The sequence below is a fragment of the Bradyrhizobium sp. CCBAU 65884 genome (assembly GCF_028128835.1).
In the GTDB taxonomy this organism is placed as follows: domain Bacteria; phylum Pseudomonadota; class Alphaproteobacteria; order Rhizobiales; family Xanthobacteraceae; genus Bradyrhizobium; species Bradyrhizobium ottawaense.
In genome coordinates, this window is sequence record NZ_LBJU01000127.1 from 115,344 (window position 1) to 173,014 (window position 57,671).

A 57,671-nucleotide genomic window follows, 5' to 3' on the forward strand; every position below is an offset into this window, starting at 1 on the left:
CGACGACGCCCGCCTGCTGCAAAGCGAGGCCGGCGGCGAGGATCGACTCGCGCTGGGCTGCGCCGATGCGGCTGTGGGTGAGCTCGGTGCGCTCCTTGAGCTGCTTGTCGACGACGGCCTCGGGGAGTTTTGTGACCGCGATGAAGGTCTTCTTCAGCTCGTCGTAATTGGCCAGCGAATATTTGCGCGCCTCCTCATACACCGCGAGGACGCGGCGGGCAGCGTCGGGATGGTCCTTCAAAAACTGCTCGCGCACATTGAGGATGCCCCAAGTGTTGGCGTCGGCCTTGCGGTAGAACAGCTTTGCGCCCTCCTCGACCTCGGCCTGCGCCATCATCGGATCGAGGCCGGCCCAGGCATCGACGTCGCCGCGGATCAGTGCGGTCTTGCCGTCGGCATGCTGGAGCAGCACCGGGGTGATGTCCTTTTCGGTGAGGCCCGCCCCTAACAGCGCGCGCACCAGGAAGATGTGCGGATCGGTGCCGCGCGTCACCGCGACGCGCTTGCCCTTGAGGTCTGCGACGCCGGCAATCTTGGAATCCTTTGATGTCACCAGCGCCGTCCACTCAGGGCGCGAATAGACATAGATCGACTTGATCGGGTTGCCGTTGATGCGGGCGACCAGCGCCGCCGAACCCGCGGTCGAGCCGAAATCGATCGAGCCGGCATTGAGGAATTCGAGCGCCTTGTTGGAGCCGGCCGACTGCACCCAGGTGACGGTGATGCCGTCCTTGGCGAACTCCTTCTCCAGGAGCCCCTTCTGCTTCAGAACCATCGACACCGGATTGTAAGTCGCCCAGTCGATGCGGATTTCCTTGAGCGGATCGGCCGCCTTGGCCGCGGGGGTCATTGCGAGCGCAACAGCTCCCGCCAGCAGAATGCGTCGTGTAATTCCGGTCATACCCAGCCTCCTCCAAAACTTCATTGTTTTTCAATGAGTTATATCTAGAGGTCAACGAGAAAATCCGCCCCTTGAAAGCGCGCCGGCCGAGAACAGATTTGCCCAAAGCCGCAGCTTTCCAGCATGGAACGACTATTGCCAGAGAATGGCGGGTGACAGCGCCTGTCACCTCTTATATCCGGTGAGACATGGACAGCGTCGCGACTGAGCACAAGGCCGAGGTGGACGATCGTTTCGACACTGCGCGGATCACCGCCGCGGTCGATGCGCTTGCCGAAAAGCACCAGGGGCGCGAGGACGCGTTCCGCACGGCCATGGCGCAATTGCTCAAGGCCGAGCTGATCGCGGCACGCGCCGCGGCACAGGAAATCCTCCTGAAGGACCGCCACGGGAGGCGCTGCGCCGAGCGGCTGTGTCACGTGCAGGACGAGATCATCCGCATCCTGTATTCGGCCGCGACCCGCCATCTCTACCGCTCGCCGATCCCGAGCGGCGCCGAGCGCATGGCGGTGGTCGCGACCGGCGGCTACGGCCGCGGCCTGATGGCGCCCGAATCCGACATCGATCTGTTGTTCATCCTGCCCTACAAGCAGACCGCCTGGGGCGAGCAGGTCGCCGAAGCCATTCTCTATTGCCTCTGGGACATGGGGCTGAAGGTCGGCCACGCCACGCGATCGGTGGACGAGTCGATCCGGCAGGCGCGCGGCGACATGACCATCCGCACCGCGATCCTGGAAACGCGCTTCCTCACCGGCGACAAGCCGCTCTATGAGGAGCTGGTCGAGCGCTTCGACAAGGAAGTCGTGCAGGGCACCGCGTCCGAATTCGTCACCGCCAAGCTCGCCGAGCGCGAGGAGCGCCATCGCCGCGGCGGTCAGTCGCGCTACCTGGTCGAGCCCAACGTCAAGGACGGCAAGGGCGCACTTCGCGACCTGCACACGCTGTTCTGGATCGCCAAATACGTCTACCGCGTCCGCGACACCGGCGAGCTGGTCGAGCGCGGCGTGTTCGATGCGCAGGAATACCGCAGCTTCCGCCGCTGCGCCGATTTCCTCTGGTCGGTGCGTTGCAATCTGCACTTCTACTCCGGCCGCGCCGAGGAGCGTCTCTCCTTCGACCTCCAGCGCGAGATCGCGGTGCGGCTCGGCTACACCTCGCATCCCGGCATGCAGGATGTCGAGCGCTTCATGAAGCACTACTTCCTGGTCGCCAAGGAAGTCGGCAACCTCACCGCCATCCTCTGCGCCAAGCTCGAGGACCAGCAGGCCAAGCCCGCGCCGGTCTTGAGCCGGATGATGGCGCGGCTGCGGCCGACCGCGGCGAAGCGGCGCGTCCCCGACAGCGACGACTTCATCGTCGACAACAACCGTATCAACGTCGCCGCGCCCGACGTGTTCAAGCACGATCCGGTCAATCTGATCCGGATCTTCCGTCTCGCGCAGAAGAACAACCTCGCCTTCCATCCGGATGCGATGCGCGACGTGACGCGGTCGCTCGGCCTGATCAACGCGCAGATGCGCGAGAATCCCGAGGCCAACCGGCTGTTCATGGAGATCCTGACCTCCGACAACGCCGAGATCGTGCTGCGGCGGATGAACGAGACCGGCGTGCTCGGCCAGTTCATCCGTGCCTTCGGCAAGATCGTCTCGATGATGCAGTTCAACATGTATCATCACTACACCGTCGACGAGCACCTGATCCGCTGCATCGGCTTCCTCCAGGACATCGAGCGCGGTGGCATCGAGGAGTTCACCCTCGCCAGCGACCTGATGCGCAAATCCCGGCCCGAGCACCGGTCGGTGATCTACATCGCAACACTGCTGCACGACGTCGCCAAGGGCCGGCCGGAGGACCACTCGATCGCCGGCGCCAAGGTAGCGCGGCGGCTGTGTCCGCGGCTAGGGTTCAGCCCGGCCGACACCGAGCTCATCGCCTGGCTGATCGAGGAGCATCTGACGATGTCCACGGTCGCGCAGTCGCGCGACCTCTCCGACCGCAAGACCATCGAGAATTTCGCCGCCGTGGTGCAGTCGGTCGAGCAGATGAAGCTGCTGACGATCCTGACCACCGCCGACATCCGCGGCGTCGGTCCCGGCGTGTGGAACGGCTGGAAGGCGCAGCTCTTGCGTTCACTGTATTACGAGACCGAGCCGGTGCTGACCGGCGGCTTCTCGGAAGTCGACCGAGGCAAGCGCCTCACCGCCGCCTACGCCGAATTCCGAAATGCCTTCGCCGAATGGCCGGCGGAGGAACTCGATGCCTATATCGGCCGGCACTATCCGGCCTACTGGCTCAAGGTCGAACTGCCGCGAAAAATTCGGCACGCCCGCTTCGTTCGCTCCAGCGAACAGGCCGGCCACAAGCTCGCGATCAATGTCGGTTTCGACGAGGTGCGCGGCGTCACCGAGCTGACGATCTTCGCGGCAGACCATCCCTGGCTGCTGTCGATCATCGCCGGCGCCTGCGCTTCGGCCGGCGCCAACATCGTCGACGCCCAGATCTACACCACGACCGACGGCCGCGCGCTCGATACCATCTCGATCTCTCGGGAATACGACCGCGACGAGGACGAGGGACGGCGCGCCACCCGCATCGGCGAGATGATCGAGGACGTGCTGGAAGGCAAGCTGCGCCTGCCCGAAGTGGTGGCGCGGCGCACCGTACGCAGCAAGGCGCGGCCCTTCGTGATCGAGCCTGAGGTGACCATCAACAACCAATGGTCCGACCGCTACACCGTGATCGAGGTGTCCGGCCTCGACCGGCCCGGCCTGCTCTACGAGCTGACCACCGCGATCTCGAAGCTCAACCTCAACATCGCCTCAGCCCATGTCGCGACCTTCGGCGAGCGCGCCCGCGACGTGTTCTACGTCACCGACCTCCTGGGCGCGCAGATCAGCGCGCCGACCCGGCAGGCCGCGATCAAGAGCGCGCTGACCCATGTGATGGCCGGCGACAAGGCGGTCCAGCCGGCGGCGTGAAGAGCGTTCGCGCACCTCCGCTCTCTTTCATTCCGGGGCGCCGCGCAGCGGCGAGCCCGGAATCCATCGAGCCACCGGTGACGCGGAGAAATGGATTCCGGGCTCGCGCTTCGCGCGCCCCGGAATGACAGGTGACTAAACCTCCACCCCTTCATGCCGCAGCAGCCAGCGTTTGCGCGCGAGCCCGCCGCCGTATTTCACCAGCGAGCCATCGGCGCCGATCAGCCGATGGCAGGGCAGCACCACGCTGATCGGATTGGAGCCGTTGGCGTGGCCGACGGCTCTAATGGCTTTTGGCAAATCGATCCTAGCGGCCAGCGCGCCGTAGCTCATCGTGGTGCCGGCGGGGATGTGAGCCAGCGCGTTCCAGACCTTCTGCTGGAACGGCGTGCCGGCGATACGCCATGCGATGGCCGAGAGCTGACTGAGATCGCCTTCGAAGTAACCGGACAGCGCCGTCCGCATGGATGCAGGCGCAGGCCGATCACTGAGATCGACTGCACCGTAGTGCAAGCGTAAGAGCTCGCGCATGCGATGCTCATAGTCTTCCCAGTCCAGTGCGCGTAGCGCACCCTCGGCATCGGTGACGAGCAAAGCAATCCCGATCGGCGTCGTCAGGCGATCGAGGCCGAAGCTTGCAGACGGTTTGGTTGATCGCCCGGGCATGGTGGCACCATTGCATCAGAAACATGCATCGCGTTTGACATGCCGGCCGTGCTATCGTCCACCCGAAAGCTGACGCTGGGGGAGCTCAACTTGATCCTGATCGTCAATATCCTGGTGGCGCTGGTCGCCGCACTGCACGTCTTCTTCCTGATCCTGGAGATGTTCCTCTGGGACAAGCCGCAGGGCTTGAAGGTGTTTCGCAACACGCCGGAGAAGGCCGAGATCACGAAGGTGCTGGCCGCCAATCAGGGCCTCTATAACGGCTTCCTCGCCGCCGGCCTGATCTGGGGTCTCGTCCACGGCAACCCGGCCTTCGCATTCCAGATCAAGGCGTTCTTCCTGCTTTGCGTGATCGTGGCCGGCGCCTATGGCGCTGCGACCGTCAGCAGCCGCATCCTGATGGTGCAGGCCCTTCCGGCGGCGGTCGCGCTGGTTGCGTTGTTCCTGACCTGAGGCGCCTGACCCGGGACTCCCTGGCCTGAGACGCTACGGCGCAGCGCTGCGATCCTTGCGCGGCGGCGAAGCTTCCTCCACAATCTTCGGCAGCGATGGCGACCGTTGCAATCAACGAGAAAAGACCATCGGCCGAAAATTCCGTCAGGAGGAACAACCAATATGACCAATCGCAGAGCTTTCTTAGCTGCCACGACAGCGCTCGCCTTCGCGTTCTCCGCGAACCAGGCCTTCGTAAGCCAAGCCTTCGCCCAGAAGAAATACGACACGGGGGCGACCGACACCGAGATCAAGATCGGCCAGACCGTGCCGTTCTCCGGCGCCTACTCGGTCTACGCCAATATCGGCAAGACCCAGGCCGCCTACTTCAAGATGATCAACGATCAGGGCGGCATCAACGGCCGCAAGATCAATCTGATCCAGTATGACGACGCCTATTCGCCGCCGAAGACGGTGGAGCAGGTGCGCAAGCTCGTCGAGGGCGACGAGGTGCTGTTCACCTTCCAGCTCATCGGCACCGCCGCCAACGCCGCCGTGCAAAAATATCTCAACGGCAAGAAGGTGCCGCAGTTGCTGGCCTCGACCGGCGCGGCCCGCTTCAACGATCCCCAGAACTATCCCTGGACCATCGCCTACAATCCCAACTACGTGTCCGAGGGACGCATCTACGCCAAATACATTCTCAAGGAGCATCCGAACGCCAAGATCGGCGTGCTCTACCAGAACGACGACATGGGCCGCGACTATCTTGCGGGCCTCAAGAGCGGCCTCGGCGACAAGGCCGCCAGCATGATCGTCGGCGAGGTCTCCTACGAGGTCACCGACCCGACGGTCGATTCCCAGGTGGTCAAGCTGAAGTCGATGGGCGTCGACGTGTTCTTCGATGCCTCGACGCCGAAATTCGCGGCACAGGCGATCAAGAAGCTCGCCGACCTCGGCTGGACGCCGGTGCACATCCTCGACATCAATGCGAGCCCGATCTCGGCGACGCTGAAGCCGGCCGGCCTCGACATCTCCAAGGGCATCATCTCGACCCAGTACGGCAAGGAGCCCAGCGATCCCCAGTGGAAGGACGATCCCGGCGTGAAGGCCTTCTTCGCCTTCATGGACAAGTATTTCCCGGAAGGCGACAAGCTCAACACCGTCAACACCTACGCCTATTCGGTGGCGGAGCTGCTGGTGCAGGTCCTGAAGCAATGCGGCGACGATCTGACGCGTGAGAACATCATGAAGCAGGTCGCCAACATCAAGGACTTCACGCCGAGCTTCGCGCTGCCCGGCATCAAGATCAACACCGGACCGAACGACTTCCGCGTCAACAAGCAGATGCAGATGATGAAGTTCAACGGCGAACGCTGGGAGCTGTTCGGACCGATCATCGAGGACACGGGACCGTCGGGCTAGTCCCGATCTCGTAAGGTGGGTTACGCCCAGCGGACTGCGCTTCGCGCAGTCCGCAAGGCTATCCCACCCTACGAACGCCCACCTTGCGTCGCAACAATCGTTCCTCCACACTTGCCCTCAGCGATGGCATCGGACGCGTCCTGCGGCCGGCAGATCATCGGCAAAAACAAACTGAGGGAATTGCGAATGAGGAATGGAAAGCTGCATCTGGCCACGGCGCTTGCTCTGGCGCTGTCGATTTCAGCGGCCAATGCCCAGAAGAAATATGATCCGGGCGCCAGCGACACCGAGATCAAGGTCGGACAGACCATGCCGTTCTCGGGGCCGGCGTCGGCCTATTCGTCGATCGGCAAGACGCAGGCCGCCTATTTCAAGATGATCAACGACCAGGGCGGCGTGAACGGCCGCAAGATCAATTTGATCCAGTATGACGACGCCTATTCGCCACCGAAAGCCGTGGAGCAGATCCGCAAGCTGGTCGAGAGCGACGAGGTGTTGCTGACCTTCCAGATCATCGGCACGCCCGTGAACGCGGCCGTGCAGAAATATCTCAACGCCAAGAAGGTGCCGCAGCTGTTCGCGGCGACCGGGGCCTCGAGGTTCACTGATCCCAAGAACTTTCCGTGGACCATGGGCTTCAATCCCAATTACTTCGTCGAGGGCCGCATCTACGGCCAGTACATTCTGAAGGAGCATCCGAACGCCAAGGTGGGCGTGCTCTATCAGAACGACGACCTCGGCAAGGACTATCTGAACGGCATCAAGGCCGGCCTCGGTGACAAGGCCGCCAAGATGATCGTGACGGAAGCCTCCTACGAGGTGTCCGATCCCACCGTCGATTCGCAGGTCCTCAAGATCAAGGATGCCGGCGCCGACCTGTTCTTCAGTGCGACGACGCCGAAGCAGGCCGCGCAGGCCATCAAGAAGATCGCCGAAATGGGCTGGCATCCGGTCCAGATCGTCGACATCAACGCCACCTCGGTCGGCGCGGTGCTGAAACCCGCAGGCCTTGACGCCGCCAAGGGTCTGATCAGCGTCAACTACGGTAAGGAACCGCTCGATCCGACCTGGAAGGATGACCCCGGCATGAAGAAGTATTTCGACTTCATGGCGAAGTACTATCCGGATGGCGACAAGGATTCGAACTTCAACACCTACGGCTACAGCACCGCGCAGCTGCTGGTGCACGTGCTGCAGCAGTGCGGCGACAACCTGACGCGCGAGAACGTCATGAAGCAGGCGGCGTCACTGAAGGACGTCGCCAGCGACACTGCGCTGCCCGGCATCAAGGCCAACACGTCGCCTACCGACTACCGCGTCAACAAGCAGCTTCAGATGATGAAGTTCAACGGCGAGCGCTGGGAGCTGTTCGGCCCGATCCTGGAGGACGCGGGCCCGGCGGGTTAGGAAGAATTCTGAAATGCAATCGGCGGCCTGCGGGCCGCCGATCTTTTGGAGCGATCCCCGTCACCCCTTAGGAGGTGGCCGCTTCTTCAGCGGCCCTCGATGGGCGACGGCCCGCTGGTGGCCGCACATCCTTCGAGGCTCCCGGCGCGATGCTTTGCATCGCGCCACTCGCACTCAGGATGACGGAGGGAGATCACCGATTTGGCGGCCTACTCCGGTATCTCTCCAAAATTCTTCCCGATCCGCAGCACGGCGTGCCGGATCAGCCGTGAGTCCTCGACGGCGGCCTGGCGGTGCTTCACAGCCTCGCGGTAGACGGGATCGCGGATCATCTCGACGAAGGCTCCGACATCAGGATATTCGGCGATGAAGCAATGGTCCCAGCGCTCCTCCTGCGGACCGATCAGCATCAGCTCGAACTTGCCCTGCCAGATGATGCGGCCGCCGAGGCGTTCGAACACCGGGCCGCTCTCGCGGCCATAGGCCGCGTAGGCTTCGGCGCCGCTCGCCTTGCGGCCGTCCGGGTAGGCCGCCTCCTTGCGCAGGCGCACCAGGTTGAGCATGTGGATCGGACCCGGGCGGTCATTGTCCCGGAATTGCGCGAAGATCTCCTTGGTCGGATCGATATGGCCCATTTGGGTTTCCTCTGCGTGTTTCCTCGTGTTTTATGCCGGCGATCCTAGCTCCGTCATCCAATCAGCGGAACTGCGGCGGGGGAATGCCGCACCTCCTAATCGCGCGTTAAGGTCTGGGTAACCGGGCCTTAAACAGCGACCGCTAGCGTGCGGCGGGGCGGGCTGACCGGGCGTTTTTGCGTATGGCGTGGGGAAAGAAAAAGGGTGGGCGGAAGGAGCCGCTGTTCGGCTTGCCCGCGGCGCTCGCCGATCTGCGCCTGACCGCGGCGGATCGCATTCCTGGCGGCGACGACAAGCCGAAGAAATCGATGAAATCATCCGCCAAGCGCAAGGGCGAGGATTCCGGCGACGAGCCGCCGCGCGAGCGGAAGGCGCCAGCCAGCCGCAGCGGCGCCAAGCGGCGCACTAAGTCACGTATTGGCGCCAGCATCGGCCGCCTGGTCTATTGGGGCGCGGTGCTCGGCCTGTGGGGCGCGATCGCTGTGATCGGCGTCGTGATCTATGTCGGCGCCCATCTGCCGCCGATCCAGTCGCTGGAGATTCCCAAGCGGCCGCCAACGATCCAGATCGTCGGCATCGACGGCAGCATGCTGGCGCAACGCGGCGAGATGGCCGGCGCCAATGTCTCGCTGAAGGATTTGCCGCCGTATTTGCCGAAGGCTTTCATCGCCATCGAGGACCGCCGCTTCTACTCGCATTTCGGCATCGACCCGATCGGCATCCTGCGCGCCCTCGTCACCAACGTCATGCATCGCGGCGTCTCGCAGGGCGGCTCGACGCTGACGCAGCAGCTCGCCAAGAACCTGTTCCTGACCCAGGAGCGCACCATGCAGCGCAAGCTGCAGGAGGTGGAGCTCGCGATCTGGCTCGAGCGCAAGCACTCCAAGAACGAGATCCTGGAGCTCTATCTCAACCGCGTCTATTTCGGCTCGGGCGCCTATGGCGTCGAGGCCGCCGCGCAGAAATATTTCGGCAAGTCGGCGAAGAACGTCACGGTCGCCGAGGCCGCAATGCTGGCCGGGCTCGTCAAATCGCCCTCGCGCCTCGCGCCGAACCGCAACCCCGAAGGCGCTGAGGCGCGCGCGCAAATCGTGCTTGCGGCGATGGCGGACGCAAAGTTCATCACGGATGCGCAGGCGCAGGCCTCGATCGGCCATCCCTCCTACAATGTGAAACCGGTCGGCGCCGGCACGGTCAATTACGTTGCCGACTGGATCGGCGAGGTGCTGGACGATCTGGTCGGCCAGATCGACGAGAGCATCAAGGTCGAGACCACGATCGATCCAAAGCTGCAGAGCGTGGCGGAAGCCGCCATCATCGACGAGCTCGCGGCCAAGAGCGTGAAGTTCAATGTCAGCCAGGGCGCGCTGGTGGCGATGACACCTGATGGCGCGGTGCGCGCCATGGTGGGCGGGCGGAACTATTCCGAGAGCCAGTACAACCGCGCTGTGACCGCCAGACGCCAGCCGGGCTCCTCGTTCAAGCCGTTCGTGTACCTGACCGCGCTCGAGCAGGGCCTGACGCCTGATACGATGCGACAGGACGCGCCGATCGAGGTCAAGGGCTGGCGACCTGAGAACTACACCCATGAATATTTCGGCGCGGTGACGCTGACGCAGGCGCTGGCGATGTCGCTCAATACCGTCGCCATCCGTCTCGGCCTCGAGGTCGGACCGAAGAACGTGGTGCGCACCGCGCACCGGCTCGGCATCTCCTCCAAGCTCGAGCCAAACGCCTCGATCGCGCTCGGCACCTCCGAAGTCTCGGTGGTCGAGCTGGTCGGCGCCTATGCGCCCTTCGCCAATGGCGGTCTCGCGGTGGCACCGCATGTCGTCACGCGGATCAAGACGCTGGGCGGCAAGCTGCTCTACATGCGCCAGCCTGAGGAGCGCAATCAGGTCATCGACCCCCGCTATGTCGGGATGATGAACGCGATGATGCGCGAGACGCTGATATCAGGCACCGCCAAGAAGGCCGAGATCCCCGGCTGGCCCGCGGCCGGCAAGACCGGCACCAGCCAGGATTACCGCGACGCCTGGTTCATCGGCTACACCGCGAGCCTCGTCACGGGTGTCTGGCTCGGCAATGACGACAACTCGCCGACCAAGAAGGCGACCGGCGGCGGCCTGCCGGTGGAAGTGTGGTCGCGCTTCATGAAGGCGGCGCACGAAGGCGTGCCGGTCGCGGCATTGCCAAGCACACAAGGTGGCTGGGGCCTGTCGAACCTCGCGCAGGCGGCCTCGCAGGTGTCGCCGCCGACAGCGGCGGCGCCCGGGCCGGCACCCGCAAGCAATGGCGGCTATCGTCCACCGCCGACGCGCGCCAATGCGCGGCCGGAAGCGGCGGCGGGGCTCGACGGCTGGCTGATGGACCGGCTGTTCGGCGGAAACCGATAGGCTCGGGCTGAGGTCTCCATGACCTCAAAACAAAAACTGCGAAAACAACCCCATGCACAGTAGCCGAAGATAACGAAATCAACGGCTTGCGGAGGCAGCCCAGACGCCTGAAGCACGTGCTTGGAAATCAGCGGCATCGCTTCGGCAAGTCCTGCCCAGCGCGGCAAAATTCGCCGCGCCACCGGAACTCGTCTAAAGCAAAAACTCCAATCCCTTCAAGCTCCCGTCAGCGGCCCGGGATTTGCTCTCATAAGTTGAGCGAGTGTCTGGGAGCGTTCCATGATTTCAAATCTATCCAGCGCGGCGCTGCCGCATCTGCGGCCCGCATCAGCATCCACTTCAAATGCGACGTCGGGTCTTCAGGCGGTGGCACCGGATGCGACCGACGCGGCAACCAGCGGCTTCCGGATCGACCTCTCGCAGGTCAAGCCGCTGTCAGGCGCCAAGGTCATATCGGCCGCGGATGATCCCGTCCTGCATGACCTCATGGCAACGCATTGGCTGATCGCGCACGAGACGAATGCACCTCAGTCGGTCGTCGCGGACAATGCGCCGGAGAATACCTACGCGCAGGTGAAAGTGGACGGCAAGGTGGTGGCCACGCTGTACAACGGCGGATCCTCGGCCATGACCAACCTGGCGGGCGCGAAGATCGGCAAGCTGGAAGATCCTCCCGGCATGAGCGGACCTGGCGCAGTGGCGCGCCGACAATTACGCCAGGCTGCTTGGCGGCACCGTCGAAAAGGCGCCTACCGCGATCACGCAATCGCAATGGACACCGCGTGAAAGCAGTTCCACGACCTACAGCCGCGAGCAACTCGACGCTGCGTTCCAGGCGATGCTGGCCGAGGGCCAGAAGGCCAGCGCGCAGCAGCAGTCGGCCTATCTGGCGTCAGGCGCGCAAGCGGGGACGAGTGCGGATTTCAGTGCGTGAGCGGAGTCTGAAGCCGGCTCATTCTCAACTGTCATTCCCCGCGAAGGCGGGGAATCCAGTATTCCAGAGACATCGAGATTCATAACGACTGCCGCGGCTTACTGGGTCGCCCGGTCGAGCCGGGCGACGACAGCGACGGTTAGGCGACAGCGCCCCTAATCCTCGACCCCATACCGGTGCAGATCGTTGCCGTAGGTGTCGAGCCACTTCTTGGCGCGCTCCATCGACGGGCAGACTTTTCCGCACACGCGCCAGAACCGCGCCGAGTGGTTCATCTCGACGAGATGGGCGACCTCGTGCGCGGCGAGGTAGTCGAGCACGAAGGGCGGCGCGAGGATCAGGCGCCAGGAGAACGACAGCGAGCCGGCCGAGGTGCAGGAACCCCAGCGGCTGGACTGATCGCGGATCGACAGGCGCTTGACCCTGACGCCGAGCTCGGCGGCGTAAGCCTCCGCCGAACGCTGGAGGTCGCGGCGCGCCTCGCGCTTGAGGAAGTCGCTGACGCGGCGATCGACATGCTCGAGCCCGCCGGCGACGCAGAGAATGCGTTCGCCGCTATCGCGCGTCTCAGTCCACACCGTGCCGCGCGTGCCAGCGCGATGAACGATGCGATGCGACGTGCCGCGGAGCGGTATCACCGTGCCCGGCTGGAACGGCGCGGCCTTCGGCAAGCGACCGAGGCGCGCCGCGATCCACGCACCGTGGCGCTGCGCAAAGTCTTTTGCCTCGGCCAGCGTGCCGCGCGGCGGCATGGTGAGGATGGCTTCGCGATCGCTCGGATGAATTCTCAGGGTGTAACGGCGCGCGCGGCGGTGCCGGCGCAATCGGATGGCAAAATATTGCGATCCATGGGTGATCAGGACGGTCTTGGGTTCGTGGGGCCGCCGATAGAGGAGAGCGCGAGTGGCCATGTCTGTCAGTCCGGGGGGCAGGAGGGCGCCCGGATTTTGCCATAACCGCCGCCAGGGAAAGCGCTCGGCGCAAAAACAAATCATTTGCCCAATATACAGCGGTCTGACGTCCGGGAGACCCTACAGACTGGGGTTGGAACCGTCTTTTTTCGCCCCCGCTGGACGCATGCGGCACCCCCAAGGGGTGAGGGAAGACTCACTCCTATAAGGCTACCTAAATACCGCGAATCTGGAGAGAACCAGGCCCGGCCGGAGCCTCCGGCGGGGCCTGGATTTTCGACGGGAAAGCCGAAAACGAAGGTTATTCGGCCGCCAGAGCCTGCAATGAACTCGGATTCGCAGCTGAGACCATGAAGTCATGGATTCGCGGAACGATTTCCGACTTGAAGCGCGAGCCGTTGAACACGCCGTAATGTCCGACGCCCTTCTGGACGTAATGAACGCGGCGATGATCGGGGATCGAGCTGCACAATGTGTGCGTCGCTTCGGTCTGACCGAGACCCGAGATGTCGTCGTTCTCGCCTTCGACCGTCATCAACGCCACGCGCGTGACCTTGGAGGGGTCCACGCGTGTTCCGCGATGGGTCATCTCGCCCTTCGGCAGCGAGTGCTTCACGAACACGGTGTCGACCGTCTGCAGGTAATACTCGGCGGAGAGGTCCATCACCGCGAGATATTCGTCATAGAACTCGCGATGCTTGTCGACGAGGTCGCCGTCGCCCTTCACCAGATGGGCAAAGAGCTGCTTGTGGGCGTCCATGTGGCGGTCGAGATTCATGCTGATGAAGCCGTTGAGCTGCAAAAATCCCGGATAGACGTCGCGCATCATGCCGGGATGCGGGAACGGCACCTTGGTGATGACGTGGTTGCGGAACCAGTCGATGCCGCGCTCCTGGGCGAGATTGTTCACCGCCGTCGGGTTGCGACGGGTGTCGATCGGGCCGCCCATCAGCGTCATAGAGGTCGGCACGAAGGGATCGCGCCGCGCTTCCATGATCGAGACGGCGGCGACCACGGGCACGGAGGGCTGGCACACCGCCATGACATGGGTGTTGCCGCCGAGGACGTGCAGCATCTCGATGACGTAATCGATGTAGTCGTCGAGATCGAAGCGGCCATCGCTGAGCGGCACCATGCGGGCATCGGCCCAATCGGTGATGTAGACCTCATGCGCGGGCAGGAAGGCCTCGACCGTGCCGCGCAGCAGCGTCGCGTAATGCCCGGACATCGGCGCCACGATCAGCACGCGCGGCTGCGGGCTGCGCAGCGGACGAGCGAACTTGCGATCGAAGTAGAGCAGCCGGCAGAACGGCTTTTCCCAGACCGAGCGGATCTCGACGGGGACGCGGATGCCGTTGACCTCGGTGTCGTTGAGGCCCCATTCCGGCTTGCCGTAGCGGCGCGTGGTGCGCTCGAACAATTCGCAGGCCGCGGCGACCGACTTGCCGACCTCGGTGCGCGCCCAGGGATTGAGAGGATTCTGGAACAGCAGCTTGGTCGCGTCAGTGACCGCACGTGCCGGATTGAGAGAGGCGTGCGCCATCTCGTACATCCAGTACATCGGCGTCGTCAGGACCGGACTGCCTTCTGCAGCCAGGGGCGGTGCGCCGCCGAACTCACCAATAGGCATCGCTATATCCCTCTTCGCATCGCAGCATACTGCCGAATGCGCAATATTGCGTCAATGCATGGTTCCGTACATCTACGGAGCCGAAGCGGCTAAACCAGCCTGAATCCACGGGAAAGTGACGTTATTCACCGCCCGACAGCAGCGAGCCGTGCCGTTTGGCGCTGCGCAAAAGGGCAAGGAATGCTGCAAAAGATGCAACCAGAAAGACGGCGTTGATGGCCAGCGCCTCCAGCATCAGGTCGGCACGGAAGGTGTTTTCGATCAGCAGCGCGCGCATCCCCTCGAAGGCATAGGTCGGCGGCAACGCCCAAGCGACGTATTGCAGCCAGACCGGCAACACGCTGACGGGATAGTAGACGCAGGCGAGCGGCAGGATCGCGAACATCAGGGTCCAGACGATGCTCTCGGCGCCGAGGCCGTTTCGCAGCACCAGACCCGACACGAAGATGCCGACCGACCAGCTCGTGAAGATCAGATTGCAGAAGAATGCGATCAAGGGCAGGCCCAGGGCATAGACATTGAAGTGAAACATGAACAGGGCGAGCAAGGTCATCGGAATGATCCCGATCGCAAGCCGGATCAGGCTCATGACCATCAGCGACAGCAGAAACTCGATCGGCCTCAAGGGGCTCATCATGAGGTTGCCGATGTTGCGCGCCCACATCTCCTCCAGGAACGAGATGGAGAAGCCGAGCTGCCCGCGGAACAGGATATCCCAGAGGATGACGGCGCCGATCAGCGTGCCGCCGGCGCGCGCGAAGAAATTGGAATTCTCGGCGATGTAATACTGGATGAAACCCCAGGTGATGACCTGCAGCGCCGGCCAGTACAGCAATTCGAGCAGCCGCGGCCAGGACGACAGCAGGAGGTACCAGTAGCGCAGGATCATCGCGCCGATGCGATGGACGGAGATGCCGCGGTGGAGGGGGATGTCGGTCATCGCGCGATAACCTGGCCCGGATGGGATCTGTCATCCCGGGGCGCGACATCGTCGCGAGCCCGGGATCCATAACCACGAAACTCAATTTGGCGAAGACTCGGAGTGACCCGTCTCGCCTCGCAACCGCCGCCTGTGATTATGGATTCCGGGCTCGCGCTCCGCGCGCCCCGGAATGACAGACCTCCATCCGGGCTACGAATACGGGTACGACCGCTCACCTTGCCGCCTCCTTCGCGCCGTTCACCCGGCCGCGCGCGACGTCCAGAAACACCTCCTCCAGCGTGGTGCGATTGTAGCGCGCCATGATCGCCTCAGGCGTATCGTCGTCCTCGATGCGACCGCGCTTCATGATGATGACGCGGTCGCAGAGCCGCTCGACCTCGAGCATGTTGTGCGAAGCCAAAAGGATGGTGGCGTTGTTGTCCTTGCGATAACGCTCCAGGTGCGCCCGCACCCAGTCGGCGGTATCCGGATCGAGCGAGGCGGTCGGCTCGTCCAGCAGCAGCAGCTCGGGCCGGTTGATCAGCGCTTTGGCGAGCGCGACGCGGGTCTTCTGCCCGGCCGACAGCTTGCCGTTGGCGCGGTCGATGAATTCGGTGAGATCGAGATCGTCCGCGAGCTCGGCGATGCGGCCGGCGAGGTTCTTCACCGCATAGAGCATGCCGAACACGGTGAGATTCTGCCGCACCGTGAGCCGCATCGGCATGTCGACATAGGGGCTCTCGAAATTCATCCGCCCCAGCACGGCAGCGCTCTCCTCGGGCATCCGATGTCCGAGCACCTGCACGCGGCCGGAGGTCGGCAGCACAAGGCCCATGATCATCGCGATGGTCGTGGTCTTGCCGGCGCCGTTGCCGCCCAGAAGTCCGGTGATGCTGCCACGCGGCAACGAAAAGGAGATGTCGTCGACCGCTCGGGTCTGCTTATAGATTTTGACGAGATGCTCGACCGCGATCGCCGCGGACGAGCTGCGCTCCGCGACAGTCGGCCGACTTGAAGCCTTGTCATTCTCGGTCATGCTGGTCGTTCTTCTGCTATTGCAGCGGATAGCGCAAGGCTTGTAATCCGGTGGTTCCGCGAGCCCAGCGTTTGTGATCTGGAAGGCACCCCCATTGGCCGATATGACTGAAATTGCTGCTTCCGACTTTCGCCACGCGCAGCGGCATATCCGCCTGGACACGATCCTGCGGCTGCGTTGGCTGGCGGTGCTGGGCCAGCTCGCCGCGATCTTCATCGTGGCGCAGGGGTTGGAATTCAACGTCGAGATCGTCCCCTGTGTCAGCATCATCGCCTTGTCGGCCGCGCTCAATCTGGCGCTCCAGACCGTGTCCAATCCGCTGCAGCGGCTGGAGCCGATGCAGGCGGCCGGACTGCTCGCGCTGAACATCGTGGAGCTGGCCGGTCTGCTGTACTTCACCGGCGGACTGCAGAACCCGTTCTCGTTCCTCTTCCTCGCGCCGGTGCTGATCTCGGCCACGGCGCTGCCGGCGCGATTCACGTTCGGTCTCGGCGTGCTGGCCGTGGCCTGCGCCTCGGTCCTGTTCTTCTTCCATTTGCCGCTGCCCTGGGATTCCGACGATCCCCTGGTGCTGCCGCCGATCTATCTCGTCGGCGTCTGGCTCTCGATCGTGCTCGCGATCGGCGTCACCAGCCTCTACTCGTTCCAGGTGACCGAGGAGGCGCGCAAGCTCGCGGACGCGCTGGCCGCGACCGAGCTGGTGCTGACGCGCGAGCAGCACCTGACCCAGCTCGACGGGCTCGCCGCTGCGGCCGCACACGAGCTCGGCACGCCCCTCGCGACGATCTTTTTGATCTCGCGCGAGCTGGAAAAGACGGTGAAGGACGCCAGCTTTGCCGCCGACCTGAAGACGCTGCGCGAGCAGACCCAGCGCTGCCGCGACATCTTGAGCAAGATTACCCAGCTCTCCTCCACCGGCGCGCCGTTCGACCGCATGAAGCTGTCGGAGCTGATCGAGGAGGTGGTGGCCCCGCACCGCGATTTCGGCGTCGAGATCAAGGTGCGGATCGCGGTCGCCGCCGTGTCCGAGCCGGTCGGCTCGCGCAATCCGGCGATCCTCTACGGCGTCGGCAACATCGTCGAGAACGCGGTCGATTTCGCCCATACCACCGTCGAGGTGAACGCGTGGTGGAACAAGGACACGATCGAGCTTCTGATCTCCGACGACGGCCCCGGCATTCCGCCCGACATCCTGAACCGGATCGGCGAGCCCTATCTGTCGCGGCGACGAACCACGGATGAGGGCAGCGGTGAGCGACGCGGTCTCGGATTGGGCGTGTTCATCGCGCGCACGTTGCTGGAACGCACCGGCGCCAAGGTCTCGTTTACCAACCGGATCTTTCCGGAACACGGCGCGGTGGTGCAGATCACATGGCCGCGACAGCGTTTTGAGGCTATCGAGAGCCTCGAAGAAACAATAGGATAGGCCGCGACCTTGCGTCGCACAACAGGGCCGATCGACTATCGGCGGCCTTGGCACCGCCCGATTGCGAGGCCATATGTAGTCGCGTTGGAGAGAGGACAAAACCTTGAACGCCATCGCCGAACTGAACGAACAGACCGACCGCTCGCTGCTCATCGTGGAGGACGACAAGCCGTTCCTGGAGCGGTTGTCGCGCGCCATGGAGACGCGCGGCTTCTCGGTGACGTCATGCGACACCGTCTCGGATGGTCTTGCGCAGATCGGCAAGGCAGCGCCGGCATTCGCCGTGGTGGACTTGCGGCTCGGCGACGGCAACGGCCTTGACGTGGTCTCGGCGCTGAAGAAGAAGCGCCCGGATGCGCGCGCGATCGTGCTGACCGGCTATGGCAACATCGCCACCGCCGTCACCGCGGTGAAGATGGGCGCGATCGATTATCTCTCCAAGCCGGCGGATGCCGACGACGTCGTCGCGGCGCTGCTGTCGACCAGCGCGGAGAAATCCGAGCTGCCGACCAACCCGATGTCCGCCGACCGCGTACGCTGGGAGCACATCCAGCGCATCTACGAGATGTGCAACCGCAACGTCTCGGAAACGGCACGGCGGCTCAACATGCACCGACGTACCTTGCAGCGCATTCTCGCCAAGCGCGCGCCAAGGTAGCGGTCTCGTAGGGTGGGCAAAGGCGCGCAAGCGCCGTGCCCACGCTCTGTTTGCGTTGGATAGAGATCGTGGGCACGCTTCGCTTTGCCCACCCTACGGCACCGATGTTTGCGGCGCCGCTACTCCCAAGAATCCGCATGCCCTTGCGGGTCGACCAGCCGGTTGATCCGAAGCGCCGCCGCCATTCCAAACCGCACCGTCATCTGCTTGCGCGTGGCGGCTGCGAGCTTGTGCTCGGGCGCTTCGCAATGCAGGTGCGCGCCATAGGCGTCGGCGATGATCAGGCCGGTGCCTTCCGGAAAGATCTCGCACGGCAGGTCCTGAGTGAAGGCGAAGAACAGCCGGTCGCAATGGGCGCGGTACTCGTGCCATTTCTGGTCGGCGCGCAGATCCTCCACCGACGATTTGATCTCGACGATCCAGATCTCGCCGCGCTCGTTCAGCGCCACGAGATCGGCGCGCCGGCCCGAGGGCAGCGGCAATTCGCTGATGCAGGTAAAGCCGAGCGAACGCAGCAGCCGCGCGGTGCCGCGCGCGACCGCGAGCGCCGTCTCCGACTGGCGGCGATCAGGCGGCGGCACGAGGGCGATGTTGCGGGCGGGATTGTCCATGGGGGGAGGATAGCCGATTCCGTAGAACTGCACACTGCTCGATGGAGCCTAAGCGCAGCCTCGATCTCCGCCGTCGTCCCCGCGAAAGCGGGACCCATAACCACAGGGAGTTGTTGTAGGGCGCTCAGGTAACTCCGAGTCATCGCAAGACTGCTCCCTGTGGTTATGGGTCCCGGATCGGCGCTCCGCTTCGCTGCGCTTGTCCGGGACGACACCGAGGATGAAACACGGAACCTCCCCTCCCCCACGCACTTATCACGCAGCCGCCGCACCTCGGCGGAACCACCGAGGCTGCGCGGATGATCGACGATCTCTGGTACAAGAACGGCGTGATCTACTGCCTTTCCGTCGGCTCCTATATGGACGCCAACGGTGACGGCGTCGGCGACTTCAAGGGCCTGCTCCGCCGGCTCGACTATCTGCATGGCCTCGGCATCACCACGATCTGGCTGATGCCGTTCCAGACCTCGCCCGGCCGCGACGACGGCTACGACATCGCCGACTATTACAGCGTGGATGCGCGTTACGGCACGCTCGGCGATTTCGTCGAGTTCGCTCATGGCTGCAAGCAGCGCGGCATCCGCATCATCATCGACCTCGTCGTCAACCACACCTCGGATCAGCATCACTGGTTCAAGGAGGCGCGGCGCGACAAGAACTCGCCCTACCGCGACTGGTATGTGTGGTCCGACAAGAAGCCGGCCGGTGCCGACAAGGGCATGGTGTTTCCCGGCGTGCAGAAAACGACCTGGACGCGCGACAAGGAAGCGGGCGCGTATTACTTCCACCGCTTCTACGATTTCCAGCCCGACCTCAACACCTCGAACCCGCATGTGCAGGCGGAGATCCTGAAGATCATGGGGTTCTGGATCCAGCTCGGCGTCTCCGGCTTCCGCATGGACGCCGTGCCCTTCGTGATCGCAACCAAGGGTGCGAAGGTGAAGAAGCCGGTCGAGCAGTACGACATGCTGCGCGCATTCCGCGAATTCCTGCAATGGCGGCAGGGCGACGCCATCATCCTCGCCGAAGCCAATGTGCTGCCGAAGACGGACATGGAATATTTCGGCCGCGACGCCGACCGCATGCACATGATGTTCAACTTCCACGTCAACCAGCACCTGTTCTATGCGCTGGCATCCGCAGATTCGCGGCCGCTGGCGAAGGCGTTGAAGGCGACCAAGCCGCGGCCGGCGACCGCGCAATGGGGCCTGTTCCTGCGCAATCACGACGAGCTCGACCTGGGGCGGCTGACCAAGGCGCAGCGCGACTCCGTGTTCAGGAATTTCGGTCCCGACAAGGACATGCAGCTCTACGACCGCGGCATCAGGCGGCGCCTCGCGCCGATGCTGGGCGGCGATCGCCGGCGGCTCGAACTCGCCTACAGCCTGATGTGCACGCTGCCCGGAACGCCCGTGATCCGCTATGGCGACGAGATCGCGATGGGCGACGATCTCTCACTGCCGGAACGCAATTGCGCGCGCACGCCGATGCAATGGTCGACCGAGCCGCATGGCGGCTTCACCAAGAGCAACAAGCCGGCCTGCCCTGTGATCGACAAGGGGCCTTACGGCTATCCCCACGTCAACGTCGCCAAGCAGCGGCGCGATCCCAACTCCATGCTGAACTGGACCGAGCGCATCGTCCGTATGCGCAAGGAGGTGCCTGAAATCGGCTGGGGCGACTTCACGATCATTCCGGTGCGCGATCCCGCCGTGTTCATCATGCGCTACGACTGGCGCAACAATTCGGTGCTGTTCGTGCATAATCTCGACGAGAAGCCGCGCGAGATCGCGTTCTCGGCCGGGCTGCCGGACGAAGCCGGCGCGCACCTGATCAATCTGCTCGCGGAGGACCACAGCCACGCCGACAAGCGCGGCCAGCACCGGATCGTGCTGGAGCCGTATGGCTATCGCTGGTACCGCGTCGGCGGGCTGGATTATCTGCTGAAGCGGAGCGATATCGACGGGGATACGGTGAGAGGGAAGAAGCATCCGGGGTAGTGCCCGACTGTAACTGCACACCCCACTGTCGTCCCCGCGCACGCGGGGACCCATAACCACAGGAAGGAGTTTGTGGCGAGCGGGCAACTCCGAATCGTCGCCAAACCACTCCCTGTGGTTATGGATCCCGGATCTGCGCTCCGCTTCGCTGCGCTTGTCCGGGACGACATCTCACGGCGGGGCCACCACCACCCCCTCATTGCCGCGCAGATCCAGCACGCCTTCGATCCGCTCGTCCTCGCGATCCAAAAACGTTGACAGCAGTATGCTGCTGCCGAAACGGATCGCGCTGGTGGTCACCGCGACCGGATCGGGGCCGAGATTGAGCGCCACGATCACCGCCTGCCCCTCGGCCTCGCGGCGATAGATCAGGAGATCGCCTTGCGCCGCGATCGGATGATAATCGCCGGCGACCAGCGGCCGACTGCTCTTCCGCAGGGTGATCAGGCGTCTGTAGAGGCTGAGGATCGAGCGCGCATCGGCTTCGAGATTGACGACATTGTCGCGCACATAGTGCGCCGGCAGCGGCAGCCACGGCCGCGCCGCCGAGAAGCCGGCGAATTCGGTCGCATCCCACTGCATCGGCGTGCGGCAGCCGTCGCGGCCGACACCGATGCCGGGCACGTTCTTTTCGAAGGGGTCGCGCACGTCCTCCGGCGCGATCGCCACTTGATGCATGCCGATCTCGTCGCCGTAATAGAGCGTCGGCGTGCCGCGCAGCGTCAGCAGCAGCATGGCGGCGACACGGGCCTGCTCGGGACCCACGCGGCTTGCGACGCGCGGGCGATCGTGATTGCCGAGCACCCAGTTCGGCCAGGCGCCGCGCGGCAGCGCCTTCTCGTAATCCTCGATGATTGTCTCGATCGAGCGCGCGCTCCAGAAGGTCAAGAGCAGCGCGAAATTGAACGGCATCTGCGCGCCGGTGAGGTCGTTGCCGTAATAGGCCATGAGACGGTGCAGCGGCAGATAGATCTCGCCGATCAGCACGCGGGCTTCGAATTCATCGGTGACGCGCCGCATCTCGGCGATCACGTCATGCACCTCCGGCTGGTCGGTGGAGTATTGCGTCATGATCCTTTCGTTCGGCGGCCGGCCCTCGACGTAATGCGGATTGGGCGGGTTGTCGCGGAATTCGGCATCCTTGATCAGGTGCCAGATCACGTCGACGCGAAAGCCGTCGACGCCCTTGTCGAGCCAGAACCGCATCACGTCGTAGATCGCGGCGCGGACGTCCGGATTGCGCCAGTTCAGGTCCGGCTGCTGGGCGAGGAAGGCATGGTAGTAATATTGCCCCGTGGTCTCATCGAACTGCCACGCGCTGCCGCCGAACTCGGACAGCCAGTTGTTCGGCACCCCGCCGTCGGGTGCCGGATCGCGCCAGATGTACCAGTCTCGCTTGGGATTGTCGCGCGAGGCGCGGCTCTCGACGAACCAGGGATGCTGATCGGAGGTGTGGTTCGGCACGAGGTCGAGGATCAGCTTCAGGCCGTTGTCGTGGGCGGCCGTGATCAGCGCATCGAAATCGGCCATCGTGCCGAACAGCGGCTCGATGCCGGTATAGTCGGAGATGTCGTAGCCGAAATCCTCCATCGGCGAGGGAAAGATCGGCGACAGCCAGATCGCATCGACACCGAGCGATTTGACGTAAGGCAACCGCTGCAAAATGCCGGCGAGATCGCCGACGCCGTCACCATCTGAGTCCTGAAAGGAGCGCGGGTAGATCTGATAGAAGATGCCGTCGCGCCACCAGTTGCTATCGCTCTGAGCCATGCTGGAGAACCCATCCATAAATCTGCGCCTCGGGCGGAAGAACGCGACAGCAGCGCCCCGGTTCAAATTGGCGAGCCAATTGGGACGGCCGTGTGACGGCGGGCGTGATTGTTCCAGGCTCCATTCCAGATCCTTGGCCGAATCTTTTGCTTGGCGGCATGGCAAAAATCGGCATTGTGGCGCCATGACCGAGCAAAATGACACCCAAGACTCTTCGCAATCCAAGGCCGGCGCGATCATCGTTCCCGTGACGCTGTTCGAGCAGAACTGCACTATCCTCTGGGACGAGCCCAGCAAGAAGGCCGTGGTGATCGATCCCGGCGGGGACGTGCCGAAGATCCTGGACGCGATCAAGCAGACCGGCGTCACCGTGGAGAAGATCTGGCTGACCCACGGCCACATCGATCATGTCGGCGGCGCGGCCGATCTGCGCGATGCACTGAAGGTGCCGATCGAAGGCCCGCATGAAGCGGACAAGTTCCTGCTCGACAATGTGGTCGAGAGCGGCGCACGCTTCGGCATGACCGGCGTGCGCAATTTCGCGCCGGACCGTTGGCTCGCCGAAGGCGACACCGTGTCGATCGGCAGCTTGCAATTCGATGTTTTCCACTGCCCCGGCCACTCGCCCGGCAGCGTGGTGTTCTTCAACAAGGAGCTGCGCTTCGCCCATGTCGGCGATGTCCTGTTCACCGGCTCGGTCGGACGCACCGATTTGCCGGGCGGCAGTCACGCCACGCTGATCAACTCGATTCTGACCAAGCTATTGCCGCTCGGCGACGACGTCGGCTTCATCTGCGGTCACGGCGCCGGCTCAAGCATCGGCCAGGAACGGATGACCAATCCGTTCATCACCGGCGCGATGTGAGGTTTATTCCGCCGCGTCCACAAGCGTGGCGGTCTCAGTGAGGTGACGATCGCCCCAGTCGCGGATCGCCGCGACGACCGGCACGAAGCTTTTGCCCTTGCGGGTCAAGCGATACTCGACCTTCGGCGGCACTTCGCCGAAATCCTTGCGGTCGATCAGGCCGCTTTGTGTCAGGGCCTTCAATTCACGGCTGAGCACGCGCGGGGCGATCTCGGCGCTGCCTTCCGTGCCGCGCAATAAGCCGCTGCGGATCTCGCCATAGCGGCGCGGGCCGTCCTTGAGGTCCCAGACGATGCGCAGCTTGTACTTGCCGCTGATCATCTTCTGAAAGGCCGCGACCGGACAGATGCGCGCCGGGTTCGCCTTCGCCATGTCGTCTCCTCCACGCGTTGGATTCTTGTTTTGACGCGTCTTCTTCACGCGAACCGGCATCCACTTCGCTCGAAAACGCTATGGCGACGAGGATAGGAGCAACGTCGAAAAAGTCCATACTATCAATTTTGTCCATACTTGCAGGATCGCTAGCAAGCCGCAGATGATGACGCACACGACGAACAGGGAGCGTCACATGAAGCACTTCATGATCAGATATGAATTCAGGAACGGTACGACGGACGCCTGGCACCAGGAGGTCGGCCGCTTCATCAAGGCGATCGACGGCGATCCGGAGCTGACGGGCCGGATCGGCTATCGCGTCTTGAAAAACCGCGACGATGGCAGCTATTTCCATCTCGCCAGCGTCGCTGACGATGCCGCGCAAAAAGCGCTGCAATCGCGCGACTTCTTCAAAGCCTATCAGGAGATGACGCGGAAGGTCGCCGGCGGCGAGGTGACGGTGACGCCGATCGAGTGGATCGGTCAGACGGCGTAGTTTCCGCGGGCTGACACGACGACATCGCTACAAACTTCGCTGTCGTCCCGGACAAGCGAAGCGCGGATCCGGGACCCATGACCACAGGAAGCCGTGGTTTGCGGGGACTCGGAGTTGGCCCTTCGCGCCTCACTTTGCCCTGTGGCAATGGGTCCCGGATCGGCGCGCGCTTGTCCGGGACGACGGGGGAGTTTGGGGCTACTTCATCAATCCTGCGGCGGTCAGTGCGCGCGTGATGATCTGGCCGAGATCGAAGCTGCGAGCCTCCTCGCGCGTCGGCTCGGCCGGCTGTTCGGCGACCGCTGCGCGGATCGAGCGGGCGAGATGCGGCGCGGGCGTCAGTGCCGGCTGCGCTGCAGGCCTGCTTGTAGACTTGCTTGTAGGCTTGGCCTCCGCCTTTGCAGCGTCTGCAATCCAGCCGGTGAGGCCGAAGAATTTTGCGATGTGATAGGACGAGGAAATGCCGACCTCGATCAGGAATGCGCCTTCGACGCCATAGCGCTGGTCGTTGTCGGCCAGCCCAAGCGGTGTGCCGTGCGCCATGTCGGTGATGGCGTAGGACTCGACCAGCGTCTCGCCGTCCTTGCCCCACCAGGCCTGGCGCGGATAGCCGTCGACGTTGGTCTCCGCCATCGGCGCTTCCGGCAGATCGTGCAGATCGAGCCACTGTTTGATGATCTCGTTGGCATTGCCGGGATTGACGGTGCGGTCGGCGCTGCCGTGCCACACCGAGACCTTCGGCCAGGGGCCGCGATAATCCGAGGCATTGCGCACAAGATCGCCGAGCTCGCGCGCGGGACGCACCGGGGAATGAAACATGCCGTCCAGTGCCTCGCGCAAATTCGAGGCAATGCCATAGGGCAGTCCGGCAATGACCGCACCCGCCGCGAAGACTTCCGGATAGGTCGCGAGCATCACCGACGTCATGCCGCCGCCGGCGGACAAGCCGGTGATGAAGATGCGCTTGGGATCGATGCGATGCGCCTCCGCCATATGCGCGATCATCTCGCGCATCGAATGCGCCTCGCCGCTGTCCCGCGCCGTATCTTCCGGATTGAACCAGTTGAAGCAGGTGTTGCCGTTGTTGATCCGCTGCTGCTCGGGCATCAGCAGCGCGAAGCCATAGTGCTTCGCGAGCGTCGACCAGCCCGCGCCGAGATCGTAGCCCGCCGCCGTCTGCCCGCAGCCATGCAGCACGACGACCAGCGCGCGCGGCTTCTGCAACTGCGCCGGCACGAACGCGAACATGCGCAAGGCCCCCGGGTTGTCGCCGAAGCCGGTGACCTCTTGCAATGGACTGGACGCATCCGCGCTCCGGCCGAGCTCGGCAAAGCGCAGACCGTCCAGCCTCGGCAGACGTCTCAACAGATCAACATTTTTGGCTAACGACACGGCAACTTCCTGGTGGGCGGCTTTCAACGCTTAGCCAAACCAGATAGTTGCTGCATTGCAAAATAAAAAGACCGTGCGCTGTCAATCCACGAAAATCACGGGGAATTCCGCCGAAATCCGCACGAATTAACCGCAATGCCTCGACTTCACGCAGATGCGCGACGCATCCACGACAGAAATGCGGCACAGATCATGATTAATGTCACAAACAGCGCAAGCGAGACCAGAAATCCTGCGCGCGCTGATTGCAGGGCATCGACCGCGAAGAACACCGCGCCGATTGCGGCCACTCCGGCCGCATTTCCGATCTGCGCCGTCGTGCCGTAGATGCCGGACGCCGAGCCTGCGGCGACAGGCTTGACGGTCGAGAGCACCGCGCCGGAGAGCGGCGCCATCACCAATCCCTGACCGTAGCCGAAGATGATCATGACGAACGCGAGCAGAAGCGGCGATGGCGCATCGATACAGGCTGCAACAAGCGCGAGCGCGGCGAGGCCTGCGATCTGAAGCGCGCAGCCTTCGATCAACACCTTGGTGCCGCGATGACGCGCCCGCGCGCCGCTGTGGCGCGAGGCCACGACGAAGGCAAGCGCAAGCGGGATGAAGGCCATGCCGGCTGACAGCGGCGGGATTTTCAGGCCGCGCTGCATGAACAGCGTCATGACCAGATAGAAGGAAAGATTGGCCAGGAAGAAAAAGAAGGCGGCGCCAAGCCCGCGCAGGAAAGCGGCATCCGCCAGCAGCGTGAGGTCGATCAACGGCATGCCGCCGGCACCAGCGACTGCCTGCTCGAGCTTCAGGAACGCTATGAGGACGACGCCGCCGACCGCCATCACGGCCCACAGCCAGGGTGCCCAGCCTGCATCGTGACCAAAAAGCAGCGGGCCGATCAGGCACAGCAGCCCCGCGAACAGGACCGAGCTGCCCTTGATGTCGAGCCTCGTCCCTGATCGCCGCGGCACCGACGGCATGATGCGCCAGGCGGCAGCCGCGATGACGAGGCCGCAGGGCACGTTGACGAAGAACACCGAACGCCAGCCGGTGCCGGCAAGGTCGATCGTGACCAGCAGGCCGCCGAGCAGGAAGCCCGCGGCACCCGCCAGCCCCAGCACGATCCCGTAGATGGCGAATGCGCGGCTGCGCGTCTCGTCGGTGAAGAGGAGATGCAGGGTCGCCAGCACCTGGGGCACCATCAGCGCCGCGGTCGCGCCCTGCGCCAGGCGAGCGATGATCAGCTCCACCCCTGAGAGCGCGAGCCCGCACCACAGCGAGGTCGCCGTGAAGCCGAGCAGGCCGGCCAAAAAGACAGTCTTGGTGCCGTGGATATCGCCGAGCCGGCCGCCGGTGACGACAAGCGTGGCATAAGCGATCAGATAGATCGCGATGACCGCTTCGATCTGCGCGGGCGATGCCTTCAGCTCGACCGCAATGGTCGGAATTGCGACGTTAACGATGAAGGCATCGACGCCGAACGTGAATTGGGCGGCCACGACGATGGCCAGCACCCACCAGCGGCGGGTCGAATCGATCTGTTGTGTGACGATCTGATGCATCGGCGCGTGGCCCTGGATTATCGTGCCGATGATTTCAGATCTCGCGCGGTGTCGCGATTACCTCGGAGGTAGGATTCGCGTGCTTCGCCTCTCGCGCTTGCGGCAGGGCACTCGCACATGCTTCGCGGCGACATCGGAGCAAGCGCCTCGTCCTTCGAGACGACCGCTTCGCGGTCTCCTCGGGATGAGGCTGAACTGCGTCGGTGTGCTTTGAAACTGCACCGGCGTACTCCGCCTTCATCCTGAGGGCCCGCCAACGGCGGGCGTCTCGAAGGATGTGCCGCGGCGGAGGTTGCCTCAAATGCATAGCCCTGCCGCAAGCGGGGAGAGGGAGAAGAGGCAACTTCGCCGCATGCCTGCATTCCGCCGCGCGGGACACCGCGCGATTGCGTTCGTGCCATCAGGCACGTAGCCTCACTGCCTCAACAAACAGAAAATCAAAGCCGGAGAGAACGCCATGGCGCGCCTGAAGTTCGGAGCCTTCCTTGCCCCGCATCACCCGATCGGGGAGCATCCGATGCTCCAGTTCCGGCGCGATCTCGAGCTGGTCGAGCAGCTCGATGCGCTCGGCTACGACGAGTTCTGGTGCGGCGAGCATCATTCCTCGGGCTGGGAGATGATCGCCTCGCCCGAGATGTTCCTGGCTGCGGCCGGCGAGCGCACCAAGCGGATCAAGCTCGGCACCGGCGTGGTGTCGCTGCCCTATCACCATCCCTACAACGTCGCCCAGCGCATGGTGCAGCTCGACCACATGACCGGCGGCCGCGCCATCTTCGGCTCCGGCCCCGGCGCGCTCGCCTCCGACGCACACACGCTCGGCATCGACCCGATGACGCAGCGCGACCGGCAAGACGAGGCCATCGGCGTCATCCGCCGGCTCTTCAACGGTGAGCGCGTCACGGCCAAGAGCGACTGGTTCACCATGAACGATGCCGCGCTGCAGATCCTGCCGCTGCAGGAAGAGATGCCGTTCGTCGTGGCCTCGCAGATCTCGCCCTCCGGCATGACGCTCGCCGGCAAATACGGCTGCGGCATCATCTCGCTGGGCTCGATGACGACACAGGGCCTGATGTCGCTACAGCAGCAATGGCAGTTCGCCGAGGACGCTGCGAAGAAGCACGGCACCAAGGTGAACCGCGCCGACTGGCGCGTGCTCTTGACCTTCCACATCGCCGAGACCCGCGAGCAGGCGCGCAAGGAAGCCGGCGCCGGGCTGATGCGCTGGCACAACGAGTATAATGTCGGCACGCTGCAGCGGCCGGGCCTGACCGCGTTCTCCTCGCCGGATGAAGCCGTGGACAAGACCGCCTTCGTCGAGGGCGCGGCGTCCACCATCGGCACGCCCGACGATCTCGTCAAAACCATCAAGAACGTGATGCAGGTCTCCGGCGGCGTCGGCGCCATCATCGGCTTCGTGCACGACTGGGCCAATCCGGAGGCGACGCGCCGCAGCTGGGATATGGTTGCGCGCTACGTCGTGCCCGAGATCAACGGCTATATCGACGGCCTGCGCAGGTCGCAAAAATTCGTGATCGAGAACCGCGCCATCTTCGAGCGTGCAGGCCAGGCCGTGATGGCCAAGATCATGGAGAACGAGAAGGCCGCCGAGGCGCTGAAGGTGACCGGCCCCGGCCGCGTCGCCATCCCCGCCGTCAACGCCCCGGATCTGCAGAAGGAAGCGGCGAAGCGGTAGGATGCCAGCTCTCTCTACTCGTCGTCCCGGACAAGCGCGCCCAGAGCGCGCGCAGATCCGGGACCCATAACCACAGCATAGGGTTTGGCGAAGATTGCTAACCACTATCTCGCACACAACTTCTCCCTGTGGCTATGGGTCCCCGCCTACGCGGGGACGACATCCGAGGTAAATTGCACCACCAAGCGTCGCATCATCGCGGCCAGATCGTGCTATGTTCGCGGAGCCTGCCAACCGGAGCAATCGTCATGTCGATGCAGAATGTGGCCGCACCGGCGCCCGACTACACCGCGCCCAAGCGCAACGCCCTGACGCACATTCCCGGCGACGAGGGATGGCCGATCATCGGCAAGACCTTCCAGGTGCTGGCCGATCCCAAGGGCCACATCGAGGCGAACGGCGCCAAATATGGCCCGGTCTACCGCACCCATGTGTTCGGCGAGACCAATGTCGTGCTGCTCGGGCCCGAGGCCAACGAGCTGGTGATGTTCGACCAGCAAAAGCTGTTCTCCTCGACCCACGGCTGGAACAAGGTGCTCGGCCTGTTGTTTCCGCGCGGATTGATGCTGCTCGATTTCGACGAGCACCGGCTGCACCGCAAGGCGCTGTCGGTCGCGTTCAAGTCCGGGCCGATGAAATCCTACCTGGCCGATCTCGACCGCGGCATCTCCGCGCGGGTCGCGCAGTGGAAGGCCAAGCCCGGCGAGATGCAGCTCTACCCCGCGATGAAGCAGCTCACGCTGGATCTCGCTGCGGCGTCCTTCCTCGGCGCCGATATCGGGCCGGAGGTCGACGAGATCAACCGCGCCTTCGTCGACATGGTCGCCGCCGCGGTCGCCCCGATCCGCCGTCCCCTGCCCGGCACCCAGATGGCCGCCGGCGTCAGGGGGCGCAAACGCATCGTCGCCTATTTCCGCGAACAGATCCCGCTTCGCCGCGGCAATCATGGCGGCGATGATCTGTTCTCGCAGCTGTGCCGCGCCACCCATGAGGACGGCGCGCTACTCTCCGAGCAGGACATCATCGACCATATGAGCTTCCTGATGATGGCGGCGCACGACACGCTGACTTCGTCGCTGACCTCCTTCATCGGCGAACTCGCTGCCAATCCGGACTGGCAGGACAGGCTGCGCGCGGAAGTCCTCGCGCTCGGGCTCGCGCCGGGCGCGCCGAGCAGCTTCGACGATCTCGAAAAGATGCCGCTGTCCGAGATGGCGTTCAAGGAAGCGCTGCGGATCAAGCCGCCGGTGCCTTCGATGCCGCGCCGCGCCATGCGCAATTTCACTTTCAAGGGTTTTACGATTCCCGCCGGCACCGCGGTCGGCGTCAATCCGCTCTATACCCATCACATGAAGGATATCTGGCCGGAGCCGGATCGTTTCGATCCCTTGCGCTTCACCGAGGAAGCGCAGCGCAATCGCCACCGCTTCGCCTGGGTCCCGTTCGGCGGCGGCGCGCATATGTGCCTCGGCCTGCACTTCGCCTACATGCAGGCAAAATGCTTCGCGCGGCACTTCTTGCAGAACATCGAGGTATCGCTGGAGCCCGGCTACAAGCCGGACTGGCAGATGTGGCCGATCCCGAAGCCGCGGGACGGGCTAAGAGTGCGGGTGAAGGCGGTCTGATTTTCTCGTGTCCCGGACGCGCGAAGCGCGAGCCGGGACCCGGAATGCTGCGTCGAGTCGGTGGAGACATAGGCCCCGGCTCTGCAGCGCACCGCACCGGACGATGCTTCGCATCGCCGGGGACGCTGCGCTGCGTCCGGGGCACGAGATCTCGTAGGGTGGGCAAAGGCGCGGAGCGCCGTGCCCACGGTTCGTCGCGATGAAGAATTCGTGGGCACGCTTCGCTTTGCCCACCCTACGGCACCGTCGCCCGGAGCGACTACGCCCCCTGATCGAACGCCTTGCGCAAGGCCACATAGCCCTGCTGCTGCTGGCTCCAGTTGCGGCCGCCGGTCATGGCGCCGTCGACGACGAGATCGTGCCCGTTGATGAAGCTGGATTCGTCGCTGGCCAGGAACACCGCGGCCTGGGCGATGTCATCGGGAAGGCCCGCGCGCGGGATCGGCTGGGCGGTCTTGTAGACCTCGCGCATCACCGCCGGCGTCTTCTCCGCAGCATCGGTCGAGAGTCCGAGCGCCTTGCCGAAAATGCCGGTCGCGATCGCGCCCGGCGAGATCGCGTTGACGCGCACGTTGGACTCGCCGAGCTCCATCGCCACGCATTTGGTGAGATGGATCACCGCCGCCTTGGCCGCGCTATAGACCATCGAGGACGAGAACCCGGCGAGGCGGCCGGCGATGCTGCCGTTGTTGATGATGCTGCCGCTCCCCTGCCTCTTCATGTGGGGCGCGGCGTGCTTCATGCCGAGCATGACGCTGCGCACCAGCGTCGCCATCGCCGCGTCGAAGCGCTCGACCTCGAGGCCTTCGATGCCGCCGGTCTGCGCCGGGCCGCCGGCATTGTTGAACAGGCAGTCGATCCGGCCGAACTTGTCCACGGCGAGCGCGATCAGCGCCTGCATCTGGTCTTCGAGCGTCACGTCGGTCTGGCGGAAGATGCAGTTGGCGCCGAGCTGCTTGGCCAGGGCTTCGCCCTCCGGTAGACGCCGCCCCGCGATCACAATTTTGGCACCTTCGGCAACGAAGACTTCCGCAGTGCGCAATCCGATCCCGCTCGTCGCCCCCGTAATCACCGCAACCTTGCCGTTCAGCCTGCCCATGGAATGTTCCTGTTTTCGAACGATTTGACGCCAAATGGCGAACATCGGCCGCTGCCATCGCCGCGGACGCCACTATCCCTGCCTGCCTCCGACAAGGCAAGCTATGCTTGTGCGGACGGGATGCGTAACATCTTCACAGGTCGCTCGATTTTCGAACGCATATCGCAACTGGGCTGCGCATGGGGAAGTTGATCGACGAATTCCGTAGGGGTTGGCAGGGTGCGGCGCCGCCATCGCTCGGTCTGAGCATTGCGTTTGCGGTGGCCTGCCTGCTGATTGCCACGCTGACGCGCTGGGCCCTCGCGCATGTGCGGCCCGACGTCTACTTCACTCCCTACTTCCCGGCCGTGTTCTTCGCCGCCGCGTTCGGGGGCTTCCGGATCGGAATCGTGACAGCGCTGGTCGGCGGCATGCTCGGCGTCGTGGTGAATTTCGGCGATGCCTTTGCCGATCGGGCGCGATTTGCCCTGCTGGCACTCTATTGGGCGGTCTGTGCGCTCACCATCTGGGGCGTCGAGCACTATCGCACCATGCTGGCGGAGCAGCGCCGGATCTCCAAGCGCCTGATCGAGGAAGAAGATTATCGCAAGCTGCTGGTCGACGAGCTCCAGCACCGGCTGAAGAACAAGCTGTCGACGGTGCACGCCGTGCTGCACCAGGTGCTGCACGACCACCCGCAGGTCTGGGCCCGGGTCGATCCTCGGTTGCGCTCGCTGGCCGCGACCGACGATCTGATCTCGCGGATCGACAAGGCCGGCTGTGACATCCGCGACCTCCTGATCTCGGAGCTCGGCCCCTACGGCCATGTCCGCTTCACCCTCAATGGCGACCGCCTGTTCCTGCCGCCGAAGCTCGCGGTCACGCTCTCATTGATGTTTCACGAGCTGGCCACCAATGCGGGCAAGTACGGCGCGTTCTCCGCGCCGCGCGGTCTGCTGCAGGTGTCATGGACCGTCAGCGATGACCGCCTGATCATCACCTGGGACGAGACAGAGGGTCCGAGCGTGGACAAGGTCTCCGAGCCCGGCTTCGGCACCAAGCTGCTGAAATCGGCACTGTCGTCCTTCGATGGCAGGACCGAGATCTCTTACTTGAAGACCGGGCTGCATTGCATCATGCAGTGCCGCATCCCCCGAAGCGAATAGCATCGCGCGTCAGGCGAAAGCTGGCCCGCGCACCCGCCCGCAGTTTCGCATGGGCCGTTGACCCTCTGTTAATGACGATCGTCGGCGCGCGTCGCAACGTCGCAAAACACCCCCGTATTTCTCCGTACCCCTTAACCAAACTTAAGAGGGAACTGCGCATGATTGCGTGCATTGCAGGCGCGCTGAAACAACAAGATTCATGACTTCTATGAACGACAACCAATATTCCGGCGCGACTGAAGCCGAGCTCGGTTTTCTCAAGGAAATCGTTAGAATGCTGCCGGCCGGCCTGACCGTGCAGGATGCGCATGGCGAGCTTCTGCTGGTTAACGATGCCGCGGCCGCGCAGCTCGGCATGGATGGCAGCCGTCCCTCACCCGATCTTGCGCCGCGCCGCGAAGCCTGCCGCCAGGCGCTGAGCGCCGGCCAGGCTGTCGTCACCGAGGAGGCGCTTCACGGCGGCGCTGCGCGCCAGGTGCTGCTCACGACCCATCGTCCCGTTCGCCTCGCCGGACGCGAGCTGCTGATCTCGGCGTCCTCCGACATTACCGAGCAGAAGAATTTCGAGGACCAGCTGTTCCGCTCGGCCTATTTCGACGAGCTGACGGGATTGCCCTCGCGGCGCGTGATCGAACATCACGCCAACAATCTGCTGGCGGAGAATGGCGGCGGCGAGCGTTTCGCGCTGGCCTTCCTCGACGTCGACAATTTCAAGCACATCAACGACTATTACGGCCACGCCGTCGGCGATGCGCTGCTGGTCGAGCTGTCGAAGCGGCTCGGGCGCGACTTGCGCGATTCCGACATGCTGTCGCGCATCTCCGGCGACGAATTCCTGCTGCTGCTCTCGCCGATCCAGAGCCAGGAGGAAGTCGCCGAATTCATGCAGTCGACGCTGGAGCGGCTGACGGCGCCGTTCTTCATCGACCATTCGGAACTCTTCGCCTCCACCTCGGTCGGCATCAGCCTCTATCCCGATCACGGCCGCAGCTTCGAGACGCTGCGCCAGAATGCCGACATCGCGATGTACCGCATCAAGAACGACGGCAAGGGATTGGCAGCCTTCTTCGATTCGAGCATGGAGCGCGAGGCGCTCGCGCGGATGAAGATCGAGCAGTCGCTGCGGCTCGCCATCCTGGAGAAGCGTTTCTGCTGCGCCTTCCAGTCCAAGGTCGACATCCGCACCCAGGCGGTGAAGGGCATCGAGGCCCTGGTGCGCTTGCGCGACGACGAAGGCGTGATCCAGGCGCCGGGATCGTTCATCAATCTTGCCAGCGAGCTCGGGCTGATCGACGAATTGACCCATCTCGTGCTCGCCGAAATCGTCAAATCGATCGACCTGATCAACGAGACGTTCGGCGCGGAAGCGACCATCAGCATCAACGTCGCGGCCAAGCAGGCCGGCAACCCCGAATTCATGCGCAGCTTCGCGCGGGCGCTCGACGACACCGGCTTTCCGCAGCGCTTCATGATCGAGGTGACCGAAGACGCCTTCGTCGCCAAGAATCATTTCCAGGACGAGATCCTGCCGATGTTCCGCAAGCTCGGCGTCGGCATCTCGATCGACGATTTCGGCACCGGCTATTCCTCGCTCTCGGCGCTGGCCGACATCACCGCCGACGAGATCAAGATCGACCGCTCCTTCATCACCGACATCCATAAGCGCCCGCGCAGCCAGGGCATCCTGCGCGCGATCGAATCCTTGAGCGAAGCGCTCGGCATGACCGTGATCGCCGAAGGCCTCGAATCCTACGAGGAGCTCGCCTATCTGCAGGCCGCGACCAAGATCCGCTACGCGCAGGGCTATTACTTCTCGCGCCCGATCTTTTTGGAGGAGTTGAAGCTGGCAACGCCCGTGTCCAGCGAGTCGCGCGCCAGCGTCGCAAACCGCCCGCACCAGCAGAACCGCCAGGGCTATTCGCGAGCGAGCGGGTATCGAAGGTAGGCCGCGAGCCGCGCAACACACAGCGCTGTCGTCCCGGGGCGCGAAGCGAACCCGGGACCCATAACCACAGGGCGTGGTTTGGCGCTAAGACGGTCACTCCGAGTCCCCCGTTATCACATCTCCCTGTGGCTATGGGTCCCGGATCGGCGCTTCGCTTGTCCGGGACGACAGCGGAGTATGGGGCGCAACCCATTTCCCCCCTTTGAAATTGCTGCCCTTTTGCTAATACACAGGCAGACTTCCCCCGGGATATGTCATGTCCGCCTCTTCCGCCTCGATCAGCGATCCCGCCTATCTCCGTGCGCGCGCGATGGAAACGCTGTTCGAGCGGCTGGAGAAGCTCTGCGAGGGCGCGATCGCGATCGACCGCGGCGGACGCGTCGTCTACGTCAATGAAAAATATCTCGCGGCGCTCGGTCTCAAACGGACCAGTGAGGCAATCGGCCGGCCGATCGAGGAGGTCATCCCCAACAGCCTGATGCGCAAGGTGGCCGAGACCGGCGAGCCGATCCTGCTCGACATCATGGAGCTCGGCGGAGAGCAGCTCGTCGTCACGCGCATGCCGATCGAGGACGAGAACGGCACGGTGATCGGCGCGATCGGCTTCGTGCTCTACGACCATCTCGAAAGCCTGAAACCTCTGCTCGCCCGCGTCGCCCAGCTCGAGAGCGATCTGCGGCTGGCGCGGCGGCAATTGTCCAACGCCCGCGCGGCGCGCTTCACTTTCGCCGACTACGTCGGCACCACGCCTGGAATCGCGCAGGCCAAGCAGCTTGCAAGCCGCGCGGCGCGGCAGAGCGTCACCGTGCTGCTCACCGGCGAGACCGGAACGGGCAAGGAGATGCTGGCGCAGGCGATTCACAATGCCTCCTCGCGTGCGGAGAAGCCGTTCGTCAGCGTCAATGTCGCCGCGATTCCCGACACGCTGATCGAGTCGGAGTTCTTCGGCACGGCGCCCGGCGCCTATACCGGCGCCGACCGCAGGGGACGCGAAGGAAAATTCCGCATCGCCAACGGCGGCACGCTGTTCCTCGACGAGATCGGCGAGATGCCGCTGCAATTGCAGGCCAAGCTGTTGCGCGTGCTGCAGGAGCGCGAGATCGAGCCGCTCGGCTCGGACAAGATCTCCAGGGTCGACGTACGCGTGGTCGCCGCGACCAATGTCGATTTGCGCAAGCGCGTCAGCGACGGCGCGTTCCGGCCCGATCTCTATTACCGGCTGAACGTGCTCTCGATCGACCTGCCGCCGCTGCGGCAATGCCTGGATGATCTCCCCGACATCTGCGCCCGGCTGCTCGAGGACATCAGCGCCTCCGGCGATTACGTCAAGGCAAAGATCACGCCGAGCGCGTTTTCCGCGCTGGCGCGCTATGACTGGCCGGGCAACGTCCGCGAGCTCCGCAACATCCTGGAGCGGGCGCTGATCCTGAGCGATTCCGGCCGGCTGACCGGCGAAGATGTCGCCCGCATTCTTCCCGTCGGCACCGACGTCAGGCCCGCAGCATCCGAGCGCCCGGCCGGAGCGGTGGTGCCCTATGCCGAAGCCGAGGCCGAGTTCGAGAAGCACACGCTCGAACGGGCGCTCGCCGCCAGCAACGGCCAGATCTCCGAGGCCGCCAAAATGCTGCGTATCTCGCGCGCAACCTTCTACAAGAAGCTCGCCAAGTTCGGCCTCGCCGCAGGGTCGGCCTCCGTCTGAGTTTCGAGACACGAACGTGTCCGGAGTCTCGGATTCCGGACACGGCGCTGCGCCGCTGGTTCCGCCAGCAACGGCGAGATTTGCCGTGATTTCAGCCAATTTGCGCAAACCTTCCGCATCTGGCGCGGACCTTGCTCTTCGCTTTGCACAATGACGCATGCTGCACATGCGCATTTGCACCAGGGAGGACGCAAGATGAGTGAAGCGATCTCGGTCCATCAGCTTCAGGCGAGACAGCCCTCGCACGTCACGGTCGCCACCGCGAGCCTGATCGGCACGGCTATCGAGTGGTACGACTTCTTCCTCTACGGCACCGCCGCGGCGCTGATCTTCAACAAGCTGTTCTTTCCGACCTTCGATCCCATGATGGGGACGCTGCTGGCGTTCGCGACCTATGCGCTCGGCTTCATCGCGCGCCCGCTCGGCGGCGTCGTGTTCGGACACTACGGCGACAAGATCGGCCGCAAGACCATGCTCTATCTGACGCTGCTGATCATGGGCGTGGCGACCGCGGCGATCGGATTCCTGCCGACCTACGAGACCGCCGGCATCTGGGCCGCGGTCTTGCTCGTCACCTGCCGCCTGATCCAGGGCTTTGGCCTCGGCGGCGAATGGGGCGGCGCGGTGCTGATGGCGGTCGAGCACGCGCCCGCGGACAAGAAGGGCTTTTACGGCAGCTGGCCGCAGTTAGGGGCGCCGCTCGGCCTCGTGCTCGGCACGCTGGTGTTCTCGGTGGTATCGGCGATGCTGACCGACGCCCAGCTGCTTGCCTGGGGCTGGCGCATCCCGTTCCTGTTCTCGATCGCGCTGGTGCTGGTCGGCCTGTGGATCCGCTTCACCATCGCGGAATCCCCCGAGTTCCAGAAGGTCAAGGACACCAAGCAGGAAGTGAAGATGCCGATCCTCGAGGCGATCAGAATGTATCCCAAGAACATCCTGCTCGCGATGGGCGCGCGCTTCGCCGAGAACGGCTTCTTCTACATCTACGCGACCTTCGTGCTCGCCTATGCCACGCAGTCGCTCGGCATGAACAAGCAGGACATGCTCAACGGCGTGCTGATCGGCGCGGCGATCGAGACCTTCACCATCCCGGCCTTCGGCGCGCTCTCCGACCGGCTCGGGCGGCGGCCGATCTACATTTTTGGCGCGGTGTTCTCGGCGCTGATGTCGTTCCCGCTGTTCACGCTGCTGGCGACCAGGAACCCGCAATATGCCTGGATCGCGATCGTGCTCGGCCTCGCGATCGGGCATGCCGCGATGTACGGCCCGCAGGCGAGCTTCCTGTCGGAGCTGTTCGGCACCAAGGTGCGTTATAGCGGCGTCTCGCTCGGCTACAATCTGGCCTCGATCTTCGCCGGCGCACTGTCGCCGCTGATCGCGACGGGATTGATGACGGCCTATGCGCCGGCGACCTGGCCGATCTCGCTCTACATGATCGCGCTGGCGCTGATCACCATCGTGTCGGTCTATTTCGCCACCGAAACACGCAAGATAGTTCAGGGCTGAATGTCCTGATCACCTCGTCCATCGCGAGGAGCGGCCTGTTCCAGGGTCGCTCCTCGCGATAGGATCAAGCAACAACGGCATACGGTCGAAGGGATCGGGAGGAACGCCGTGAGCCATCACCCAGCTCTGCCTTACCTACGCAATTCCGAGAAGGGCAAGGTCGTCACCGCGGCCGAAGCGGTCATGCTGATCCGTGACGGCGACACGGTCGCGACCGGCGGCTTCGTCGGAATCGGCTTTGCCGAGGAGATCGCGATCGCGCTGGAGGAGCTCTATCTCTCCCACGAGGGCGATGCCCCCTATACGCAGGGCAAGCCGCGCAATCTGACGCTGGTCTATGCGGCGGGCCAGGGCGACGGCAAGAATCGCGGCCTCAACCATTTCGCGCATGAAGGCCTGGTCCGGCGCGTGATCGGCGGACATTGGGGGCTTGCGCCAAAATTGCAGCAGCTCGCGATCGCGGGTCAGATCGAGGCCTATAATTTGCCGCAGGGCGTCATCACACACCTGTTCCGCGACATCGCCGCGCACCGGCCCGGCCACGTCACCCGCGTCGGCATGGGCACCTTCGTCGACCCCCGGCAGGGCGGCGGCAAGCTGAACGCGCGTACCACCGAGGACATGGTGGAGCTGATCACGCTACGCGGCGAAGAGTGCCTGCTTTACAAGACGTTCCCGATCAACGTCGGGATCATCCGCGCCACGACAGGCGATCCCGACGGCAACCTCACCATGGAGAAGGAGGCGCTGACGCTGGAAGCGCTCGCCATCGCCATGGCAGCGCATAATTCCGGCGGCATCGTCATTGCCCAGGTCGAACGCGTCGCCGAGGCCGGCAGTCTCAATCCGCGCCAGGTCAAGATTCCCGGCATCCTCGTCGACTGCGTCGTGGTGGCAAGGCCCGAGAACCATTGGCAGACCTTTGGCACGCAATACAATCCGGCCTTCTCCAGCGAGATCCGTGTCCGCGCCGCATCGCTGCCGGTGATGCCGGTCAGCGAGCGCAAGATCATCGCTCGGCGGGCCGCCCTTGAGCTCAAGGCCAACAGCGTCGTCAATCTCGGCATCGGCATGCCCGAGGGGATTGCCTCGGTCGCCAACGAGGAGCGAATCATCGACCTCATCACGCTGACGGCGGAGCCGGGCGTGATCGGCGGCATTCCCGCGAGCGGCATCGATTTCGGCGCCGCGATCAACACGCAGGCGGTGATCGACCAGCCTTATCAGTTCGACTTCTACGACGGCGGCGGCTTGGACGCCGCCTTCCTCGGGCTCGCCCAGGTCGATCGCGCCGGCAACCTCAATGTCAGCAAGTTCGGGCCGAAGCTCGCAGGCGCCGGTGGCTTCATCAACATCAGCCAGAACGCCAAGGAGGTCATCTTCGTCGGCACCTTCGGCGCGGGCAAGCAACGCATCGCGGTGAACGACGGCAAGCTCGTCATTCTCGACGAGGCGAAATCACGCAAATTCGTCGACCGCGTCGAGCACGTCACCTTCAGCGGCCCGTTCGCGGCCGCGCGCAAGCAACGCACGCTGTATGTCACCGAACGCTGCGTGTTCGAGCTCAGGCCGGACGGACTCGAGCTCACCGAAGTCGCACCCGGCATCGACATCGAGCGCGACATTTTGCGCCTGATGGATTTCAAGCCGCTGATCCCGCGCGAGCCCGCACTGATGGACGACCGCATCTTCCGCGAGGGACTGATGGAATTGCGCGAGCGCCTGCTCACCATCCCGCTCGACCAGCGCTTCACGCTGGACGAGCAGCAGAACCTGTTCTTCGTCAATCTGGAGCGCTATCCGCTGCGCAGCAAGGCCGAGATCGACGCCATCGCCGAGATCGTCGAGAGCCGTTTGGCGCCGCTCGGCCGCCGGGTCTACGCCATCGTCAATTATGACAATTTTTCCATCCTGCCGGAGCTGATGGACGAATATTCCGCGATGGTGCGCAGCCTCGTCGATCGCTTCTATTCCGGCGTGTCACGCTACACCACGTCGGGCTTCCTGCGCATCAAGCTCGGCGAAGCCCTGGAGAGGCGCGGCGTCGCGCCCCACATTTTCGAAAGCGCTGATGAGGCGCAGTCGGATCGGCGTCGGGCCGAGGGAGCCGGCGATGCGCGGCGGGCCCAAAAATGATGCATGCTCGCAAGGCCGATGCGCTCGGCCGGAAGGTTCAATTGCAATGTTCGTAGCGTTGTGCAAATCGCTGTTACCGAGAAACTTTAAATCAGGAGGGACCATCGTGCGTCGATCACTCATCATAACAACAACCATTCTCGCACTCGCTGCGGGCACCTCCGCACAGGCCGACGATCTCAAGGTCGCGCTGATCTACGGCAAGACCGGTCCGCTCGAGGCCTACGCCAAGCAGACCGAGACCGGCCTGAAAATGGGCTTTGAATACGCCACCAAGGGCACGATGACCCTCGACGGTCGCAAGATCGTCATCATCACCAAGGACGACCAGGGCAAGCCGGATCTCTCGAAGGCCGCGCTCGCCGAAGCCTATCAGGACGACAAGGCCGACATCGCGATCGGCACGACCTCGTCGGCCGCGGCGCTCGCCATTCTCCCGGTCGCCGAGGAGAACAAGAAGATCCTGATCGTCGAGCCCGCAGTCGCGGACCAGATTACCGGCGAGAAGTGGAATCGCTACATCTTCCGCACCGCGCGCAACTCCTCGCAGGACGCGATCTCAAATGCGGTCGCGATCGGCAAGCAGGGCGTCACCGTCGCGACGCTGGCGCAGGACTATGCGTTCGGCCGCGATGGCGTTGCCGCCTTCAAGGAGGCACTCGCCAAGACCGGCGCGACGCTCGCTGCCGAAGAATATGCCCCGACCTCGACCACCGACTTCACCGCAGTCGGCCAGCGCCTGTTCGACGCACTGAAGGACAAGCCGGGCCGCAAGGTCATCTGGGTAATCTGGGCCGGCGCCGGCAATCCGCTGGCCAAGCTGCAGGACATGGACCCGAAGCGCTACGGCATCGAGCTCTCCACCGGCGGCAACATCCTGCCGGCGCTCGCCGCCTATAAGGGCCTGCCCGGCATGGAGGGCGCGACCTATTATTTCTACGAGATCCCGAAGAACCCGGTGAACGACTGGCTCGTCGCCGAGCACCAGAAGCGCTTCAACGCGCCGCCGGACTTCTTCACCGCGGGCGGCTTTGCCGCCGCGATGTCCGTCGTCGCCGCCGTCACCAAGGCGAAGTCGACCGACAGCGAGAAGCTGATCACGGCGATGGAAGGCCTGGGGTTCGACACGCCGAAGGGCAAGATGGTGTTCCGGAAAGAAGACCATCAGGCGCTGCAGAGCATGTACGCCTTCAAGGTCAAGGTCGATCCGAACGTCGCCTGGGCCGTGCTCGAGCCGGTGCGCGAGCTGAAGATCGAGGACATGGACGTTCCCGTTCGCAACAAGCGCTGAGTTTGTCCGCGCTGCCCTCTTCTTCACCTCTCCCGCTCTTGTCCGCCGAAGCCTTGGCGAAGGCGGATGCGGGAGAGCCCGGGAGAGGGCTCTTTCCTCTTGGGGGTTCTCGCCTGCGGTGACAGCCCTCTCCCCGACCCTCCCCCGCAAGCGGGGGAGGGAGCGCAGCGTGACCTGCGGATCTATCTCGTTCATCATTTGCCAGACGCCCCATGCCCCTCACCCTCGAAACTCGCGAGCTCACCATCCGCTTCGGCGGCCATGTTGCGGTCAACAGCGTGACCTGCACGTTCCGTCCGGGCGAGCTCACCGCGATCGTCGGGCCGAACGGCGCCGGCAAGACCACCTATTTCAATCTGATCTCGGGTCAGCTGCGCGCCTCGAACGGCAGCATCCTGTTCGACGGCACCGACATCACCCAGCACTCCGCGCCGCTGCGAACCCGCGCGGGCCTCGGACGCGCCTTCCAGCTCACCAACCTCTTTCCGAACCTCACCGTGGAAGAGAACGTGCGCCTCGCCGTGCAAGCGGCGAACGGCACCCATTACGACATGCTGCGGCCCTGGATGGTGCGCCGCGACCTGATCGCCCGCGCCGACACCATCCTCGACCAGGTCGCGCTGGGCAGCCGCCGCGGCGTCGCCGCGACCGCGCTGTCGCACGGCGACCAGCGCAAGCTCGAGGTCGCCCTGATGATCGCGCTGGAACCCAAGGTCTTCATGTTCGACGAGCCGACCGCCGGCATGAGCATCGACGAGGTGCCTGTGGTGCTCAACCTGATCGCGCAGCTCAAGCAGGACAGAAGCAAGATCATCCTGCTGGTCGAGCACAAGATGGACGTGGTGCGCTCGCTCGCCGACCGCATCATCGTGCTGCATAACGGGCAACTTGTTGCGGATGGTCCGCCGGCTGAGGTGATTGCCTCGCCGATCGTGCAGGAAGCCTATCTCGGCGTCGCGCCCAAGACTGCAGAGGGTACCGCATGACCGACCTGCTCAAACTCTCCGGCGTCCACACCCATATCGGCCGCTATCACATCCTCCAGGGCATCGACCTCGCGGTCCCGCAGGGGCAGACCACGATGCTGCTCGGGCGCAACGGCGCCGGCAAGACCACGACGCTGCGCACCATCATGGGACTGTGGCAGGCGTCCAGCGGCGAGATCAGCCTCTCCGGCGATCGCATCGAGAGCCGCGCGACGCCGGACATCGCAAGGCTCGGCGTCGGCTACGTGCCGGAGAGCATGGCGGTATTCTCCGATCTCACCGTGAAGGAAAACCTGGTGCTGGCGGCGCGCGACGGCCCGCTCGACGACACCCAGCTCGACTGGATTTTCGGCTTCTTCCCGGCGCTGCGCCGGTTCTGGCTGTCGCGCGCGGGAAGCCTCTCCGGTGGCCAGAAACAGATGCTCTCGATCGCGCGCGCCATCATCGAGCCGCGCAAGCTCTTGCTGATCGACGAGCCGACCAAGGGGCTGGCGCCGGCTATCGTGATGGCGCTGATCGAGTGCCTGAAGGAGATCAAGCGCAAGGGCGCGACGATCCTCCTGGTCGAGCAGAATTTCTTTGCCGCCCGCGAGCTCGGCGACAACGTGCTCGTGATGGACAACGGCACCATCGTCCATCGCGGCGAGATGGCGGCGCTCGCCGCCGACGTGCCGCTGCAGGAGCGGCTGCTCGGCCTGAGCCTGGAGACGCATCAGTGACTGACCTTGCTGCAACCGATCCGCTGCCGAAGCCGAAGCGCGATATCGCGCCGATCCTGCTGCCGGTCGCGCTCGCTCTCGTGACGATCCCCCTGATCGGCTCGCCCAGCACCTGGCTGACGCTCACCGCCGCAAGCCTTGCCATGGGCATGATGATCTTCATCATGGCCTCGGGGCTGACCCTGGTGTTCGGCCTGATGGACGTGCTCAATTTCGGCCACGGCGCGTTCATCGCCGTCGGCGCCTATGTCGCGACCCTTGTGCTGGCGCCGTTCGCAGCCTCCATTCAGGCGGATTCGCTCTGGATGAACCTCGCGGTGCTGGCGCCGGCCGCGCTGCTCTCGATGGCCGTGTCGGGCGCCCTTGGCCTCGTCGTCGAGCGCGTGCTGATCCTGCCGGTCTACGGCCAGCACCTGAAGCAGATCCTGATGACGACCGGCGGCCTGATCGTCGCCGAGCAGACGCTCTATGCCCTCTGGGGGCCACAGATCATCCCGATGCCGCTGCCGGCGTCGCTGCGCGGCTCCTTCATCCTCGGCGACGTCGCGATCGCCAAATACCGCGTGCTGGCGATGCTGATCGGCCTTGCCGTCTTCATCGCGATCCAGCTGGTGCTCAACCGCACCAAGCTCGGGCTCCTGATCCGCGCCGGCGTCGAGAACCGCGAGATGGTGGAAGCGCTCGGCTATCGCATCCGCCGGCTGTTCCTCGGCGTGTTCATGACGGGATCGGCGCTGGCCGGCCTCGGCGGCGTGATGTGGGCGCTCTATCGCGAGCAGGTCCATGCCTCCATGAGCGACGACCTCACCGTGCTGATCTTCATCGTCGTCATCATCGGCGGCCTCGGCTCGATCGGTGGCTGCTTCATCGGTGCGATCCTCGTGGCCATGGTCGCCAATTACGGCGGCTTCCTGGTGCCGAAGCTCGCCCTCGTCTCCAACATCCTGCTGATGGTCGCCATTCTGATGTGGCGGCCGCGCGGCCTTTATGCGGTGACCAGCCGATGATGATCCTGTCAGGCGATCCGCCGCGTAGCCGGATCCTCACGCTCGTTCTCGTCGTCATCATCCTGGCGCTGGCGGCGACGCCGTTCCTGTTTCCGGGGGCCAAGGCACTGAACGTCGCAGCCAAAATCTGCGTCTTCGCCGCGCTGGTCGCCTCCTACGACCTCCTGCTTGGCTATACCGGCTCGGTTTCGTTCGCCCACACCATGTTCTACGGCATCGGCAGCTACGCGATCGCCATCGCGCTGTACGGGATGGGCCCGAATTGGGCCGCGGTCGCCACCGGCATCGTGGTCGGACTGCCGCTCGCGGCGCTGCTCGCGCTCGCCATCGGGCTGTTTTCGCTGCGGGTCGCCGCGATCTTCTTTGCCATGATCACGCTGGCGGTCGCCTCCGCCTTCCAGGTGCTGGCTTCGCAGCTGTCCTGGCTGACCGGCGGCGAGGACGGGCGCAGCTTCCAGCTGCCCGAGCTGCTGCGGCCCGGCACGGTGCTGATCCCAAAGAGCCTGGTCGGCTTCGAGATCAACGGCCGGATCCTGACCTTCTACCTGCTATTCGCCATCTCGGCGCTGATGATCCTCGCACTGCTGCGCGTCGTGAACTCGCCGTTCGGGCGCGTGCTGCAGGCGATCCGCGAGAACCGTTTTCGCGCCGAGGCGCTCGGTTTCCGCACGGTGTTCCACCTGACCTATGCCAACTGCATCGCCGCGCTGGTCGCTGCCAGCGCCGGCATCCTGAATGCACTGTGGCTACGCTATGCCGGTCCCGATACTTCGCTCAGCTTCTCGATCATGCTGGACATCCTGCTGATGGTCGTGATCGGCGGCATGGGCACGATCTACGGCGCGATTATCGGCGCCACCATCTTCATCCTCGCCCAGAACTATTTGCAGTCGCTGATGGGCGTCGCCTCCACGGCGGCGTCGGAGGCCGGCCTGCCGCTGCTGCCGGGTCTGCTGCATCCCGACCGCTGGCTGCTGTGGCTCGGCCTGCTGTTCATCGCCAGCGTCTATTTCTTCCCGACCGGCGTGGTCGGACGGCTGCGCAATCCCGCTGGCGACAAGAGCGCAGGCAGCCCGCATTAAGCCGCGATTAATGATGCAGTGCGGCGATTGCTACGCCTGCCGCACAACCCTGACGCGTTTCGCGCTCCGCTGCATACGGACGCGATTGTGCAACTGGATTAATGCTTAGGTAACTGGCTTTCCTAAGGTTTAGGCCATTTGTGCGGTGTATTCGTGTTCCTCCAGGGAGGGGGAATGCGCCAAGTCTTTTCCACGGTGGCAGCCGGAATGTCTCGAGCCGCAAGGAACGGCTGGGAGGCCTTGGCGCGGCGTGGTCCTGTCCTGTGGCTGACCCTGTGCGGCGTGTTGCTGGTCGCGGGCATCTTCGGTGTGACGGCCATGGCCGTCGGCGAATTTCGCGAGCGCACCCTGGCCAACCGCGAACGCGAGCTGGAAAACACGGTCCAACTGATCGCCCGGCACTTTGATCAGCAATTCGAGGATTCCGACGTCGTCGCCGCCGATCTGATCGGGCAGATGAACCTGGCGGAGATCACCTCGCCGGCGATGTTCCGCGAGCGCATGTCCGGCCCCGCGGCGAACCAGATGCTGCGCAGCAAGATCAGTTCGGTGTCCTATCTCGGCGATATCGCCATCTACGATGCCGATGGCGACCTCATCAGCTGGTCGCGGCCCCACCCGCTGCCCAAGATCAACGTTTCGTCACGGGCCTACTTTCAGACCTTCAAGACGAATCCGCAGTCCGAACCGGTGCTGCTGGAATCCGTCCGCAGCTTCATCATCAACAAATGGACCACGATCGTCGCCCGCCGGTTGACCGGCGCGGACGGCACCTTCCTCGGCGCGATGGTCCGCCGGATCGATCCGGACAGCTACCAGCACTATTTCGCGTCTGTCGCGCTGGCCGAGGGGACGGCCATCTCGCTGTTCGATCGCGAAGGCAAGATGCTGGCGCGCTATCCGCATCTCGAAGAGCTGATCGGCAGAAACTTCAAGGACGCGCCGCTGATGCAGAAGGTGCTGGCCAATGGCGGCCAGCAGACGCTCCGCGGCAGGAGTCCGGTCGACGGCGAAGAGCGGCTCGGATCGGCGGCGTCGCTGACGCATTTCCCGCTGGTCATCATCGCCACCAACACCACGGCCGCGGCGCTGGCCGACTGGCGGCAGCAGACAGGCTTCATGGTGACGACCGCCGCGCTTTCGGCTGCCGTGATCGCGCTGATCCTCTATCTGATCATCCGCCTGATCAACCGGCAGAACCGCGAAGCGCAGGAACGGCTGGAAGCGGAGCGGCTGCGGCTCGACACCGCCTTGAACAACATGACGCAGGGGCTGATCCTCTACGACGCGAGCGGCACCATCGTCACCTGCAACCGACGCTACGCCGACATGTTCGGCCTCTCCCACGACGTCATCAAGCCCGGCTGCCACATCCGCGAGGCGATGTATCATCGCAAGGAGCGCGGCGCGTTCGACGGTGACGTCGAGGAATTCTGTGCTGACGTCATGAGGGTCGTCGCCGAAGGCACGGTCTCCGCGCGAATTCATCAACTGGCCAATGGCCGCGCCTTCCAGGTCATCAACACTCCGCTCGCCCAGGGCGGCTGGGTCGCCACGATCGAAGACATCACCGATCGCCGCCACCTGGAACAGGAGCGCGATCGCAACCACACCTTCCTGCGCGAGATCATCGACCATATCCCCTCGCGGATCACCGTGAAAGATGCCCGAACGCGGCGCTACCTCCTGGCCAACCAGGTGGCCGAGCAACAGCTCGGCGAAGCCCCGGAGACGATCGTCGGCAAGAGCGCGTTCGACCTTTACCCGACGGAAGACGCCGAGATCATCACCCGGGATGACGACAAGCTGCTGCAATCGCCGAACGGCCTGTTCCTGGATGAGCACATCTGGAATACCCCGGCCACCGGACGGCGCTATATCACTTCGACCCGGATCGGTATCCGCGACAAGTCCGGCGAGCCGCGCTACATCATCAATGTCGTCGAGGACGTCACCGAGCGACGGCGCGCCCACGAGAAGATCGCGCATATGGCGCATTACGATGCTCTGACCGACCTGCCGAACCGCACGCTGTTCCGCGAGCAGATCGAACGCGAGCTGGCGAAGGTCGGGGATCAGTTCGCGCTGCTCTACATCGATGTCGACGAGTTCAAGGGCATCAACGATTCGCTCGGCCACCACGTCGGCGACGAGCTGTTGAAGGCGATCGCGGGCCGCCTCCGTGGCTGCCTCAAGCACGGCGATCTCATCGCGCGACTCGGAGGCGACGAGTTTGCCGTCATCCAGACCGGGATCCAATCCTCGGCCGAGGTGCTGTCCTTCGTGACCCGGATCTACCAGGCGATCCGGCAGCCCTATCATTGTCTCGGCCATCAGCTCTCCACGGATGCGAGCATCGGCATCGCGCTTGCGCCGCAGGACGGCGCCGATCTCGACCAGCTCATCAAGAACGCCGACCTCGCGATGTACGGCGCCAAGGCCGAGGGACGCCGCACCCACCGCTTCTTCGAGCCGGAGATGGATGCGAGCGCCAGGGCGCGCCTGAGCATGGAGCAGGATCTGCGCCAGGCACTGGTGAACGGCGGCTTCGAGATTCACTATCAGCCGCTGGTCGACCTGCGCACCAACGACGTGTCGGGCTGCGAGGCGCTGCTGCGCTGGCGCCATCCCGATCGCGGCATGGTATCGCCGGCCGAGTTCATTCCCGTCGCCGAGGACACCGGCCTGATCAACGAGCTCGGTGATTGGGTGCTGCGCATGGCCTGCAACGAGGCCGCGACCTGGCCGTCGCATGTGCGCGTTGCGGTCAACGTGTCGCCGGTGCAACTCAAATGCGACACGCTGGCGCTGCGCATCGCGGGCGCGCTCGCCGCCTCCGGGCTGGACCCGCGCCGGCTCGAGCTCGAGATCACCGAGGCCGTGCTGATCCGCGACGACGAAGCTGCGCTCTCGATCCTGCACCAGCTCCGCTCGATCGGCGTGCGCATCGCGCTCGACGATTTCGGCACCGGCTACTCCTCGCTCAGCTATCTCAAGCGCTTCCCGTTCGACAAGATCAAGATCGACCGCTGCTTCGTCGCCGACATCGCGGAGACGAGCGGCGCACCCGTCATCGTGCAGGCGGTGGTGAACATCGCAGCCGCCAGCAGCATGACCACGGTCGCCGAAGGGGTCGAGACCGAGGCGCAGCGCGAGTTGCTGCGCGCGCTCGGCTGCACGCAGATGCAGGGCTACCTGTTCAGCCCGCCGAAGCCGGCCAGCGAGGTGCGGAAACTGTTCGGCCCGGGCGATGGTTTGCCCGGAGCCTTGCCGGTGGCGGCGGTGGCCTGATGGCGAAGCCAGCGAAGACGTCAAGCAAGACGTCGGCCAAGACCGTCGATGTCGCGGATTCCTATGCCGTGCGGCTGATGCAGCATCTGGTGGTGCCGACCTTCGTGATCGACCCCAAGCGCCGCGTCGTGATCTGGAACAGGGCCTGCGAGCGGTTGACCGGCCTCGCCGCCTCGGAGGTGATCGGCACCAACAAGCACTGGCAGGCCTTCTACGAGACCAGGCGTCCCTGCCTTGCCGACCTCGTCGCGCTCGACCGCCCCGAGCGGCTACCGGAGTTCTATTCCGAATATGCCGCGCGCGGCCATAACGGGCTCGGCTTTTCCGCGGAAAACTGGTGCACGATGCCGAAGCTTGGCAGCCAGCTCTATCTCGCCATCGACGCCGGTCCGATCCACGACGAAGCCGGCCATCTGATCGCGGTGGTGGAGACGCTGCGCGATCTCACCGACCAGAAGCGCGCCGAGATGGCGCTGAAGGAGCTCGCCACCAAGGACGGGTTGACCGGCCTTTCGAACCGGCGCTCGTTCGACCAGATGCTGATGAGCGAATGGGCCCGCGCCCACCGTACGCAGAAGCCGCTGGCGCTGCTGTTCGTCGACGTCGATCATTTCAAGCTGTTCAACGACCACCACGGCCACCAGACCGGGGACGAATGCCTGCGCGCGGTCGCCTCCGTCGTCAGCCGGCATGCCGTGCGTCCGCTCGATCTCGCCAGCCGCTATGGCGGCGAGGAGTTCGCGCTGATTCTGCCGGACATGGATTGCGATAGCGCCTGCGTCATCGCCGACGAGATCCGCTGCGCCGTCATCGCCTTGCGGATCGCTCACGGCGCCATGGGCGCCGGCGACCACGTCACCCTCAGCGTCGGGGTCGCCAGCCACATCCCCGGCGGCGCCGATGGCGGGCCCGACCGGCTGCTGGGCGCGGCCGACGAGGCGCTCTATGTGGCCAAACGCCTCGGCCGCAACCGCGTCATTTGCGCCGAAAGGGTGCTCGCCGAATTCGCAAGCCTTGGTAGGGAGGCCGCAGCGGTTCCGGTGCCCGTCCAGCGCAAAACCGCTTAAAGCGCAATGTGGCGAGAACCGGTTGCCCGCCCCGCGCCAATCGGCTAAATGAGCGAGCACTGCACCCGTAGCTCAGCTGGATAGAGCGTTGCCCTCCGAAGGCAAAGGTCACACGTTCGAATCGTGTCGGGTGCGCCAGCGTTTCTCTTGATACTCCAACGTTTTAGAGCGTTGGCGGTAGCTCCTCAAAAGCTCCTCAGACCGGCCGGTCACAAGCTGGTCACACGAGAGGAGCTTTTTGCATGGCGAGCCTACGGTTTAGAAACGGCAAGTGGCAGGTCCAAGTCAGACGCCACGGACACACTCCACAAGCCAAGTCCTTCCAATCCAAATCCGATGCACAACGTTGGGCACGGCAGATCGAAGCCGAGCTAGACCGGACGTTGATCCCCAACGATGTACGGTCGCTCAATACAATCACCGTTGCACAGCTCCTTACGCGGTATCGCGACAGCGTCACCAATGAGAAGCGTGGGCTTATTCCTGAGCGTAAGCGGATCGAAGTGTTCCTTCGTCAACGGTGGAGCGCCCTACCATTAGCGAAGGTCGATGCTGCGCTTTTCAGCAAATATCGCGACATGCGCTTGAAACTGGTACAGCCTGGCACAGTGATCCGGGAGTTGGGGCTGTTACGCTCCATCTTCGAGATGGCACGCCGGGAATGGGGCTACACTGCATTGCAGAACCCAATAGCCGGGCTTCGGAAACCCAAGGCACCGGAGGGCCGAGAGCGCAGACTGAAACCCGGCGAGCTACAGGCATTGACCAAGGCTTGTAGTGCAGTCAATGGTTCATGGCTCCTGCATGGCTTTCAGCTTGCTATCGAAACAGGCTTGAGGCGCGGCGAACTACTCGGCATCCGATGGCGAGACGTGAGCCTCGATAGAGCTGTCCTCCACGTACCCTTCACCAAGACGGACAAGGCGCGCACCATCCCGCTCACTGAGCGGGCTGTGGCAATTCTCATGGAACGCAAGGCAGCGTCCGATACGGGTGTTGAGTACGCATTCCCGATCAGTGCCAATGCCTTCCGACTAGCGTGGGAACGCTGCAAGCGCCGTGCAGAGCGAGCCGGTTGCAAGGGAGTACTGGAGCTACGTTTTCATGATCTGAGGCACGAGGCTGTAAGTCGGTTTTTTGAGAAGGGACTAAACACGGCCGAGGTTGCATCCATCAGCGGACACAGGGACTTGCGGACGCTGTTTCGCTACACCCACCTGAGGCCAGAGGACCTCGTTACGAAGCTACGCGAAAGCAAGGCGCTCGCGGCATGAACAACAACCGAGCCCTCGCAATGCCAAAGCACGTCGCACAGTTAATCACACTACCGCTAGAAAGTATGGGTCTACAGCCTTCGGGCGCTCAGGACGATCTCATTAGCTGCCCACTTCAATACGAAGACGGTACAGTTCTTTCTCTCGTCGTGATGTGCATAGCCGAGCGCAGGTGGTTCAGGGAAACGCCAATGCTAGTCATCTTGGCCGTATCTACTGAGGGAAGTCGGACAGCCATTGAGGTGCATTTCAGGGACACCATGAAGCCTCCCAACGGTCCCAGCGATGTAGCTTTCACTGTACGCCTATCAGCGAAGATCCGAGCAATAGCCTGGACAATCGCCGCAACTAGCGGGATGGGAGGATGGCTAAGCCTGCCCGGAAGACCGTCAGCGTAGCGACTTTTCGGCGCCCTCCCTATTAGAGAAACTAAACCTCTAGCCGACCCGAAGAACAACAAGAGCGCGAGCAAGCGCCAACTCGGCTTTCCTCATCAGTTATCAGCTTGGCCCTCTTATAGAACCAAGTGATAAACTAACAGCAACTGGCCTGACCGACCTCAACGTCGGCGGGCCTTTTTCTTTTGGAGAGACCAAAATGGCGCATGTCGATCCAGACATCGCAATAGCAGCAATGACAAGGCTTTGGCGCAATTTCGGCAACGAAGTCAGTAGCCCGCTTGTGCGATCGTGGCGCATAATGTGTGACGCACTCAATGCAGCCGGACAACCCAACTCAGTAGGATGGACTGCGCTGGCGATGCCGACAGGGATTGGAAAAACCCAATTCGCAGCTCTGTACTGCGCGTTGATCCCGAATCCGCAGATTACTCTTAACAACCTGAAATTGGGCAACCTGCACCCCGGCGTATTGTTCGTAACGCGCTTCACTGAAGAGGCCGATCTGTTTGTTGAACAAGTAAATCGGCATGCAGGCCGTAAAGTCGCAGCCGCATATCATAGCGACGCAAGCACGACCTTGGCCGATGCAACACGATTCCCCATTCTTGCGATTACTCATCGTGCATGCGAGCTTTATCAATCAGAAGATACAATAGCCACAGATGAAGGCACTATTTGGGAACATCTTACAGGGTGGCTCCAGTCTCGACGTGCAAAGATCATAATCGACGAAACTCCAAATTTCGCTGCTTGCGTACAGCTAAACTCAAACTGGCTGGCACAGACGCTTGGCGCGCTAAAATACCTCACTGATGCAAACCGAACGCAATACTCTGCACTAGAGGCGTTACTTGCGTCGATCACTCATCCAGAAACTACGAATAGAAGCAGACGGCTTCGTACGGATGAAATTGAGGATATTTATAAGATCGACACGAGACGGATGCGCGAGGCACTCTCTGCGGCAGACAACTATGCCTTGGCTGTAGAGTGCGGCCCGACAAAGACCTGCTTACGAGCGGTCGTGCAGAAGACCCTTTCCGCGATTGAAGCGATCCAATCCAATGGCTGGGCTTGGATCAGCTATCGTAACAAGATCGCGCAGCTAAATTCGGCAACGCTGCATCCTTCACTTCGCAACGGCTCCGGCATCATTCTCGATGCTACCGCAGCAGTATATCCGGGGTACGGTCTTCTTTCCCCACCGGCAAACGTCATCGCGGCTCCGGCCAGTGTACGGAACTACGATAATGTGAAGTTATATGTGGCGCGCGGCCACAAGGCGGGCAAAGGCTATATGGCGGACCACGTTGAAAAGCTGTGGCCTCAGTACAGGGAAGCGATTGAGGCCGCACTACCGAATGGCGAACGTATTCTAGTCTGCCTCCACAAAATCGCCCGTGAGAAGGTTGACGTTACCGCACTGCCTCGGATCAGCCTTGCGCACTACGGCGAAATAGATGGAAGGAACGATTGGGATACACACGAAGCTGTGGCGCTACTCGGCCTACCCTATTTGGATGGAGCCACCCCGGCCAATATCGCTCAGGCACTGCTTGGAGCAAAAACAACGGAATGGCTACAGACCCCAGCAACCCGGCATACCAAAGAGTACGACGATGTATTAGCCACCTTGCATCGCGGCCATATGGCCGCAAGTGCAATCCAAGCTATTCATCGTGTGCGGATGCGTCGCGCCATAGATAGCGCAGGCCGTTGCAAACCTACATCGGTCTTTTTATTACTGCCGAACGGTACGGACGGCGATGCGGTCCTTTCCGCAGTCATGAGCAGCCTGCCTGGCGCTCGAATGATCGGTTGGCAGGTCGAGTTCGCTAAACGGAAGAAGCGCACAGTACCTACTACTGAGGTGTTCCTTGAACTGTTCACGAACGCCCGGCCGGATGTCTACACAAAAGCGCAAGTACGATCAGCCAGCGGCATATCATCTGCGTCACTAGACAGGTTTATCAAGCGGATTCAGTGTCCATCATCGGCCGAGCGCCTAAACCTCAATGCTCTTGGCGTGAGCTATTATCCACAGCGCGGACAAGGAGCGGAAGCATACTTTGTGAAAGCATAGGCATTGGGTACGGCAGTGCCTACAACCTGAGTACAATGACAAGAGCAGAGGCCGCCGCGAGCGGCCTTTCTCGTTTCTATACTGGCCTGCCGTGCAAAGCGGGCCATAGAGCCGAACGGTTCGTGAGCAACCGGCAATGCGTCGCCTGCAACGCCATTAAGGCACGCCAGCGAGAAGCCCTCAGAGGCTTCACAGACCCGTCGTTCAGAATGTATCGCAATACACTAAGACGGACTGGCATGGCTCTCAGGGGCCGCGCGAGCCCCGCCAATGCAGTCGGCTGCGACCATCCCGAATTGCGCGATCACATCGCTGGCCAGTTTCGTACGGGAATGTGCTGGGAGAGGTATCGGCAATGGGAAGTCGATCACATCAGGCCGTTGTCGTCGGCGCGAACAATGAGCGAATTGATCTCGCTATGCCACTTCAGCAATCTTCAACCCTTGTGGCGAAGCGAGAACCTAAGAAAGGGCGGGGCCTAGTGCCCCGTCCTCAAACACGCGTCCGCATCTGTCTATTCATCTCGGTAGGAAGTACCTCTTCTGGCCCTCGTGCTCGCCTGTCCGGGCAAGACCTGTTGCAACAAGGGTATCCAAGACCTCCGCTATGCGGTCACGCCGTCGGCTAGTGTTCCTACCGTCAAGTATACCGGCGATGACATCCGGCGCGGCTGGAGAAGGCGCTTTTGCCAAAAGGTCACGCACCAACCTGATTTGCTCCAGGCCGTCGGTCGGCCATTTGGGACGTTCCAAAACATCTGGCAGTGTGACATCCAGCGTGCCGACGTGCTCTTCGACTGCCACGGGGACTTTGATACCCAGCTTTCCAGACTGGTATTCGGGGCGGAGCCAGCGCACAACGCCCTGCTTCTCTTCCGCCGCTCGCTCGTGATTGAGCAAAGTTAGCCGACTTAGAAGTTCATCCTCGGCCATCGCTTGTTCGGAACTTTTGTGTGGCAAGGGTAGCGTCGCTCCGGGCCTCCCGACCAATGAAGGGATCAGATCTTCCCATCCGTATGCAGCCAAGACGGTCCGATCAATGTCGTCGTGTATTTGTTTCAGTATAGAAATAAGCCCTGCTTGGTGAACGTCGCGCTCAACATCAGTGAGCGGCGGCAACTCGTCATCGTTCTCAAGTTCTCGCAGGCGCTCAAGCACGTTGTACATGTCCGTCATCGTTAGAAAGTCGTGCTCCGCCAGCCGCTCTTTTCGGAAGGTATCAAGCCGCTCACCGAGCGCGCGCAATTGCTCGGCGATAGCCGGATTCAAAGATGGGAACGGGAAGCAATTGAACGTATCTGAGTGCTGGTAAACTGGATCATTACCAACTCCCTGGCGTCCACCGCGCGCGATTGCAAAGGCGATGTGAACCCTTGAGCTCAGTACACTTAGCGCTTCCGGTTGTGACAGCGTTATCGCTACAACTTTAGTGTCAGGCAACACGTTTCCATCTAGGAAGATGAACGCGCGGTGTTTCGCTGTCCGGCAAGTCGCAATGTAACGTCGCTGGCCACGCAACGCCTGCCGCATATCTTCGCAGGTGTCAGCATACAGCCAGAATTTTTCTTTTCGCCGAGGACGCCTATTGCCGTCTCTCTCAGGCTTCACCCTGTCGAGCACGATCTGCGCCAACTGTGGGAACTTGCTGTTTACGTCTTTCCATTCAAGACCGTACAAATCGATGATGAATAGACCTTGATCGCGGCGCAGAAGGTCCCGTCCGATTTTGTAGGGCTTAATTCCAGCCTCTTGTTCTCCCTTGCGGTATCCTAGCTGAAAGGCTTCTTTGGCGTTCAATCGAAAGCCCTCACCAAGGGGTATGACCCCCTGATGAGCGAGGAGAGCGTTAGCCAGCAGTTTTTTGGGTGCGGAGGACGCAGAAGCGATGGTCAAGTTCGCGGAAATTTTTCCCGATGACGTCGCGAGCTCCACCGATCCGTCTGAACTTTCTCGAACAACTCGCTGATAGACGCCGACTGCCTCACCTAGTTCCCCCACGGTGAAGGCCACTCGAACTGCGGCCGAAGTGTCGTCGTCATTCCAGGGATGATCTGGTATTGCAAAAGCAATACGGGAGGCCGGTCGCTCCCGAAGAAATTCGTCGATGACCGTCCTATTGAATGACTGGGCTAGCTTATTCGTCGTCACGAAGCCAAAACGTTGAATGCTTCCTTTCTTTAGCAACTGCGAAGCACGCCACCACCAGTACATTACGAAGTCAACCGACGCGGCGATTTGCGGGTAGGCAGTACGCACCGCTGTGACATAGCCCTCTCCGAGCCGCTGAATCATTCTTTTGTTGCCGATGAATGGCGGATTGCCGACGATCAGGTCAACCTCCGGCCATGGAGCCGGCCGCGCACCAACATACTTGTAGAGTTCGACCTGGGCGTCGGGATCAGGAATCTCTTCGCCCGTTATCGGGTGAAGCTTCTTTGTTACCCCATCCCAACGCGACAACGGGTGTCCATTGGCATCTCGCAGCAACTCCTGCCGGTCGTAAGCAACAACTGCATCCTGCTGCTTGATAGTACCGTAAACGTCTAGCACCGGCTCTTGAATTGCATCCAGACCGCCCGTCTTGAGTTGCCACTTGAGATAACCGATCCAAAGAACCAGATCGGCGATGACGACCGCGCGAGGATTCAACTCAAGACCATAGAACTGATGTGGATCGACAGTGAAGCGTCCACCGGTTCGAGCCAAACGTTGCCCCACGAGGTCCCTACCGGCTACTTCCGGGTAGTCACTGTACCGATCCGGCTGTCCACCAAGAATGCTAATAGCTTCTAGCACCTCGCCTTCCAGCTTCTTCATCAGTTCAAGACTGACATAGAGGAAATTGCCGGTGCCGCACGCCGGATCTAGTACGCGGGTCGTACAAAGCCTGCGGTGGAATTTAAGTACGGTGGCTAAAGCTCCCCGATGATTCCCTTGGTCTCTCAGCTCGGTCACCTGCCCCTGAACCAACTCCCAGTCGGATCGCAGCGGCTCAATGATCGTAGGCACGACAAGACGCTCAACGTAGGTGCGAGGCGTATAGTGCGCCCCTAACTTCGAGCGCTCACGCGGGTCCAGAGCGCGCTCAAGCAGCGTACCAAAGATCGCCGGCTCGACATTCGACCAATCCTTACTAGCAGCAATCCACAGTTCGTTGATGTCCTCCCTGTCTAGTGGAAATGCCGACCTTTTCTTGAACAGCGAGCCGTTGAACTTCTTCAGAGTGACATTGAGGTGCGGAGCATAACCACCTTGGTCCATTACTGCCCAGAGGCTTTCCAGCGCTGCGACGAAGTGCTTGGGCGTGTCTCTCATTTGCCCGAGCAGCTTATGAAACCCCTTCTCGGGTATGAGCTGCGCGTCCTCCGCGAACATGGTGAATAGGCAGCGCATCAAGAACTCTGCCACGTCCTTAGCGTCGTACTTCTCTTCCAACCGCTTTGCTATCTTGGCGAGACGCTCGGCAATGTCCCTCGTGACCTCCGCAGAAATTCGCGTTGGATCGAGTGACCGAGGGTCCCTCCAGATTGCCTGCAAGCGCGCTTGAACGTTCGGATCGCGCAAATCGTCCATACTGATCCTGTAGGATTGCCGGTCAGGGAAGTGCGCGTAATTTTTCCCTTGGCCGGAGAAGTCAGCATAGACTTCGATCACATGACCTACGTCCACGACGAGTAGAAAGGGTGGGTAACCGTGCTCGACAGGCAGGGCGCGAGCATAATCCTCTGCCTGCTTGCGAGCAGCAAGCATCACCTGGTCCCAACCGCGTGTCCCACGCAGAGCGTGTCCTGACTTGAATTGCTGTTCGTCTTCACCAAGAAGCAGCAGTTGGTCAGCCGCGAGCCTGGCTTTTTGGCGCTTCCGAGATTGCTTTGCTTCGAGCACGAAGCAATTCTTCCGATAGCAATCGATAAAGCCGGAAGTGGTGGTCCCATCCGGATGCTTGAAGTCAACGCGACGCTCGAAGACGTAGTCATTTAGGGAGTTCTCCTCCCTTGCGAGATCGGGGCCGGTCAGGCCGAGGGCACCGCACAACCGCTCAATAAAAATCTGATAGTTAGCCCTCTCCGCCCCTCCGGACGCACTCGCGGCAGCGATCAACGCTTCTAGCTTCGTACCGTCAATCACCTGTTGCCCCACACTTGCAAGGTATTCGCAGCCACACACTCATAGCAACAAGTTGCTTCCGCGTCGCAGCGATTCT

General features: G+C 63.1%; 40 protein-coding genes, 1 tRNA gene and 1 pseudogene (1 of these 42 only partly in view). 28 read left to right on the forward strand and 14 right to left on the reverse strand.

Annotation, left to right across the window (positions count from 1 at the left end):
• Nucleotides 1-901 carry the 5' portion of an aliphatic sulfonate ABC transporter substrate-binding protein gene (locus XI03_RS28670; RefSeq protein WP_038949488.1) on the reverse strand. 71 nt of this gene lie to the left of the window's left edge, so 901 of the gene's 972 nt are visible here — the first part of the coding sequence; the start codon lies at nt 899-901; its stop codon lies beyond the left edge, outside the window.
• A gap of 188 nt (nt 902-1,089) precedes the next feature.
• Between XI03_RS28670 and XI03_RS28675 the strand changes: the two genes are divergently transcribed.
• On the forward strand, nt 1,090-3,879 hold the full coding sequence (locus XI03_RS28675) for a [protein-PII] uridylyltransferase (RefSeq protein WP_038949487.1): 2,790 nt from the start codon (nt 1,090-1,092) through the stop codon (nt 3,877-3,879).
• Nucleotides 3,880-4,014: 135 nt separating this feature from the next.
• Here the strand turns inward: XI03_RS28675 and XI03_RS28680 are convergent, their stop codons facing one another.
• Nucleotides 4,015-4,545: a methylated-DNA--[protein]-cysteine S-methyltransferase gene (locus tag XI03_RS28680; RefSeq protein ID WP_271594012.1), complete on the reverse strand. Its 531-nt coding sequence runs from the start codon at nt 4,543-4,545 to the stop codon at nt 4,015-4,017.
• 39 nt (nt 4,546-4,584) lie between these two features.
• Between XI03_RS28680 and XI03_RS28685 the strand changes: the two genes are divergently transcribed.
• From XI03_RS28685 to XI03_RS28695, 3 genes are all read left to right on the forward strand, one after another.
• Nucleotides 4,585-4,998, forward strand: a complete 414-nt coding sequence (locus XI03_RS28685; RefSeq protein WP_271594013.1) for a DUF1304 domain-containing protein — start codon at nt 4,585-4,587, stop codon at nt 4,996-4,998.
• Between the two features lie 162 nt (nt 4,999-5,160).
• Nucleotides 5,161-6,402, forward strand: a complete 1,242-nt coding sequence (locus XI03_RS28690; protein WP_038970676.1) for an ABC transporter substrate-binding protein — start codon at nt 5,161-5,163, stop codon at nt 6,400-6,402.
• A 186-nt stretch (nt 6,403-6,588) separates the two neighbouring features.
• Nucleotides 6,589-7,809, forward strand: coding sequence for an ABC transporter substrate-binding protein (locus XI03_RS28695; protein ID WP_028139608.1), 1,221 nt, complete (start codon nt 6,589-6,591; stop codon nt 7,807-7,809).
• A gap of 209 nt (nt 7,810-8,018) precedes the next feature.
• Here XI03_RS28695 and XI03_RS28700 read toward each other — a convergent pair whose 3' ends face one another.
• A complete protein-coding gene (locus XI03_RS28700) occupies nt 8,019-8,444 on the reverse strand; it encodes a DUF1330 domain-containing protein (RefSeq protein ID WP_028139607.1) in 426 nt (141 codons plus the stop codon).
• 182 nt (nt 8,445-8,626) lie between these two features.
• Between XI03_RS28700 and XI03_RS28705 the strand changes: the two genes are divergently transcribed.
• Complete coding sequence (locus XI03_RS28705; RefSeq protein WP_271594014.1) at nt 8,627-10,840, forward strand: transglycosylase domain-containing protein; 2,214 nt, start codon at nt 8,627-8,629, stop codon at nt 10,838-10,840.
• Nucleotides 10,841-11,119: 279 nt separating this feature from the next.
• Nucleotides 11,120-11,774: pseudogene (locus XI03_RS28710) on the forward strand (hypothetical protein).
• Nucleotides 11,775-11,929: 155 nt separating this feature from the next.
• Here the strand turns inward: XI03_RS28710 and XI03_RS28715 are convergent.
• The 4 genes from XI03_RS28715 to XI03_RS28730 all read right to left on the reverse strand — a co-directional run bounded on the left by XI03_RS28715 (nt 11,930) and on the right by XI03_RS28730 (nt 16,273).
• On the reverse strand, nt 11,930-12,769 hold the full coding sequence (locus XI03_RS28715) for a M48 family metallopeptidase (protein WP_028139604.1): 840 nt from the start codon (nt 12,767-12,769) through the stop codon (nt 11,930-11,932).
• A 217-nt stretch (nt 12,770-12,986) separates the two neighbouring features.
• Complete coding sequence (locus tag XI03_RS28720; protein ID WP_028139603.1) at nt 12,987-14,315, reverse strand: polyhydroxyalkanoate depolymerase; 1,329 nt, start codon at nt 14,313-14,315, stop codon at nt 12,987-12,989.
• A gap of 121 nt (nt 14,316-14,436) precedes the next feature.
• A complete protein-coding gene (locus tag XI03_RS28725; RefSeq protein ID WP_271594015.1) occupies nt 14,437-15,255 on the reverse strand; it encodes an ABC transporter permease in 819 nt (272 codons plus the stop codon).
• A gap of 214 nt (nt 15,256-15,469) precedes the next feature.
• A complete protein-coding gene (locus tag XI03_RS28730; RefSeq protein ID WP_212429576.1) occupies nt 15,470-16,273 on the reverse strand; it encodes an ABC transporter ATP-binding protein in 804 nt (267 codons plus the stop codon).
• Between the two features lie 103 nt (nt 16,274-16,376).
• Between XI03_RS28730 and XI03_RS28735 the strand changes: the two genes are divergently transcribed.
• Both XI03_RS28735 and XI03_RS28740 read left to right on the forward strand, forming a co-directional pair.
• Nucleotides 16,377-17,699 carry an ActS/PrrB/RegB family redox-sensitive histidine kinase gene (locus tag XI03_RS28735; protein WP_028139600.1) on the forward strand — a complete coding sequence of 441 codons (1,323 nt, stop codon included), beginning with the start codon at nt 16,377-16,379 and terminating at the stop codon, nt 17,697-17,699.
• Nucleotides 17,700-17,802: 103 nt separating this feature from the next.
• Entirely contained in the window at nt 17,803-18,357 is a 555-nt protein-coding gene (locus XI03_RS28740) for an ActR/PrrA/RegA family redox response regulator transcription factor (RefSeq protein WP_095424935.1), read from the forward strand.
• Between the two features lie 119 nt (nt 18,358-18,476).
• On the opposite strand, the gene XI03_RS28745 is transcribed toward XI03_RS28740, so the two are convergent.
• On the reverse strand, nt 18,477-18,968 hold the full coding sequence (locus XI03_RS28745; RefSeq protein WP_271594016.1) for an MmcB family DNA repair protein: 492 nt from the start codon (nt 18,966-18,968) through the stop codon (nt 18,477-18,479).
• A 299-nt stretch (nt 18,969-19,267) separates the two neighbouring features.
• Between XI03_RS28745 and XI03_RS28750 the strand changes: the two genes are divergently transcribed.
• Nucleotides 19,268-20,968: an alpha-amylase family protein gene (locus XI03_RS28750; protein ID WP_038949475.1), complete on the forward strand. Its 1,701-nt coding sequence runs from the start codon at nt 19,268-19,270 to the stop codon at nt 20,966-20,968.
• Nucleotides 20,969-21,139: 171 nt separating this feature from the next.
• On the opposite strand, the gene XI03_RS28755 is transcribed toward XI03_RS28750, so the two are convergent.
• Nucleotides 21,140-22,738, reverse strand: coding sequence for an alpha-amylase family glycosyl hydrolase (locus tag XI03_RS28755; RefSeq protein ID WP_271594017.1), 1,599 nt, complete (start codon nt 22,736-22,738; stop codon nt 21,140-21,142).
• 184 nt (nt 22,739-22,922) lie between these two features.
• Here XI03_RS28755 and XI03_RS28760 point away from each other — a divergent pair, with 184 nt between their 5' ends.
• Nucleotides 22,923-23,603 carry an MBL fold metallo-hydrolase gene (locus XI03_RS28760; RefSeq protein WP_271594018.1) on the forward strand — a complete coding sequence of 227 codons (681 nt, stop codon included), beginning with the start codon at nt 22,923-22,925 and terminating at the stop codon, nt 23,601-23,603.
• 3 nt (nt 23,604-23,606) lie between these two features.
• Here the strand turns inward: XI03_RS28760 and XI03_RS28765 are convergent, their stop codons facing one another.
• Complete coding sequence (locus XI03_RS28765; protein WP_271594019.1) at nt 23,607-23,975, reverse strand: winged helix-turn-helix transcriptional regulator; 369 nt, start codon at nt 23,973-23,975, stop codon at nt 23,607-23,609.
• Between the two features lie 196 nt (nt 23,976-24,171).
• On the opposite strand from XI03_RS28765, the gene XI03_RS28770 reads away from it, so the two are divergent.
• Complete coding sequence (locus tag XI03_RS28770; RefSeq protein WP_240536285.1) at nt 24,172-24,474, forward strand: hypothetical protein; 303 nt, start codon at nt 24,172-24,174, stop codon at nt 24,472-24,474.
• 198 nt (nt 24,475-24,672) lie between these two features.
• Here XI03_RS28770 and XI03_RS28775 read toward each other — a convergent pair whose 3' ends face one another.
• Together XI03_RS28775 and XI03_RS28780 are read right to left on the reverse strand one after the other, a co-directional pair.
• Complete coding sequence (locus XI03_RS28775; protein WP_271594020.1) at nt 24,673-25,866, reverse strand: extracellular catalytic domain type 1 short-chain-length polyhydroxyalkanoate depolymerase; 1,194 nt, start codon at nt 25,864-25,866, stop codon at nt 24,673-24,675.
• 146 nt (nt 25,867-26,012) lie between these two features.
• Nucleotides 26,013-27,419 (reverse strand): MFS transporter, encoded by a 1,407-nt coding sequence (locus XI03_RS28780; protein WP_271594021.1) that lies wholly within the window; start codon nt 27,417-27,419, stop codon nt 26,013-26,015.
• A gap of 457 nt (nt 27,420-27,876) precedes the next feature.
• On the opposite strand from XI03_RS28780, the gene XI03_RS28785 reads away from it, so the two are divergent.
• Together XI03_RS28785 and XI03_RS28790 are read left to right on the forward strand one after the other, a co-directional pair.
• On the forward strand, nt 27,877-29,112 hold the full coding sequence (locus XI03_RS28785; protein ID WP_038970664.1) for an LLM class flavin-dependent oxidoreductase: 1,236 nt from the start codon (nt 27,877-27,879) through the stop codon (nt 29,110-29,112).
• Nucleotides 29,113-29,360: 248 nt separating this feature from the next.
• A complete protein-coding gene (locus XI03_RS28790) occupies nt 29,361-30,737 on the forward strand; it encodes a cytochrome P450 (RefSeq protein WP_038949465.1) in 1,377 nt (458 codons plus the stop codon).
• A 259-nt stretch (nt 30,738-30,996) separates the two neighbouring features.
• Here XI03_RS28790 and XI03_RS28795 read toward each other — a convergent pair whose 3' ends face one another.
• Complete coding sequence (locus tag XI03_RS28795) at nt 30,997-31,836, reverse strand: SDR family NAD(P)-dependent oxidoreductase (protein WP_271594022.1); 840 nt, start codon at nt 31,834-31,836, stop codon at nt 30,997-30,999.
• A gap of 179 nt (nt 31,837-32,015) precedes the next feature.
• On the opposite strand from XI03_RS28795, the gene XI03_RS28800 reads away from it, so the two are divergent.
• The 15 genes from XI03_RS28800 to XI03_RS28870 all read left to right on the forward strand — a co-directional run bounded on the left by XI03_RS28800 (nt 32,016) and on the right by XI03_RS28870 (nt 53,468).
• Nucleotides 32,016-32,981, forward strand: coding sequence for a sensor histidine kinase (locus XI03_RS28800; protein ID WP_028139588.1), 966 nt, complete (start codon nt 32,016-32,018; stop codon nt 32,979-32,981).
• A gap of 208 nt (nt 32,982-33,189) precedes the next feature.
• Nucleotides 33,190-34,926, forward strand: coding sequence for a putative bifunctional diguanylate cyclase/phosphodiesterase (locus XI03_RS28805; protein ID WP_028139587.1), 1,737 nt, complete (start codon nt 33,190-33,192; stop codon nt 34,924-34,926).
• Nucleotides 34,927-35,182: 256 nt separating this feature from the next.
• On the forward strand, nt 35,183-36,625 hold the full coding sequence (locus tag XI03_RS28810; RefSeq protein WP_271594023.1) for a sigma-54 interaction domain-containing protein: 1,443 nt from the start codon (nt 35,183-35,185) through the stop codon (nt 36,623-36,625).
• A gap of 195 nt (nt 36,626-36,820) precedes the next feature.
• Nucleotides 36,821-38,131, forward strand: coding sequence for an MFS transporter (locus XI03_RS28815; protein WP_049806626.1), 1,311 nt, complete (start codon nt 36,821-36,823; stop codon nt 38,129-38,131).
• 108 nt (nt 38,132-38,239) lie between these two features.
• The gene (locus XI03_RS28820; RefSeq protein ID WP_212475288.1) at nt 38,240-40,267 is read left to right on the forward strand and encodes an acyl CoA:acetate/3-ketoacid CoA transferase; all 2,028 of its coding nucleotides are present in this window, start codon (nt 38,240-38,242) and stop codon (nt 40,265-40,267) included.
• Between the two features lie 106 nt (nt 40,268-40,373).
• The gene (locus tag XI03_RS28825) at nt 40,374-41,558 is read left to right on the forward strand and encodes a substrate-binding domain-containing protein (protein ID WP_271594024.1); all 1,185 of its coding nucleotides are present in this window, start codon (nt 40,374-40,376) and stop codon (nt 41,556-41,558) included.
• 212 nt (nt 41,559-41,770) lie between these two features.
• Nucleotides 41,771-42,544 (forward strand): ABC transporter ATP-binding protein, encoded by a 774-nt coding sequence (locus tag XI03_RS28830; RefSeq protein WP_271594025.1) that lies wholly within the window; start codon nt 41,771-41,773, stop codon nt 42,542-42,544.
• The gene (locus XI03_RS28835; protein ID WP_038949385.1) at nt 42,541-43,263 is read left to right on the forward strand and encodes a branched-chain amino acid ABC transporter ATP-binding protein; all 723 of its coding nucleotides are present in this window, start codon (nt 42,541-42,543) and stop codon (nt 43,261-43,263) included. Before XI03_RS28830 ends, XI03_RS28835 begins: the two co-directional genes overlap by 4 nt.
• Nucleotides 43,260-44,270 carry a branched-chain amino acid ABC transporter permease gene (locus tag XI03_RS28840; RefSeq protein WP_018319497.1) on the forward strand — a complete coding sequence of 337 codons (1,011 nt, stop codon included), beginning with the start codon at nt 43,260-43,262 and terminating at the stop codon, nt 44,268-44,270. Before XI03_RS28835 ends, XI03_RS28840 begins: the two co-directional genes overlap by 4 nt.
• The gene (locus tag XI03_RS28845) at nt 44,267-45,352 is read left to right on the forward strand and encodes a branched-chain amino acid ABC transporter permease (protein ID WP_271594026.1); all 1,086 of its coding nucleotides are present in this window, start codon (nt 44,267-44,269) and stop codon (nt 45,350-45,352) included. Before XI03_RS28840 ends, XI03_RS28845 begins: the two co-directional genes overlap by 4 nt.
• A gap of 174 nt (nt 45,353-45,526) precedes the next feature.
• A complete protein-coding gene (locus XI03_RS28850) occupies nt 45,527-48,643 on the forward strand; it encodes an EAL domain-containing protein (protein ID WP_271594027.1) in 3,117 nt (1,038 codons plus the stop codon).
• Nucleotides 48,643-49,710 (forward strand): sensor domain-containing diguanylate cyclase, encoded by a 1,068-nt coding sequence (locus tag XI03_RS28855; RefSeq protein WP_271594028.1) that lies wholly within the window; start codon nt 48,643-48,645, stop codon nt 49,708-49,710. Before XI03_RS28850 ends, XI03_RS28855 begins: the two co-directional genes overlap by 1 nt.
• 61 nt (nt 49,711-49,771) lie before the next feature.
• Nucleotides 49,772-49,848, forward strand: a tRNA-Arg gene (locus XI03_RS28860).
• 104 nt (nt 49,849-49,952) lie between these two features.
• Nucleotides 49,953-50,984 carry a tyrosine-type recombinase/integrase gene (locus tag XI03_RS28865; protein ID WP_271594029.1) on the forward strand — a complete coding sequence of 344 codons (1,032 nt, stop codon included), beginning with the start codon at nt 49,953-49,955 and terminating at the stop codon, nt 50,982-50,984.
• Nucleotides 50,985-51,581: 597 nt separating this feature from the next.
• The gene (locus XI03_RS28870) at nt 51,582-53,468 is read left to right on the forward strand and encodes a hypothetical protein (protein WP_271594030.1); all 1,887 of its coding nucleotides are present in this window, start codon (nt 51,582-51,584) and stop codon (nt 53,466-53,468) included.
• A gap of 518 nt (nt 53,469-53,986) precedes the next feature.
• On the opposite strand, the gene XI03_RS28875 is transcribed toward XI03_RS28870, so the two are convergent.
• On the reverse strand, nt 53,987-57,595 hold the full coding sequence (locus XI03_RS28875) for a class I SAM-dependent DNA methyltransferase (RefSeq protein WP_271594031.1): 3,609 nt from the start codon (nt 57,593-57,595) through the stop codon (nt 53,987-53,989).
• Nucleotides 57,596-57,671 lie beyond the last annotated feature (76 nt).

What these genes read in the sequence shown, in the direction of transcription:
- XI03_RS28675 (WP_038949487.1), top strand. Translation starts at nt 1,090, where the DNA reads ATGGACAGCGTCGCGACTGAGCACAAGGCCGAGGTGGACGATCGTTTC.
- XI03_RS28680 (WP_271594012.1), bottom strand. Translation starts at nt 4,545, where the DNA reads ATGCCCGGGCGATCAACCAAACCGTCTGCAAGCTTCGGCCTCGATCGC.
- XI03_RS28685 (WP_271594013.1), top strand. Translation starts at nt 4,585, where the DNA reads ATGCCGGCCGTGCTATCGTCCACCCGAAAGCTGACGCTGGGGGAGCTC.
- XI03_RS28690 (WP_038970676.1), top strand. Translation starts at nt 5,161, where the DNA reads ATGACCAATCGCAGAGCTTTCTTAGCTGCCACGACAGCGCTCGCCTTC.
- XI03_RS28695 (WP_028139608.1), top strand. Translation starts at nt 6,589, where the DNA reads ATGAGGAATGGAAAGCTGCATCTGGCCACGGCGCTTGCTCTGGCGCTG.
- XI03_RS28700 (WP_028139607.1), bottom strand. Translation starts at nt 8,444, where the DNA reads ATGGGCCATATCGATCCGACCAAGGAGATCTTCGCGCAATTCCGGGAC.
- XI03_RS28705 (WP_271594014.1), top strand. Translation starts at nt 8,627, where the DNA reads ATGGCGTGGGGAAAGAAAAAGGGTGGGCGGAAGGAGCCGCTGTTCGGC.
- XI03_RS28715 (WP_028139604.1), bottom strand. Translation starts at nt 12,769, where the DNA reads ATGATTTGTTTTTGCGCCGAGCGCTTTCCCTGGCGGCGGTTATGGCAA.
- XI03_RS28720 (WP_028139603.1), bottom strand. Translation starts at nt 14,315, where the DNA reads ATGCCTATTGGTGAGTTCGGCGGCGCACCGCCCCTGGCTGCAGAAGGC.
- XI03_RS28725 (WP_271594015.1), bottom strand. Translation starts at nt 15,255, where the DNA reads ATGACCGACATCCCCCTCCACCGCGGCATCTCCGTCCATCGCATCGGC.
- XI03_RS28730 (WP_212429576.1), bottom strand. Translation starts at nt 16,273, where the DNA reads ATGACCGAGAATGACAAGGCTTCAAGTCGGCCGACTGTCGCGGAGCGC.
- XI03_RS28735 (WP_028139600.1), top strand. Translation starts at nt 16,377, where the DNA reads ATGACTGAAATTGCTGCTTCCGACTTTCGCCACGCGCAGCGGCATATC.
- XI03_RS28745 (WP_271594016.1), bottom strand. Translation starts at nt 18,968, where the DNA reads ATGGACAATCCCGCCCGCAACATCGCCCTCGTGCCGCCGCCTGATCGC.
- XI03_RS28750 (WP_038949475.1), top strand. Translation starts at nt 19,268, where the DNA reads ATGATCGACGATCTCTGGTACAAGAACGGCGTGATCTACTGCCTTTCC.
- XI03_RS28755 (WP_271594017.1), bottom strand. Translation starts at nt 22,738, where the DNA reads ATGGCTCAGAGCGATAGCAACTGGTGGCGCGACGGCATCTTCTATCAG.
- XI03_RS28760 (WP_271594018.1), top strand. Translation starts at nt 22,923, where the DNA reads ATGACCGAGCAAAATGACACCCAAGACTCTTCGCAATCCAAGGCCGGC.
- XI03_RS28765 (WP_271594019.1), bottom strand. Translation starts at nt 23,975, where the DNA reads ATGGCGAAGGCGAACCCGGCGCGCATCTGTCCGGTCGCGGCCTTTCAG.
- XI03_RS28770 (WP_240536285.1), top strand. Translation starts at nt 24,172, where the DNA reads ATGAAGCACTTCATGATCAGATATGAATTCAGGAACGGTACGACGGAC.
- XI03_RS28780 (WP_271594021.1), bottom strand. Translation starts at nt 27,419, where the DNA reads ATGCATCAGATCGTCACACAACAGATCGATTCGACCCGCCGCTGGTGG.
- XI03_RS28785 (WP_038970664.1), top strand. Translation starts at nt 27,877, where the DNA reads ATGGCGCGCCTGAAGTTCGGAGCCTTCCTTGCCCCGCATCACCCGATC.
- XI03_RS28790 (WP_038949465.1), top strand. Translation starts at nt 29,361, where the DNA reads ATGTCGATGCAGAATGTGGCCGCACCGGCGCCCGACTACACCGCGCCC.
- XI03_RS28795 (WP_271594022.1), bottom strand. Translation starts at nt 31,836, where the DNA reads ATGGGCAGGCTGAACGGCAAGGTTGCGGTGATTACGGGGGCGACGAGC.
- XI03_RS28800 (WP_028139588.1), top strand. Translation starts at nt 32,016, where the DNA reads ATGGGGAAGTTGATCGACGAATTCCGTAGGGGTTGGCAGGGTGCGGCG.
- XI03_RS28805 (WP_028139587.1), top strand. Translation starts at nt 33,190, where the DNA reads ATGAACGACAACCAATATTCCGGCGCGACTGAAGCCGAGCTCGGTTTT.
- XI03_RS28810 (WP_271594023.1), top strand. Translation starts at nt 35,183, where the DNA reads ATGTCCGCCTCTTCCGCCTCGATCAGCGATCCCGCCTATCTCCGTGCG.
- XI03_RS28815 (WP_049806626.1), top strand. Translation starts at nt 36,821, where the DNA reads ATGAGTGAAGCGATCTCGGTCCATCAGCTTCAGGCGAGACAGCCCTCG.
- XI03_RS28830 (WP_271594025.1), top strand. Translation starts at nt 41,771, where the DNA reads ATGCCCCTCACCCTCGAAACTCGCGAGCTCACCATCCGCTTCGGCGGC.
- XI03_RS28835 (WP_038949385.1), top strand. Translation starts at nt 42,541, where the DNA reads ATGACCGACCTGCTCAAACTCTCCGGCGTCCACACCCATATCGGCCGC.
- XI03_RS28845 (WP_271594026.1), top strand. Translation starts at nt 44,267, where the DNA reads ATGATGATCCTGTCAGGCGATCCGCCGCGTAGCCGGATCCTCACGCTC.
- XI03_RS28850 (WP_271594027.1), top strand. Translation starts at nt 45,527, where the DNA reads ATGCGCCAAGTCTTTTCCACGGTGGCAGCCGGAATGTCTCGAGCCGCA.
- XI03_RS28855 (WP_271594028.1), top strand. Translation starts at nt 48,643, where the DNA reads ATGGCGAAGCCAGCGAAGACGTCAAGCAAGACGTCGGCCAAGACCGTC.
- XI03_RS28865 (WP_271594029.1), top strand. Translation starts at nt 49,953, where the DNA reads ATGGCGAGCCTACGGTTTAGAAACGGCAAGTGGCAGGTCCAAGTCAGA.
- XI03_RS28870 (WP_271594030.1), top strand. Translation starts at nt 51,582, where the DNA reads ATGGCGCATGTCGATCCAGACATCGCAATAGCAGCAATGACAAGGCTT.